At 68.8% G+C, this 44,995-nt stretch carries 34 protein-coding genes and 9 pseudogenes; 24 read left to right on the top strand and 19 right to left on the bottom strand.

Translation table 11 applies throughout. The features are described from left to right. From ACIBSV_RS48830 to ACIBSV_RS48815, 4 genes and pseudogenes are all read left to right on the top strand, one after another. Nucleotides 1–183, top strand: a 183-nt coding sequence (locus ACIBSV_RS48830; protein ID WP_395874151.1) for a class I SAM-dependent methyltransferase, incomplete at its 5' end; no start/stop codon positions are given. A gap of 1,036 nt (nt 184–1,219) precedes the next feature. Next, a pseudogene (locus ACIBSV_RS48825) lies at nt 1,220–1,363 on the top strand (acetyl-CoA C-acetyltransferase); the annotation flags it as partial. A 102-nt stretch (nt 1,364–1,465) separates the two neighbouring features. Next, complete coding sequence (locus ACIBSV_RS48820) at nt 1,466–2,233, top strand: SDR family NAD(P)-dependent oxidoreductase (protein ID WP_395874159.1); 768 nt, start codon at nt 1,466–1,468, stop codon at nt 2,231–2,233. 473 nt (nt 2,234–2,706) lie between these two features. Next, entirely contained in the window at nt 2,707–3,273 is a 567-nt protein-coding gene (locus tag ACIBSV_RS48815) for a hypothetical protein (RefSeq protein WP_395874149.1), read from the top strand. Nucleotides 3,274–3,385: 112 nt separating this feature from the next. Here ACIBSV_RS48815 and ACIBSV_RS48810 read toward each other — a convergent pair whose 3' ends face one another. Both ACIBSV_RS48810 and ACIBSV_RS48805 read right to left on the bottom strand, forming a co-directional pair. Further along, complete coding sequence (locus tag ACIBSV_RS48810; protein ID WP_395874147.1) at nt 3,386–3,610, bottom strand: hypothetical protein; 225 nt, start codon at nt 3,608–3,610, stop codon at nt 3,386–3,388. Between the two features lie 646 nt (nt 3,611–4,256). Continuing rightward, complete coding sequence (locus ACIBSV_RS48805) at nt 4,257–5,165, bottom strand: NAD(P)-dependent oxidoreductase (protein WP_395874145.1); 909 nt, start codon at nt 5,163–5,165, stop codon at nt 4,257–4,259. Between the two features lie 59 nt (nt 5,166–5,224). On the opposite strand from ACIBSV_RS48805, the gene ACIBSV_RS48800 reads away from it, so the two are divergent. After that, a complete protein-coding gene (locus tag ACIBSV_RS48800; RefSeq protein WP_395874143.1) occupies nt 5,225–5,671 on the top strand; it encodes a MerR family transcriptional regulator in 447 nt (148 codons plus the stop codon). Nucleotides 5,672–6,831: 1,160 nt separating this feature from the next. Here the strand turns inward: ACIBSV_RS48800 and ACIBSV_RS48795 are convergent. Beyond that, nucleotides 6,832–7,848, bottom strand: a complete 1,017-nt coding sequence (locus ACIBSV_RS48795; protein WP_395874141.1) for an ankyrin repeat domain-containing protein — start codon at nt 7,846–7,848, stop codon at nt 6,832–6,834. A 119-nt stretch (nt 7,849–7,967) separates the two neighbouring features. Here ACIBSV_RS48795 and ACIBSV_RS48790 point away from each other — a divergent pair. Then, nucleotides 7,968–8,344 (top strand): annotated as a pseudogene (locus ACIBSV_RS48790) (transposase); the annotation flags it as partial. On the opposite strand, the pseudogene ACIBSV_RS48785 reads toward ACIBSV_RS48790, so the two are convergent. The 3 genes and pseudogenes from ACIBSV_RS48785 to ACIBSV_RS48775 form a co-directional block, all read right to left on the bottom strand. After that, a pseudogene (locus tag ACIBSV_RS48785) lies at nt 8,334–8,724 on the bottom strand (transposase); the annotation flags it as partial. The pseudogenes ACIBSV_RS48790 and ACIBSV_RS48785 overlap by 11 nt on opposite strands. 10 nt (nt 8,725–8,734) lie before the next feature. After that, entirely contained in the window at nt 8,735–9,220 is a 486-nt protein-coding gene (locus ACIBSV_RS48780; RefSeq protein ID WP_395874139.1) for a DUF4873 domain-containing protein, read from the bottom strand. Between the two features lie 353 nt (nt 9,221–9,573). Continuing rightward, entirely contained in the window at nt 9,574–9,951 is a 378-nt protein-coding gene (locus ACIBSV_RS48775) for an ArsR/SmtB family transcription factor (protein ID WP_395874137.1), read from the bottom strand. 96 nt (nt 9,952–10,047) lie between these two features. Here ACIBSV_RS48775 and ACIBSV_RS48770 point away from each other — a divergent pair, with 96 nt between their 5' ends. From ACIBSV_RS48770 to ACIBSV_RS48760, 3 genes are all read left to right on the top strand, one after another. Beyond that, nucleotides 10,048–11,439 (top strand): MFS transporter, encoded by a 1,392-nt coding sequence (locus ACIBSV_RS48770; RefSeq protein ID WP_395874136.1) that lies wholly within the window; start codon nt 10,048–10,050, stop codon nt 11,437–11,439. Next, entirely contained in the window at nt 11,436–12,017 is a 582-nt protein-coding gene (locus ACIBSV_RS48765; protein ID WP_395874134.1) for a pyridoxamine 5'-phosphate oxidase family protein, read from the top strand. Before ACIBSV_RS48770 ends, ACIBSV_RS48765 begins: the two co-directional genes overlap by 4 nt. 616 nt (nt 12,018–12,633) lie before the next feature. Continuing rightward, a complete protein-coding gene (locus tag ACIBSV_RS48760; protein WP_395874132.1) occupies nt 12,634–12,783 on the top strand; it encodes a hypothetical protein in 150 nt (49 codons plus the stop codon). A 65-nt stretch (nt 12,784–12,848) separates the two neighbouring features. Here ACIBSV_RS48760 and ACIBSV_RS48755 read toward each other — a convergent pair whose 3' ends face one another. The 3 genes from ACIBSV_RS48755 to ACIBSV_RS48745 form a co-directional block, all read right to left on the bottom strand. Beyond that, the gene (locus ACIBSV_RS48755; RefSeq protein ID WP_395874131.1) at nt 12,849–14,276 is read right to left on the bottom strand and encodes an MFS transporter; all 1,428 of its coding nucleotides are present in this window, start codon (nt 14,274–14,276) and stop codon (nt 12,849–12,851) included. A gap of 139 nt (nt 14,277–14,415) precedes the next feature. After that, nucleotides 14,416–15,804: an amidase gene (locus ACIBSV_RS48750; protein ID WP_395874129.1), complete on the bottom strand. Its 1,389-nt coding sequence runs from the start codon at nt 15,802–15,804 to the stop codon at nt 14,416–14,418. 124 nt (nt 15,805–15,928) lie between these two features. Next, on the bottom strand, nt 15,929–17,548 hold the full coding sequence (locus tag ACIBSV_RS48745) for an amidohydrolase (RefSeq protein ID WP_395874127.1): 1,620 nt from the start codon (nt 17,546–17,548) through the stop codon (nt 15,929–15,931). Nucleotides 17,549–18,271: 723 nt separating this feature from the next. On the opposite strand from ACIBSV_RS48745, the gene ACIBSV_RS48740 reads away from it, so the two are divergent. The 3 genes from ACIBSV_RS48740 (at nt 18,272) to ACIBSV_RS48730 (ending at nt 20,471) form a co-directional block, all read left to right on the top strand. Then, nucleotides 18,272–19,420, top strand: a complete 1,149-nt coding sequence (locus tag ACIBSV_RS48740) for an urea transporter (RefSeq protein ID WP_395874125.1) — start codon at nt 18,272–18,274, stop codon at nt 19,418–19,420. 88 nt (nt 19,421–19,508) lie between these two features. Continuing rightward, a complete protein-coding gene (locus ACIBSV_RS48735; protein ID WP_395874123.1) occupies nt 19,509–19,883 on the top strand; it encodes a RidA family protein in 375 nt (124 codons plus the stop codon). A gap of 39 nt (nt 19,884–19,922) precedes the next feature. Then, nucleotides 19,923–20,471 carry a helix-turn-helix domain-containing protein gene (locus ACIBSV_RS48730; RefSeq protein ID WP_395874121.1) on the top strand — a complete coding sequence of 183 codons (549 nt, stop codon included), beginning with the start codon at nt 19,923–19,925 and terminating at the stop codon, nt 20,469–20,471. Between the two features lie 886 nt (nt 20,472–21,357). Here ACIBSV_RS48730 and ACIBSV_RS48725 read toward each other — a convergent pair. Further along, nucleotides 21,358–21,885 (bottom strand): helicase associated domain-containing protein, encoded by a 528-nt coding sequence (locus tag ACIBSV_RS48725; RefSeq protein ID WP_395874157.1) that lies wholly within the window; start codon nt 21,883–21,885, stop codon nt 21,358–21,360. Nucleotides 21,886–22,438: 553 nt separating this feature from the next. Between ACIBSV_RS48725 and ACIBSV_RS48720 the strand changes: the two genes are divergently transcribed. Both ACIBSV_RS48720 and ACIBSV_RS48715 read left to right on the top strand, forming a co-directional pair. Continuing rightward, nucleotides 22,439–23,308, top strand: coding sequence for a hypothetical protein (locus ACIBSV_RS48720; protein WP_395874119.1), 870 nt, complete (start codon nt 22,439–22,441; stop codon nt 23,306–23,308). A gap of 2,123 nt (nt 23,309–25,431) precedes the next feature. Next, entirely contained in the window at nt 25,432–25,629 is a 198-nt protein-coding gene (locus tag ACIBSV_RS48715) for a hypothetical protein (RefSeq protein WP_395874117.1), read from the top strand. 112 nt (nt 25,630–25,741) lie between these two features. Here the strand turns inward: ACIBSV_RS48715 and ACIBSV_RS48710 are convergent, their stop codons facing one another. Next, the gene (locus ACIBSV_RS48710; protein ID WP_395874115.1) at nt 25,742–25,984 is read right to left on the bottom strand and encodes a DUF6303 family protein; all 243 of its coding nucleotides are present in this window, start codon (nt 25,982–25,984) and stop codon (nt 25,742–25,744) included. A gap of 949 nt (nt 25,985–26,933) precedes the next feature. On the opposite strand from ACIBSV_RS48710, the gene ACIBSV_RS48705 reads away from it, so the two are divergent. Further along, on the top strand, nt 26,934–27,344 hold the full coding sequence (locus ACIBSV_RS48705) for a hypothetical protein (RefSeq protein ID WP_395874113.1): 411 nt from the start codon (nt 26,934–26,936) through the stop codon (nt 27,342–27,344). 43 nt (nt 27,345–27,387) lie between these two features. Here ACIBSV_RS48705 and ACIBSV_RS48700 read toward each other — a convergent pair whose 3' ends face one another. The 6 genes and pseudogenes from ACIBSV_RS48700 to ACIBSV_RS48675 all read right to left on the bottom strand — a co-directional run bounded on the left by ACIBSV_RS48700 (nt 27,388) and on the right by ACIBSV_RS48675 (nt 31,758). Beyond that, nucleotides 27,388–27,588, bottom strand: a complete 201-nt coding sequence (locus tag ACIBSV_RS48700) for an integrase core domain-containing protein (protein WP_395874111.1) — start codon at nt 27,586–27,588, stop codon at nt 27,388–27,390. 92 nt (nt 27,589–27,680) lie between these two features. Beyond that, nucleotides 27,681–29,093, bottom strand: a pseudogene (locus ACIBSV_RS48695) (IS30 family transposase). A gap of 137 nt (nt 29,094–29,230) precedes the next feature. Next, nucleotides 29,231–29,422, bottom strand: a complete 192-nt coding sequence (locus ACIBSV_RS48690) for a DDE-type integrase/transposase/recombinase (RefSeq protein ID WP_395874109.1) — start codon at nt 29,420–29,422, stop codon at nt 29,231–29,233. A 59-nt stretch (nt 29,423–29,481) separates the two neighbouring features. Further along, nucleotides 29,482–29,727: pseudogene (locus ACIBSV_RS48685) on the bottom strand (IS3 family transposase); the annotation flags it as partial. A 53-nt stretch (nt 29,728–29,780) separates the two neighbouring features. Then, complete coding sequence (locus ACIBSV_RS48680; RefSeq protein ID WP_395874155.1) at nt 29,781–30,098, bottom strand: transposase; 318 nt, start codon at nt 30,096–30,098, stop codon at nt 29,781–29,783. A 76-nt stretch (nt 30,099–30,174) separates the two neighbouring features. Further along, a complete protein-coding gene (locus ACIBSV_RS48675; RefSeq protein ID WP_395874107.1) occupies nt 30,175–31,758 on the bottom strand; it encodes an IS4 family transposase in 1,584 nt (527 codons plus the stop codon). A 68-nt stretch (nt 31,759–31,826) separates the two neighbouring features. Here ACIBSV_RS48675 and ACIBSV_RS48670 point away from each other — a divergent pair. Next, nucleotides 31,827–33,055 (top strand): annotated as a pseudogene (locus tag ACIBSV_RS48670) (CHASE3 domain-containing protein); the annotation flags it as partial. 101 nt (nt 33,056–33,156) lie between these two features. Here the strand turns inward: ACIBSV_RS48670 and ACIBSV_RS48665 are convergent. Then, nucleotides 33,157–35,964: a WD40 repeat domain-containing protein gene (locus ACIBSV_RS48665; protein WP_395874105.1), complete on the bottom strand. Its 2,808-nt coding sequence runs from the start codon at nt 35,962–35,964 to the stop codon at nt 33,157–33,159. 558 nt (nt 35,965–36,522) lie between these two features. On the opposite strand from ACIBSV_RS48665, the pseudogene ACIBSV_RS48660 reads away from it, so the two are divergent. From ACIBSV_RS48660 to ACIBSV_RS48645, 4 genes and pseudogenes are all read left to right on the top strand, one after another. Beyond that, nucleotides 36,523–37,578 (top strand): annotated as a pseudogene (locus ACIBSV_RS48660) (reverse transcriptase domain-containing protein); the annotation flags it as partial. Beyond that, on the top strand, nt 37,555–38,454 hold the full coding sequence (locus tag ACIBSV_RS48655; RefSeq protein ID WP_395874153.1) for a group II intron maturase-specific domain-containing protein: 900 nt from the start codon (nt 37,555–37,557) through the stop codon (nt 38,452–38,454). The pseudogene ACIBSV_RS48660 and the gene ACIBSV_RS48655, both read left to right, overlap by 24 nt. A gap of 138 nt (nt 38,455–38,592) precedes the next feature. Continuing rightward, a pseudogene (locus ACIBSV_RS48650) lies at nt 38,593–40,387 on the top strand (reverse transcriptase domain-containing protein). After that, nucleotides 40,384–41,487 carry an IS3 family transposase gene (locus tag ACIBSV_RS48645; protein WP_395874103.1) on the top strand — a complete coding sequence of 368 codons (1,104 nt, stop codon included), beginning with the start codon at nt 40,384–40,386 and terminating at the stop codon, nt 41,485–41,487. The pseudogene ACIBSV_RS48650 and the gene ACIBSV_RS48645 overlap by 4 nt, the downstream one beginning before the upstream one ends. Nucleotides 41,488–41,649: 162 nt before the next feature. On the opposite strand, the pseudogene ACIBSV_RS48640 reads toward ACIBSV_RS48645, so the two are convergent. After that, nucleotides 41,650–41,799: pseudogene (locus tag ACIBSV_RS48640) on the bottom strand (MerR family DNA-binding transcriptional regulator); the annotation flags it as partial. 107 nt (nt 41,800–41,906) lie between these two features. Here ACIBSV_RS48640 and ACIBSV_RS48635 point away from each other — a divergent pair. The 4 genes from ACIBSV_RS48635 to ACIBSV_RS48620 all read left to right on the top strand — a co-directional run bounded on the left by ACIBSV_RS48635 (nt 41,907) and on the right by ACIBSV_RS48620 (nt 44,241). Then, entirely contained in the window at nt 41,907–42,806 is a 900-nt protein-coding gene (locus tag ACIBSV_RS48635; RefSeq protein ID WP_395874101.1) for an NAD(P)-dependent oxidoreductase, read from the top strand. Beyond that, nucleotides 42,803–43,234, top strand: coding sequence for a PPOX class F420-dependent oxidoreductase (locus tag ACIBSV_RS48630; RefSeq protein ID WP_395874099.1), 432 nt, complete (start codon nt 42,803–42,805; stop codon nt 43,232–43,234). The genes ACIBSV_RS48635 and ACIBSV_RS48630 overlap by 4 nt, the downstream gene beginning before the upstream one ends. Nucleotides 43,235–43,371: 137 nt before the next feature. Beyond that, the gene (locus ACIBSV_RS48625) at nt 43,372–43,836 is read left to right on the top strand and encodes a lasso peptide biosynthesis B2 protein (RefSeq protein WP_395874097.1); all 465 of its coding nucleotides are present in this window, start codon (nt 43,372–43,374) and stop codon (nt 43,834–43,836) included. 123 nt (nt 43,837–43,959) lie between these two features. Next, nucleotides 43,960–44,241 carry a hypothetical protein gene (locus ACIBSV_RS48620; RefSeq protein ID WP_395874095.1) on the top strand — a complete coding sequence of 94 codons (282 nt, stop codon included), beginning with the start codon at nt 43,960–43,962 and terminating at the stop codon, nt 44,239–44,241. Nucleotides 44,242–44,995: the final 754 nt, after the last annotated feature.

Raw genomic sequence — 44,995 nt, 5'->3', positions numbered from 1 at the left:
CCGCACTACGCCGAGACGTTGCGGCTGTGGCGCGAGCGCTTCAACCGGCGCGCGGACGAGGTCGATTCGTTGGGCTTCGACCATGTGTTCCGGCGCATGTGGAACCTGTATCTGTCCTGGTCCGAGGCCGGTTTCCGGTCCGGCTACCTGGACGTGCGGCAATACCTGCTGATGGAGGCATGAGCGACTCGGGCGGTAATGGTCGGCAGGCAAGGGCTGTTACTCGACCGACGCGAGAGTCGCTTCGTTTGTCGACCGAGATCGTAGGGTGCCTCGCTCAGCGGCGGGCACTTCTCCGCACGCCTGATCGACCGCGACGACAACGAGCGCGTGGGCAGCCGGTTGGGCAGCACCTTCTACGGCGAACACCGCATGCTCGACGGGGATGCCTTCCTCGTCACCGTCGTTCCCTGACGGAGCTGAACCGTGTGCGAAGGCCCAGGTTCTTCCGGGACTGTCGAGCCCGGCCCTGCTGGACGGGTCCCTTGCTTGCGAACGACGAGATGTTCGGTGAGCGTAGAGGTCGATGGGTCTTCCTGTGCCGAAGGTGTTGATCAGGGTCTGGAGTTCGGCGGGCGGGGGCTTGGTCGACCTTGCCCGCCAGTAGCGTTGCAGCGTGGCCAGGGTGCCAACCAGCCACGGACGGCCCGGATCGCTTGGGGCCGGGAGGCCGTTCGGGGCTGGTGGGACGTGGGAGTTCCCCCTCTCTGGGTGGTGCGGTTCCAACTCCTCGGCATCGACGCACGGGGGCGGGGGCGGGGCGGATTGGTGGCGAGATACCAGGTAGGTGGCCTCGGCCGGCAGTGTCGCCGGGTCGGCGGTGGCCACCACCAGGCGTGTCGTCCCGTCCGGACCCCACCACCCGAGCCTCGCGTCGGCGGCCACCAGGTCTCGGTGTGCCCGTCACGAAAGCGGCGGATCACCGCGTTCCAGTCGCCGGGATCGCCCGGCCCGCCCCAGGTCGGGACGCGGGCGGCGTCGACCGGGGTATGGGCCTGGTCGCCCTGGGTCCGGATCCCGTGGCGCGGCTTCAACGCCGTCACGAACGGCATTCCGGCGTCGACGAGTTCGCTGCGGAAGCCGTCCCGGTCGCCGTGGGCACAGTCTGCGGCGACCGCCTGAAAGGACACCCCGGCCTTGTCGGCCTCGCGGGCCAGGACGGCCCCGATCCGCAGTTTCGTGCGGAAGTCGGGGTCGTTCCCGCCTTGTGGGAAGTGGTGGGCCGGGGTGCAGCGGGTCGGGCGCACGCATCGCCACGACCCTGATCCACCACATGGTCGACCGCGGCATCCGCTACGGGCTCCAGACGATGTGCGAAGGCGGCGGTCAGGCCAACGCCACCATCTTCGAACTCCTGGCATGACACCGGCCGGGCACACCGGCATCGGCCCTGCCCGCACTCGGTTCCGCGGGACCACACGACCTGCGGAACCGCACACCTCAACAACACCGAGCAAGGAGCTGTATCGATGAGTCGTTACGACGGACGGTCGCTGTTGTCACCGGGGCGGCACGGGGGATCGGGCTGGGCATTGCCACCCGGCTGGCGGCGGAGGGCGCCTCGATCGCGATCATCGACCTCGACGAGGCGGCGGCGAGCCAGGCCGTCAAATCCCTGCCGCTGGCCCCAGCGGCGAAGGCGTATGCGATCGGCGCCGACATCAGCGACGAAGCCGCCGTCGAGGCGGCGGTCGACGGTGTCGTCGACGAGCTGGGTGGCGTCCACGTACTCGTCAACAACGCCGGCATCACCCGCGACGGCCTGGTCTTCAAGCTGACCGAGAACGACTGGGACCTCGTCATGAACGTGCACCTGAAAGGCGCCTTCCTGATGACCAGGGCCGCGCAGAGGCACTTCGTCGCACAGAGGTACGGCAAGATTCTCAACCTCTCCAGCACCTCCGCACTCGGCAAGCGAGGGCAGGCCAACTACGCGACCGCGAAGATGGGGATACAGGGCCTCACCCGCTCCCTGGGCATCGAACTCGGGCCGTTCGGAATCAACGTGAACGCCATCGCACCAGGATTCATCGTCACCGAGATGACCGACGCGACCGCGGCACGCCTGAAGATGGACGTCCAGGAGTTCCGCAAAATCGGAGCCGAGAAGAACCCGATCAAGCGCGTCGGCTTCCCCGACGACGTCGCAGCGGCCGCCGCGTTCCTGTGCAGCGACGAAGCGTCGTACATCACCGGCCAAACCCTGTACGTCGACGGCGGCGCCAAGCTGTAGTCACGCCGGCCCGACTACCACCCTCTTCTCGCCGAGACCGCCACGGCGACGCCCCCGACAGCCGTTGAAACCAACTTCTCGGCGGGCGGCTACCAGCTCGGCCCGTAGAACGGGGGTGTCCCCGATGCCTGCGGCAAGCCGGAGGGTCAACCCTGACCCCAGTGTGACGCTGGTGGGACGGTCAGCAAACGGGCCTTGTCGCCGGCCGCGACGGCAACACACCCCGGGGCTGGGGCCGTTGCCCTTGCGCCTGGGTCAAAGGCCTGTTCGACACGATCACCGCCAGATTCTTGGACGCACAGGGCAGGGCAGGGCAGGTGGAACTCACCCGAGTCCAAGCGGCGGTTCCGGGAGTGTCGCCGACCGGCGCCACTCGCATTACATGAGCAGACAGGGCCATCCAACGATCCAGCCGACCCCGGCGACCGCGTGGAACCGGGAACGGCGACCCCCCGCAATCAGGAGTGCCGACCGTGACCACAGCCCTCCACCCCGGAAGACAGACTGCCGCACAAGCCCTCGCCGACCACCTGGGCGCAGTCAGCCGCCCGGCCGTCATCATCGAACTCCCCTCAACACCCCAGGGCGGCCACGGCGCCCGAATCGAGGCATGGGCGGACATCGAAGGCGGCGGAGTCGCCGTATCCGTCATGCCCTACGTCAGCGTCGCCCGCAAGCCCGAATCCCACCCGATCGCAGAACTGTTCATGCCCTCCTGGGCGACCCGCGCGGAGATCCTGGGCCCGTTCGTCGAGGGCATCCTCACGCACGGCCCCCGCTTCGGGACCCGGCACGGAGGGACACACAAGGCACTCGGTGACCTCGATCTCCGAAAGGTCGCCGCACGCCTGGGCATCGGAACCACCGCCGCCGGCCTCCACATCGATGCCCCATGGGACGAACCCCTCATCCTCGTCCAGCCCGACCCGATGCCCGACGGCCACCCGGATCCCGTCTCCATCGCCCTCTACGGCTCATGGAACAACGCGTCGCTCACCGCTGCCCTGCGCCCACTCATCCACGCGATGCAGGCCCGGTGACCACACCACAAAGGGACCGCGCGCACACGCCCCGCCGTCCTCCGCACCTACTGTTGACCGACGGCGGCCGAATCCGAGGGGCGCTGGCCGGCCGGTTGGGAACGAGTCCGTGTCACCCTCGGAACCGCGCGCGGTCTTCGTGGATCCGCAGCAGCATGCCGGTGAGCGGTTCGCTGCCGTCATCGGGAACGAGCACCATCTGCTGTGCCGCGATGTCCTGATCGGTCCGCGCCCGTTCATCGGTCCCGCCGTGCTGCCACGTGACCTTCGGCTCGAACAGAGGACTGATCTCGCCCCAGCCCGGCCCCGGTTCGAACCGACAGTCCGTCCAGAACATGTCGATCTCTTCGAGAACCAACGTTCCGACGTGCGTGTCACCCCTTCTGAGCTGCCACGATCCGGGCGCCAACTCGCCCCCCTCGCCATTGCACTGCCGGAAACGCCTGTACGGACGGCAGGACGGGATGCGTCCTTGCAGGGGTGGGCACGTTCCACGGGCGCGGCGCGAAAACATCCGGTATGCGTCCGCCAAGGCGTGCGATCTCGCCACGCAACCAGTCTCCGAGAAAGACGGTGGCGGCCTGGCTCGAGGCAAGGACATGCGCGACTCCTTCGTTGCCGACGTGGATCGTCGGACCCTCGGGCGTGTCTTCAAGCCCCCGTCGGGCTCCGCCTTCCGCGCGGCTTCCTCACGGCACCCGACGCACGCGCCGGCCGCGACGACCCCGTCGCCCGGTGGCCGGTCGACCGGCGACGTGGGCACAGTGGTGCGCCTGCACCTCGCAGAGAGGGAGCCTGACCGGCTCTGTTCGCGTGTCGTGGTTCCGGCTCGAGTTCTGTGTGCCCTATGCGCTCGGCAACTCCGTGTCATGGACGCGGGTTCCGGTGGCCGGCGCGGGCCGCGGACCTCTCGGAGTTTACGGGCGGTGCCTTTGCCCCAGAGCCGGTTGAAGCGACCTGTGTGTGTATCGCCCGTAATGAGGTCACGAGGCAGGTGTCGCCTTCTTGAAGACTTCGAACACGGCCAGGTAGTTCTTGCCGCCATGGCCCTCGGCGATCGCCTGCTCGGCGATCGCCTTCATCAGCCGCGGCTGGTCGGAGTGGATGCCCTGCTCCAAGCAGGTGCGGGTGATGTGGTCGAGCGCGTTGAGGTTCATCTCCATGGTGCCCACGTCGCCGGGGTAGTTGCCCTTGTCCAGGTCGGGAGCCTGCTCGGTGAGGGTTGAGTCCAGTATCGAGGGCATGAACCAGTTGAGTGCGAGATCGGCGAATGTGACCGCCGAGACGTTTGCCGACCCGACCAGCGCGGTGGCATGCAGAAAGCCGTTCATGGTCGCGTACATCATGTCGAGCAGTGCCGCGTTGTACAGCACCGCCAGGCTGGGGTCGGAGCCGAGGTACCGGGGAGCGCCCATGCCCGCCAGCGTCGCCCGATGCTTGTCGAAGACGTCCTGTGAACCGCTGTAGAGGAAGACGGAGTCGGGGTGCCCGACGAGGGGCGGCGGCACCATGATCGCGCCGTCCAGGTAGTCGATGCCTCGCTCGGTTGCCCAACTGACCGCTGCGCGCGCCTCTTTCGGAGTACCGGAGTTGAGGTTCACCAGTACGCGGCCCTTCAAGGCGTCACCAGCGGAGTCGAGGACCGCGTACATGGTCTCGTAGTCCTTCAGGCAGATGATCGTGACAGGGCTCGCGGACACCGCCTCGGCGACGGTCCCCGCGCGGTGGACGCCCCTGGTGACGAGGCTGTCGGCTTTCTCCGGGGTGCGGTTCCAGACGGTCGTGAGGTGGCCGTGCCCCAAAAGCGTCTCGGCGAGGGCGAGGCCCATGGGGCCAAGGCCGATGACGGTAACGGGTGCGTGCTGCGGGCTTGCTGATTCCTGGTTCGTCATGCGGCATAGACTGCTGTCTCACATCGATGTGAGAGTCAACTGAACGTGGTGGTCGTCACATGCGCATGGGAGAGTTCTCCCGGCGAACCGGGGTCAGCCAACGCCTGCTGCGCTATTACGAGGAGCAGGGGCTGCTCAAGCCATCGCGGCGGCCAAGCGGATATCGCGAGTTCACGGAAGCGGACATAGCCACAGTGCGGGGCATCCGCCTGCTGCTCGGCGCCGGTCTCAACACCGCCACGATCGCCGAACTGATGCCCTGCATGGTCGACGATGGGCAGACCCTGACCCCGGCCTGTTCTGGCATGCTGCCCGACCTCAACCGCGAACGTGAACGCATCAACGAGGCCGTGGCCGGCCTGCTGGCCGCACGGGAGACGCTGGACACCGTCATCGCCGCCACGGTGCAGGCCGGAGACGACGATCCGGAAGCCTGCTACGCGGCCGGTGCCGCAAAGCCGCCCGGCGACGCCACTGCGGAACCGCTCGGCATCAGGTCTGACTAGCGCCGGATCAGGCGACGTTCACCCTGTTCACGACGGCGCGGAGGCACCGGCCGTCGGCGCGGCGGTTTCGCCGTTTCCGGCCGCGGGGCCGGCGGTCGGCAGTTCACCGCGCGGTACGACCCGGAGACCGAGACCGCCCGCGCTCTCGCCGCGCTGAGCACCGACCCGGGGAGGCCCCTGGAGATGATCAGCGACGACTGGGACAGGCGGCTGTTCGCACGATCCGACATCGATGTTCCTCAGCCCCCGGTTACCGGAAGCGCTGGGGTAGGTGCCGTCCACGATCCGGCGGCATCTGCGAGCCCTGACCGCTCTGGGTCTGGTCGAACTCGGGGCCGGAACATCGATATCAGATCGTGCGCCAAGCCCGCGTCGGCCCTGGTGACGGGCCGACGCGCCATGCCTGGCCGGTGAGATCGGAGACTGAGGCGCAGCCAATCCCCCACTATCTGCGGCAACTCCGGGTGCGAGCTGCGGAGACTGTTCCCGGGGCGGACGCGAAGCGACCCCGTTGTCTGCGGCAAGCCGCGCGACGAGGTCATGGTGGAGGCCGTGGCGTTGCCGGTCGCGGCCGGGCCGACGGTGCGGGCGGCGGCGGGCGCGTTCCTCGACACGCAGCCGAACCCGAACACCACCCGCGCGTAGGCCACCGCCGTCGGCAAGGTCGCCGAGCACCTGGGCGAGACCCAGCCGCTCGCGTCGGTCGCCGATGACGAAGTCGGCAAGGTGCTTGAGTTCGAATGGAGCGGCGCCGCGGTCGACACATGGAGCGCGCGCGGCGGCGCTGTCCTGGTTCGCCTGGTGCCGGGAGCGCGTGCACGCGGCACCGTCGATGCCCGCGTGGGCGAAAAGGCTGCCGCCGCCAGACTCGGCGACCCCGATGCGGTCGAAGACCGCGATCGACCGGCCACTCGCCCGCCGCGAGGTCGGTCTGCGGGAGAAATCGCTCCACCGGATGCTCTACGAGACCGCGGCCCGCGCCGACGAGATCCTCGGGCTCAACGTCGAAGAGCTGAACCTTGCCCAACGTCGCACACCGATACGGGAAACTCGGTACACGAGGTGGTCACCGGCACCGGGGGTCGGCTGATTGGGCATTTCCGGCGGCTTCATCGAGGCCGATGCCTGATTAAACTTGGCACCCTGCTTAGGGGGTTGCCTCACCCGACCCGCGTGACGACCTTCATCCCGGCCAGCTCCCGGGTGAGCCCGCGCCCGTCGCCGAGGGCGTCGTCCCCGCCCTCCATGTCGAGGCGGTGGACCGTCGGGTCGTCCGTGTCCTGCTCATCCAGGTCGGCGACGTACCAGTGGTAGTCGCCCTTTTGGCCGATGCCGTACCAGGCGCGCCGCTCGCGGAAGTACCCCGCCTCGATCTCCGTGCCATGGAAGTCGACGAGGGCGTCGGAGTAGTCGTCGACGCGGACGTCGCCGGCCGTGAAGACGACGGCGAAGAGCCGCTGCGCCCACTCCGGCACCTGCCGCTTGCCGGCCGGTGTGGCGACGACCCAGTCGATCGGCGCGAACCGATCCGGCATCTGCCCGCCGAGTCGTCCGAGCCGTTCGATGACGTGCTCGCCAGGGCCGCCGGCCGGCGGTGGTGGCACCGCGCCGGCGTCCCACAGCAGCTCCCGCAGCACCCGCTCGCTCTCGGAGTCCCCGTCGACGAGGGACAGCGGCGTCGCCTCGGACGACAGGGAGATGTCGGGGTTCGCGCCGGCTGCCAGCAGCAGCCGGACGCACTCGGTCTGAGCCGTCCTCAGGTCCTCGTCGAAGGTCAGGCACTGGAAGCAGACCCCGAGCGGGGTGTCGTCGCCGGAGTCCACGGCGCCGAGGTCGGCACCGGCGTCGATGAGGAGCCGTACGACGGCGGGGTCCGGGATGCTGCCCATCGTGAGGCTGTCCACGGCGACGTGCAGCGGCGTGGAGCCGGCGAAGACGTCGCCCCAGTCGGCGAACCACCGCCCGGCGGCGACCTCCTCGGTCGTCGCCGCCCTCGGGTCCGCGCCCGCTCCCAGCAATGCCGCGACGACCTCGGCGGACCTGGCCGCCGCCGCCAGATGCAGGGGCGTGACCCCGGAACCGTCGAGCGGCCCGAGCGCGGCCCCGTCCCGCAGCGCCCGGTTCACCGCTGCCGAGTCGCCGGCCGCACAGGCCGCCGCGAAATCCCCCGTGGACATCCAACTTCCCCTTCGTCGACGGATCCGCTCATCACCAGCGGCGACGCGATGGTACCGCCGCGGCGCAAACGCCTGGGTCGGGCGCCCCACCGCTTGAGAAGGCGTCTCATTTGGATGCGGTGACGCTTGTGGAGCGGTTGGTGCCGGACGAGTTGTGGGGGTTGTTCGAGCGGGTGGTGCCGTCGAGGCCGACTCGTCCGCAGGGCGGTGGGCGTCGAAGGTACGGGGATCGTGAGGTGTTGGCCGGGATCGTGTTCGTGGCGACATCCGGTTGTACGTGGCGACAGTTGCCGCCGGTGTTCGGCGCATCCTGGCAGACGATCCACCGCCGGTTCACGGAGTGGAGTCGCGCCCGCGTGTGGGCGAAACTGCATCGGGTCCTGCTGGATGAACTCGGTGCGAGAGGCCCGGTGGACTGGTCGTGGTGTGCGGTCGATTCGGTCAACACGCGGGCCTTGAAAAAGGGGAGTTGACGGGTCCGAATCCTTCTTTGCGGCGTCCGTTCCCTGGCTGGTCACGGGCACGTCGGTGGAGGTCTTCGCGCTCTGGGTGTCGATGACGGAGCCCGTGGGTTCGGGCTTGCGGCCCTCCTTCACACGGGCCGGCACGGTCAGGTCGTAGTTGAGTCGGGCGAAGATTCCCTCGTCGCGCCACGCCGCGTGGTAGGCGTGGGTCGGAAAGTCGTGGGGGAGGTATTTCCAGGGAATTCCGGTGCGGTTCACATAGAGAATCGCGTTGAACACGTCGCGGAGCTGGACTCTGGCCGGCCGGTGGGTCTGCGGTCGAGCGGGCTTTTCTCCATGCCGTCAACGTCGGCTCGATCAGCGCCCATCGGGCGTCGGACAGGTCGCTCGGGTACGGCTTCCGCTGGCTCACGGAAGAGCTCCTACACGAACAACGGTGCCGAGGACCGTACTTGGCTGATAGGGAGTTTCCGTGCCATCGACAAGCCAGACGGAATCCGGGTGCGATGAGCGGAGCAAACAGGCATCCAAAGCCGGAGCTTCACGGATGCGAGGATGCATGTATGGCGCAAGTCCTGCCGAACGCCACTGACAGCCGAGCAACTTAACGCCTCAACCTGTAGCTGAATCCCCACTCGGAACGGTGGTGTCCCGGTGCCGGTGACGTGGGCCTGGCGGTCCAGGACATCGTCGGTGGTGAAGCGGGCCGCGTGCCGGCCGTAGCGCAGCACGCGGATCCAGGCCGTGGCGATGCGGTGCATGTCGGATGCGTCGACGGACCACACCTGTCCGCGCCACGTCCCGTTCGGGTTGGCTTGCAGGCGTGCCTCTACGGGGACGGTGACGCCGTCGGCCACCACGAGGGCCGGTCCGTCGTAGCGGTCGGGACGAGGTTCGCCCCCGCTCACCTGTTGGCTCCACCGATCGGCGTGAGGTGGCCCGCGTCGACGGCGAGGCGGCTTTCGATCTCGCGGTCGGGATCGTGGAGCGCTCGTACGTCTGTCGGGTGTCCATGGTCCGAATCTGCGTCGGCGATCCGGGCCGCCGCGCCCGCCCCGGTCCCGGCCGACGCGAAGACGACCGACTCGTCGACCGATTCGGTTTCGCCGGCGCCGGACTGCGTGTGACGCAGGCGATGGTCGGCCTCGGGCGCGTCGGTCAGGATCGCCGAGGCCGATTCTCGCGAAGGTCCCTCGTGAGGCACACCGCCGAGGCAGCCCTCGCCCCCCTGGGGTGACGGTCGGATCGGCCGCTCGGGTGGTCAGCTCGCCGGCCGTCGCGACGAATCCGCCGACAGCGGTTTCTGGTCGGCCCCGGGGCTGGGGGGTGTTGCTCCCAGGACGGCAGCCAAAAGCCCCGGGAAGCGGTGCTCGAGCTCGGCTCGACGCAGGTGGCTGGGACGGGAGGTGCCGTCGATGCGGGTCGAGACCACACCGCTCTCGCGCAGGATGCGCACATGGTGTGACGCCGTCGAAACCTTGACCGGTACGTCGAGCGAGCTACATGTGGCCTCGCCCACGATGTCGAGTTCGCGCACGATGCGGAGTCGGATGGGGTCGGAAAGTGCCTGAAGGACGGTGGCGATGTCGACCCGAGCGAGGTCGGGTTGCGGCAGCAGCGTGTGTGTGGGCGTATGCACGTCTTCGACTCCATGGAGATCCGGCCTATTACGATGTTCATCGGAATAGAGTTACGATGCTCGTCGTAGCTTACGTTGGCTGTCGAAGGAGTGCATGTGTCCAGCCCACATACCCCGCACCTGCCGCCGCACGCGACCGCGGCCACAGGGCCCGACGTCCCCGTCACCCGAACGTCCCGACCGAACCCGTCCGCCGACCGGATCGAACCCGACATCGCGCAGGCCCCGGGCAGCGATCACGCCTGGCGTCGGCACGCCGCAGTCCTTGCGATCGGCACGTTCGTGATGGGAACCGACGCATTCGTCATCTCCGGCGTCCTGCCCGATATCGCCGACTCACTCCACGTAGGGATCGGCGCGGCCGGACAACTGGTCACCGTGTTCTCCATCGCCTACGCGCTGCTCACCCCCGTGCTCACCGCGCTGACGACACGCTGGTCGCGACGGACCGTACTCGTGACCGCCCTCATCATCTTCGCGATCGGCAACGTGGCCACGGCCGTCGTACCCGGCTACTGGGCTGTTCTCGTCACACGCGTGGTCGCGGCGGCGGGCGCGGGACTGTTCACCGCGAACGCCAGCGCCACCGCCTCGACTCTCGCCGGACCCGCACATCGCGGCAAGGCCATCTCACTCGTCATGCTCGGCATCACCCTGTCGCTCGTCCTGGGTGCGCCGCTGGGAACCGTGCTGGGCAACGCAATGGGTTGGCGTGCCACGATGTGGTGCGTGGCGGCTCTGGGGCTCCTGGTCGCACCCGTCCTGTTGTTCTGCCTCCCGAACATCGATCGTGTCACCACCCGCACCGGACTGCGGGGCGGCTTCAAGCCGCTGCGTTCGCAAGGTTTACGGCGGCAATTGACCATCACCGTGCTCGCCTTCACCGGCATCTACATCCCGTACACCTACCTGAGCGCCATCTTCGAACCCGCCACCGGCGGCGGAGAGGGCGGCGAACTGGCTCTGCTGGTACTGGCGTTCGGAATCGCGGGGACAATCGGAAACCTGATGGCCGGACATCTCGCGGACCGTCGCGGCGCCCGCCGAGCCGTGCTCGGCGGGCTGTCCGCCATCGTCGCGGTCTTCCTCGTCCTGCCCGCGCTGCGCGGATCGATGGCCCTCGCGGTTCCCGCGGCGGCCCTGACCGGACTGGTCTCCCTCGCGATCACCACGCCGCAACAGCAACAGCTCATCGCCGGATGGTCCGGCCCGACCATGCTCGTCACCTCCCTCTACCAATCGTCGCTGTACGCGGCTGTCGCGCTCGCCGGAGCCGTGGGCGCGGGCGGACTCGCGGTGATCGGCTCCCTCGGCCTGGCCCCGTTCGCCGCCGCCTTCGTACTGCTCGCCGCAGCGTTGTCCTGGCACTGGGGACGCGAACGAAACGCTCCCAAGACGGACGACGATCACACCGCGCACCACGTCGCACCCTCCCACCACGCCGCGTACGCGACCGACCTCCCCCGCACAGGAAGGCAGAAGTCATGACCCGCTACGCCCAAGTCGCCTACACCGAATCCGTCCGACAGGCCCAACGCAGACACGCCAGTCCCGTCGCCGACCGCCACCCGACCGGCCATCCGGACCATCGACCCGATCCGCTCACCGTGTTCGAAGCCGCCTTCATCGGCGAAAGCGACGGCTTCTACCTGGGAAGCGTCGGCGACACAGGATGGCCGTACATCCAGTACCGGGGAGGACCGGCGGGTTTCGTGCACGTCCTCGACACCCACACCCTCGCCTACGCCGACGTTCGGGGAAACCGGCAGTACATCACCACGGGGAACATCGGCGCCGACGATCGCGTGGCGCTGTTCTTCATGGACTATGCCAGCCGCGCACGACTGAAACTGTTCGGCCACGCCACTGCTCACGACCCGACACAAAACCCCGACCTGGCCGCTCGACTCGGCGTGATCCGCACCCCGGGGAGCGTGGAGCGCCTGATCGTCATCGACGTCGAGGGCTTCAACTGGAACTGCTCCCAACACATCACCCCCCGCTGGACCGAGGCTCAACTCGCCGACACGATGCCCCGACCGGACGAAGCCACGGAACCGGCCTGAGCCCGAAGCGTGCGCCCGGGGCGGGCACAGACACACCGATGCTCATCGGCCGGCCCGGGCCCACGCTTGCCACGCCGAAAGTCGCCACCGGCTGCGACCCGCAATCGCCAAGGGTCGCGCTGGTGCGGGAACTGAGCTTCCCCCGTTGTGCAAGAGGTATTGATTAGCTGGTCAGGGCGGCTTGCGGGGGTTCGATGACTGCCTGATGGCCGTCGCTTGGTTGGGCGTAGTGCCTCTCGTCGTATACCGACGACCTGACCGATGAACAGGGGCACGGCCGCCAACGGCCACGCCCGCCACCGCCCGCGACCGTCCCGCATCCACACCCATCCCAGCAACGCGATCGGCCCACTCCACCAGCGTGCCAAACCGGTTGCCGCGGGCACCACGGACTTCGGTCGGCGACCTCCTCCGGGCGGGGCCCGAACCGACCCCCGCGGACGCGCTCGCGCGACTCGTCCAGGACCTCGAGCCACTCCGAGATCCTGAGGACACCGGGCGCATCATGATCCACGCCTGGAGCGAATCGTTGCGCGACCCGGGACTGCGCGATGTCCTCGCGCGACTACAAACCGACATGTTGAGTGAACTCACGCAACTGGCACGGTAGTTCGCCGTGAACGGCCATCCTCCTTCCGGCGCCGATCCGAGCGCCGCAGGGCGCACTCACCTGTCGATGATCCAGGGCTACGTCGTACGGCACCACGTTTCGGGCGACCTGACACCGGAACGCTATCCGGAGGGTCTGCGTGGGATCTTCCGGTGACCCGCGCCCGCCCCGGGTTGACAAGCACGGCGCCCCGTTTCAGCGGGCCACCCCGGTACCCGTTTTCACTCGCGACGGCCCGACGCCGACGTCGAGCGGGCGACGGGCCGCTCGGGCGCGCGGCCGGGGCCGGAAGGTGCTGCCTCGGCGCGACCGGGGTGTCGAAGGCGCGTCGCCAGAACGAGGCAGGCGCAGACCGCGGACATGGCCGCGGAGACCCACAGTGCGGCGTCGGCCCCCTCGGCCGCGTCCGCGCTCCCGGTTGACACCGTGACGACGATGGCCACACCGAGGGCGGAACCGATGTACCGCGCCGTGTTGTTGGCGCCGGAGCCCATGCTGGTGCGATCCGGCGGCACCGTCGCGACGGCCTGGCCGGCGAGCGTCGCGTTCATCACGCCGCTGCTGATGCCTGCGATGAACAGACCGGGCAACAGACGGGGCCAGGAATCGGCCCCACAGGCCCCCAGCATGGCCAGGGTACCCACCGCGGCCATCACCAACGCGATGGTGATGCGACTGCCCGGTGACACGCGTCCGGCCAAACGTCGAGCGGCGAGCGCGACGACGAAGGAGGTGCCGGCCCACGCCGTGTAGATCTCCGCCGTGTGCAGGGGGCTGAGACCCATCGTGGTCTGGAGCAGGGTCGGCAGGTAGCTCATCAGGGCGATCGTTCCCAATCCGTTCGCGAACGCCCCGGTGGTGGCCGCGACGAAGGCGCGATCGGCGAACAGCGCCATGTCCAGCATCGGCTCGCGTCGGCGGTTCTCCACCACCACGAACAGGATCAGCATCACCGCGGTGGCCGCGCCGAGCCATCCTGTCTCGGGGCGTGTCCAGCCCTCGCGACCGAACGTCAGCGTCGTGATCAGGAGCGCCACCCCGGCGGTCAACGTGATCATGCCCCAGAGGTCGACCCTGCGTGGCCGTTGCGCTCGTGACTCCGACATGCGGACGACGGCCGCGACCGCCAGGACCGCCGAGCTCGCGGCCAGGCCGACGTAGAACAGTCGCCAGTCGCCGAGTGCCTCGGCCAGGGCGGACGCCAGCGGCCCGAGGGCGATACCCGCACCGAGCATCGCCCCCCAGATACCGGTCGCCCGGGTGCGGGCCCGGGCATCCGGGTGGGCGTTGGCGAGTGCGCCGAGTCCGGCTGCGATGACGGCGGCGGTCGCGGTGCCTTGGGCGAACCTGCCCAGGACGAAGAGTCCCGTCGAAGGAGCTGCGGCGCACACCAGTGACGCCGCGGCCAACGCGACGAGCCCCGCGCTGAAGACCCTACGGCGGCCGAAGTTGTCCGCCAGGCTGCCCGAAGTGAGCAAAGTGGCGGCCAGCCCCACAGCTATGCCGTTGAGGATCCAGGTCTTGCCGGCGGCACTGCTGTCGAAAGACGCCGCCATGTCCGGCAGCACGGCCATCGGAGCGGTGTAGTTCATCAAGGCGAGAAGCGTCGCGGCGCAGGTCACGAACGCGGTGGCGTCGCGGCCTCGCACGTCCGGCCTCACCTCGCGTGATGGCATCGGCACAGTGGCCTCCGGATTCGTTCGTGCGTGGCGAGCGCGGTGGATCCCTCGACTCGCCCGACCCCGAGGGCCGGCCGATGGCGGGCGCGGCCTCGGGACGATCGGGCGTTCAACGCGACGCCATCCCGGCGCGGATGCGTTGCGCTGCGGCGAGGAGCCGTCGCTCCTGGTGGTAGGGGGCCACGAGTTGGACCGAGGAGGGCTGCTCCCCCGGGTTCGCGGCCAGTGGCACGGTGACCGCCGGGTGCCCGGTGTGGTTGAACAGGGAGGTGAGCCGCACCATCGCGGGGGTGACGAGTTGTTCTATCCCGGCGATGGTGACCGTCGCACGGTCTGCCTCGGGTACGTCGATGAGCAGTGTCGGGAGCGCGAGCACGTCCACGTCCTCGAGGAGCCGGTCGATCGCACGGCACAACTCTCCGCGGGCCTCCCGTGCCGCGGTGTAAGCCTCGGTCGAGACGTCGGCGCCGATCTCGCACACCGCGGTCATGCCGTCGCCGTACCGGGTCTCCTTGGGGCCGAAGCGTTGCCGGTGGTACCGGGACATCTCGGCGCTGAGGACGGTCATGTGTACGGCGGACACGGCGTCGAGGTTGGGCAGCGACACCTCGCGGACATCGGCTCCCTCGGCGCGTAGGACTTGTGTCAGGTGCTCGTAGTCGCGGCGAACCGCGTCGCTCCGGATGGGCAGTTGCGGGACCACGCCGACGCGCAGGGAGGAGAGGGCCGGCACGTCGGCCGGCACGGCGGGTCCGTCCCCGGGTTGGAGGGCCGCCAGGAACGACGCGGAGTCGCCGAGGGTGCGGGTGAGGATGCCGACGTGGTCGAGCGAATGCGCGAGGGGCACGATGCCGTCGAGTGGCAGCAGGGAATGTGTGGGTTTCAGGCCGACGACTCCGCAGCAGTGGGCGGGGATGCGCACGCTGCCGCCGGTGTCGGTGGCGATGTCCGCGAACGACATTCCGGTTGCTACCGCCACCGCCGCCCCGCCGCTGGAACCCCCAGGGGACAGCGCCGTGTTCAGCGGGTTGCGGGCGGGGCCCGAGGTGGACAGCGCGAACTCGTCGAGGGACGTCTTTCCCAGGATGACCGCTCCCGTCCCGCGCAGAACGCGGACGATCTCGGCGTCGTATGCGGCGACATGGCCCCGCAGCACGGCCGATCCGGCTTCAAGGGGAAGACCCGCCACGGCACAGATGTCCTTGACCGAGACCGGAATTCCGTCCCAGGGCCCGAGAGCCTCGCCGCGTCGGTGCCGCTTCTCGGACTGCGTCGCCGCCTCGAGGGCCTCGGCTGCCGCGACGTGGACGAACGCACGAAGGCGGGGGTTGAGGCGGTTGACGCGATTGAGAGCGGCCTTGGTGAGTTCGACCGGTGAAAGCGCTCTGGTCTTCAACAGTTCGCCTACGTGTTCGACGCTCGCCAGGAGGACCTCGTCGTGGGGAAGGCTGGGGCGGTTGCCCGGGGCTGCGTCCCGGGTGCCGTGGGTTTCGGTCATCAGGACCAGGTCCTTCGGTTGGCTGCGGTTCGTCGAGCGCCCCGGTGGGCGCCCGCGGGCGATATGTGCGGCGCCGTGGCGTGTGGTGTCGGCGCCGCGTCCGGGGGAGCGGGCCGGCGGACGTTCACGAGGACCACACGCGTTCGGCGCCGACCCACGTGGACAGGACGTTCGCTTCGCTGACGCCTTCGGGTCCCGCCGTGATGATGTCGGTGTCCAAGACGGTGAAGTCCGCCAGGTAGCCGGGCGCGAGCCGGCCCTTGTGGTCGCCCTCGCCGCAGGCATGGGCCGATCCCACACTGTAGAGCTCGAGCGCCTCCAGGACGTTGATCCGCTGGTCGGCGCCGATGACCTGGCCCTCGGCGGTCGCCCGGGTGGTCATGGAGGCGATGGCGGTCAGGGGGGCGATAGGGGTCGTCGGGTAGTCGGAGGAGCCCCCGACGACGATGCCGGCGTCGAGGAAGGACCGGTGCGGCAGGATCGTGGCCGCTCGGTCCGCACCATAGAAGCCGACGAGCTGCGGGCCGTGCTGGCGAATGGAACCACTGAACGGCACGGGGGTCACGCCTGCGGCACGAATGCGTTCCAGCAGCTGATCGTCGACCATGCTGCAGTGTTCGATCCTGTGGTTGAGACCGGCCCCGGGGGAAGCCGCCTGCGCTGCTTCGATGGCGTCGAGCACCTCGGAGATCGCGCGGTCTCCGTTCGCGTGAACCGCGATGCGCATGCCCTTCGCGTGCACCGCCCCGACCAGATCGGCGAAGGCCCGCTCGTCGACCAGTTGGATGCCGTTCCTGCCGTCCGTGGCGCTGGCGTACGGTGTGCTGCACAGGCATGTTCCGCCGCTCAATGCCCCGTCGTACATGGCCTTGATCCCGAGGAAGCGAAGCCGGTCGTCGCCGAATCCGGCGCCCAGGCCCAGTTCCTCGGCCGTGTCGAAGTAGGTGCTCCACAGCAGCATTCCGACGCGGGCCGTCAAGCGACCTGCGTCGCGCGTCGCCTGGTAGGTGCGCCATACCCGGGGCGTGACGATCGCGTCGCAGTACGACGTGATCCCCACAGAGTGGAGGAGGTTGTTCTCCTCGACCAATGCGTCCATCAACGAGTCCTGGTCCGGCTCGGGGACCCACGGGGGACGCCCGGTGCCGGACCAGTACGGCTCCAGGAACGCCTGTTCGTACAACCACCCATCCAGCCTGCCTGCGGTGTCGAATCCCAACTCCCCGCCCACCGGGGCCTCGGACGCGTCCGTGAGGCCCGTCGATTCCAATGCCTTGGAGTTGACGACCGCGATGTGCCAGTTGAACAGGACGACGACGATCGGATGGCGTGTGGAGATTGCGTCCAGGAAATTCCTGTCGATGCGACTCCCGGCGCTTCGGGCCGGGTTGAACCCGGCGGCGAAGATCCATTCGCCCTCGGGCGTGGCGGCCGCACGGGCGCTCAGTACCCGGCGCAGATCCTCGACGTCCTTCACGGCCGCGGGTGACACGTCCAGTCGCAGCCGTGTTTCCGCGGTGACCGAAGGATGACAGTGGGCGTCGTTGAAACCGGGTACGACCAGCCGATCGCCCAAGTCGACGATTTCGGCGAGCGGGAAGCGATAGCGCAGGTCGGCGAGGGTCCCGGTGTCGATGACGCGTTCCCCGAGCGTGGCGAAGGCCTCCGCGTCCCGATCGAAGGTGACGATGCGCCGGGCCCGAAAGATCCGCAGCGCAGGAGTGGGGGAAGGGGTTCGTGGCATTGGTGCTTTCTCCGGGATCTGAGGAGGAGCGACACCTGTCGGTGGCGCGGCGAGCCCCTGAGGAGCCGCGTTGGGGCGTTCGGTCGACGGACCGCGACTTCTGTCGTGCGCGGTGCTTTGGGGGCTATGCCCGACCAGAATTCTTGCCTAATCTTCTAATGAAGAAAGTTCTACTCCCTGGGGAACGCGGGGTCAAGGCATGTCGGGTCCGTCGAATGAGACACCGGAAGTGGGCCGAACACCTCCCGTCTGCGCTCGATCCTCGGCCCGCGTGACAGCCCGACGGTCCCGGCGTCCCTGGCTGTGGCACCTCACGCCGGGAAAGAACAAGGGAACGGAATCGGGTCTTGCCGGGCGGGTCCGGGGCCTGTACGTTCCTGCGTCATCCGTCGGACTCCGTGAACACACGCAGGCAGTCCGATGCCATACGGCGGTCGCCCAGTCCACCTCACGTCCGGTCACTCCTTCCCGGAACCGACGATCGAGGCCACGAACCGCACTCCGCGCCGAGGAGTCGCGAACCGGCCCCGCGCGACCACATTCCCCCCGCCGCTCGATCAACCGGCAGGTCCCCCGCCGCACGCCGTCGCGACCGGTTCACGCTTCGAAGGGGCAAGCCTGCCGCCCCTACTCCGGCGAGGCCGCCCCGGCGACCGACGCAGCTCAACCCGACGCCCGCGTCGGTCGGGTGTATTCACGACCGGCCCGTCAAGGAGAGACACCATGGGCAACGCCCGCCGTACCATCAGGCCACCGCTGACCAGACAGACCCTCACCGGCGTCGTGCCGAATCTGTCGGCTCGATGTGCCGAGCATCCCGCACTCGATTTCCTGACCAACTGTCTGCGCGGCGTCGGCATGGCCGGCTTCCTCGGCAATCCGCTGACCGGCACCATCATGCTCGTCACCGTGTGGTGGGTGTCGCCCTGGTTCGGCGCGCTCGTCTCGGTGGGAGTGGTGGCGTCGACCGCAACAGCCGCCCTGCTGGGCTTCGACCGCGCCGACGCGCGCCTGGGCCTTTACGGGTTCAACGGCGCGTTGACCGGAGCGGGGGCGGGGGTCCTGCTCGCGCCTTCGTGGAGTCCGACCGTGCTGGCCCTGGCAGCGGCCGCCGCCGCGGTGACGGCGCTGACCATGGGGGCGCTCATGTGCTTCATGACGCGCACCTGGGGGGTGCCCCCGCTGGCCCTGCCGATGAACGGCGTGCTGATGATGCTGGTCATCGCGCTCCAGCAGGCCGACGTCACTCACCTGCGCCCCTACGTGACCCCTCCGGATCCCACCCGTCCCCTCTCGGTCGATCCCACCCTGCGAGACACTCCTGTGGCGATCGCGGGCACCGATTCCTTGACGGATCATGTACGCGCGGTGCTGCACGGCATCAGCCAGTTGTTCTTCCTGGAGAGCGTCCCCGCGGCGTTGGTGTTTCTCGTCGCCATAACCCTGTTCTCGCGACTGCTCGCAGCCCTGGCGCTGTTGGGCTCCGCCGCCGCGGTCGCCACCGCGACTCTGATGGGCTTCGACGGCTTCCTCGTCTACGTCGGGGTCGTGGGCCTCAACGGCGCCCTGGTCTGCATGGCGATCGGAGGAGTGTTCCTGACCCCCTCGGTCAAATCCGCAGTGCTCGGCATTGCCGCCGCCGCCGGCAGTTGCGTCGTCTTCAGCGCCCTCAACGCCGTGATGCGTGTGTGGGGTCTGCCGTCCTCACTCTCCCTGGCCTACTGCCTGATCGTGCCGGTCGTCACCGTGCTCAAATCGAAAGTCGGCGGCGTCGTGGCGGCGGCACCCGCTCCGACGGAGTCGGGCGAGGGACCGATCGAGACCGCCACCCCGCAGGGCACGGAACTCGACCGGGCGGCACGCACCGTCTGAGCTTCCGTCGCGACGTCGCGGCCATGCTCTCTTGCCAGGTCCACGATAGAAGAATATTCTACAAAAAGAGATCCGGAGGAAACAAACAATGACCAACTCGGAACACCTCCCCCAGCCCCTGGGCCCGTACAGTCACGTCCAGACGGCGGGAAACCTGGTCTTCTGCGCCGGGCAACTGGCGCTCGACGCCGACACGTCGAAGCCGCTCTCGCACCTGCCGGCCGGTGAGCAGACGGCGATCGTCCTGCGCAACCTGGAGCGGGTACTGATCGATTCGGGCTCCTCGCTGGGGCAGGTGCTCAAGACCACCATCTACCTCGCCGACCTCTCGGACTACGCCGAGGTGAACACTGTGTACGCTGCGGTGTTCGGTGACCATCGCCCGGCCAGGGCGACGCTCGAGGTCAGCCGCCTCCTGGGCGACCTGGCGGTGGAGATCGACGCGGTGGCAACATCGGAGTGATCGTGACGAAGGGGCGACAAGCCCAATGGTGAGGATCAAGTGGTAGACGCCAGTTTCGGCGCGTCCGTGCGTCATCGCCGCAGGCAGGCGGGGCTGACCCTGGAGGCCCTCGCCGAGAAGAGCGGGGTGTCGAGGGCGTCGCTGTCCAAGATCGAACGCGGTGAGCGAAGGCCGGGCCTGGGCACCGCGGTCGCCATCGCGGACGCGTTGGCGACGCCCCTGTCCGAGCTGCTGGGGCAACACGTCATCCCACCGGTCCAGATCCTTCGCGGGACGAGCAGCGTCGCGATGGTCGACGAGAACACGGGCGCGGTCCGTGAGTCGCTCTTTCCCGCAATGGACGGCGTCGAGATGGTCCGCTACACCGTCCAGGCGGGCAATACCGCGGGGCCCTTCCCTCCCCACGAACCGGGAACCCGCGAAGTCTTCACCATCTTGAGCGGCGGTGTCACCGTACGAGCGGGCACCCACGAAGTGGCCTTGACACAGGGGGACATGGCCGTTCTACCGGGCGATGTCGCCCACGCCATCTGCAACGCGGGCGACGTCCCCGCCGTACTACTCCTGGTGATCATCCGCCGCAGCTGACACCCCACCGCGGGTGGACCGACCACTGCCACGATCGGTCCACCCGCGGTCGCCCACGCGACTGCCCCGCACCGTCTCCGCCCCGTCGCGACAACTTCACGCCAGGCGGGCGCCGTTCGGTCGCGCGGCAGCCTCGAGTTCGACCGTGCACCCGTCGGGATCCTGAAAGAGAGAAATCGCCTCGATGGGGCGGTTCCGGTACACGACGCGAGGAGAATCCGATGGCCGCGCCCCACCACTGAGTCCCGAGCAGCGCCGGCCGGCGATTCACCGTGAAACCGAACACGAGAGGCGTCTCCCGGTCCAGCCGTGACCCTTCCAGGGCGCGGTCCGACGCCACCCCACGGTGACCGCGACGGCGTGCGCCCGCGGCTCCGGATGACGAGGCCGGGTCCGGGGTACGGGCGGGGATGCCCGCCCTTACGCTCCCCGTCGACGTCGCCCTCGCCACCCGTGTCGACCGGGTCCCCACCGGGTCGGGCTGGGCCCACGAGGCCAAGTTGGACGGATGGCGGCGGACGTTGCTCTCCGTCAACCGAGATATGGCCAGCCCTGGCCGGGCTACTGAGGTTTTCGGCTGAGGGTGACTACGGAGCCGCGAGGGTGGCTTTTTTGCTGAGTGCGGGAGCCGTTTCGGCGCTGCCCAAGTGACGTCAAAACGAACTGACGCCGCTACCTCAGCTGGAGCGCAATCCGCCGTCGCACCGGGAGGCCGGATGGGAAGTCGTCAAGGGTCGAAGGGCCGTGTTCGGCACGGCCGGAGGCCTTGCCCAGGAGTTCGGACGCCCACCCGGGTTCCGGATGCCGTTGCCGCCCGTCCCGATGGGATCGCGCGCCGGTGATCATCCACAAGCCGCACGAGGCGTTCCTACCACCGTCGTTCCAGTCAGGCGGCGCAACCTGCGGTGCGACCATGGCACCGAGAAAGCGATTCATCGCTGTCACGGGGTGACCGAACTGCTGTCGTGGCGTGCCCAAGAGCGCTAGCACATGCGTGGCCTGGCTGTCGTGGGGATGCACATTCCTGTGTCGGCCGGGTCGAGAGCGGGTGTGCTTGCGCCCATGAACGCGAAGTCGCCTCCGCCGCCGGTGTCTTCGATCCCGGGCACGTCCCGCACGCCGCCGCTTCCCCCCGCCGGCGCGCGACGGTGAGTCCGTCGTCGAAGGCGGCGTCGGGGTGTGACCACACCATCCCGAGCATGACGAGCGCGCGGGTGCGCCGCTTGTCGAGGCGTCCGGCGGCGTACCGCTTTCGTTGGACGGCGGCCCATTGCCCGACCGGGTATCCGTGGTCGTGCCCGTCGCGCGCATCCAGCGGAATCCTGCGGTGGTTGTGTACGCGCGGGAAGCGGCGTGCGGCGAGGTAGCCGCGGTTCCAGTCGCGTTCGTCCGGGTCGATGACCCGCAGCCGCACGAAGTCCGCCGCCGCCGGATCACGCGGGCTCGAGAACCGCGGGAACGGCCGCGTCTCGACCGCCACGCCCTCACCCGACCCATCGATGCCCGGCAACCCACCCGGACCCTCCAGGGCCCCGCCCACGCCCTCCTCGGTGCCCACATCGCCCGCCGCCGCGCCGCCCTCGGCCGTGTTGTCCGCGTAGCCGTCGGATGCGTCGTCGACGGCTGCCCGGGCTGCGCCGCGTGCCGCTACCCGGGGGACGGCGAGTGCTTCGACGAGTTCCGGGGCGTGCGCGCGCAACGCTTCAAGGGATGGTCACCAGGTACCGGTGTCCGTTGCCTCGTCCGTGTCGATGCCGATGTGCCGGAACACGATGTGGACGAGCAACGGCTCTCCGCGTCGGGCGGCGGCCGCCGTGCGCCCCGGCAGGGGTAGGGGAGGGGTGATGCCCCGGGAGGTTGCGGCCTCGAACCTCGGCCTCCTTCGGTCCGGCTTCACGGTTGAGGTGCGGGACCGGTGCCGGCGGTCGTTGTCGGCCCCGGGAATGCGCGTGCGTACCCTTGACGGCATGAGCGATCGAATCGACTCCCGGGTGGCCGGGAACATCGAGTTCTTCCTGCGAAGGGCCTTGAGGACCGAGGGAAGTTGGAGTCCGGCGAGCCTCGCGGATGCCACTCTCGAAGCCGTCCACCTTGGGGGAGAATCAAACGAAGGCGTCGAGGTTCGCGGACGATTGTTCCGAGGGGGCCATGCCGACGTTCCGTTGCAGCCGGGCGGATGGCCGGATTCCGGGGCGGCGACTCTGGGGCAAGCGCTCGACAACATCTGGGGGCAGGCGGCGGAGTATTTCCCCGAGTGGGTGGCCGCCATCCGCCGGGAGATATTCGGCCTCGTGGTGGTTCGGGTACGAGGTGGGGATCACGTGGCCTACTTCTCGCGTTCTCGTCGTATACCCCGTGGGACGCAAGCCCAAAGGCTGAGCGACATCGATGAGCCGGGGCCCGGCGCCGGCGCGATCAACGTAATGTGGTCCGGCCCCCCGGCCGACCGGCGTTCCGACGACGAGACCATTCCCGTGTCGATCCGCGCTCTGGCGGCAGCGCACCGCTCACTGCACGCCGGTGACACGAGCCTTCGATTCGACTCGCCGGGCACCGAGAATCTGGGCGACCTGTTGCGTGAACGCTACGAAGGGGCCGAACCGGACGAGGAGGAAGAGGACTTCACTCTGGAGGATCTGAACGAGGGTGTCTTCGACGCGTGTTTCTACTTCGGTCATGACAATTCGGCGGCGGAATCATACTTCATCGATCTCCACGAGCAGAATTCGACCGTAGACCCGCTGGTCGTCACTCTGAGCCCGGACGGTGCGAATCACGGAGACCGTTTCGGGGAGTGGTTCGATCACCAGGCCCGGGCCGCCCTGTTGGGTTTGTGAGCCCGAGGACGTCGAAGCCCTCGTGGAGGTGGCGGTAGCCGGTGGCCTGGGAAGTCCCGGCATCAGGGGCGAGGCAGTGCACGCAACCGCATTCGCGGAACCGGGGGTGCCTCGTCTCGTCGGGGTGGTCGGTTCGGTGCTCAGGTGGGTGTGGGGAGAGCGTGGAGCCGGGTGATGCCGTCGAGGATGTGCAGGGTCCGGGGCCATCGTTGCGATCGACGGACGACGACGCGTCGGCCGGTGCGGATCAGACGGGCGGCGGTCGAGAAGAGCGGAGACGAGGGCGACCTCAAACGATCAACGCACCCCGCGTTGCGGGGACGGTCCCGACCGTGCCGTGACCGGGCTCACGAACGGCGGGTTGGCCCCGCGTCGCGGGATGCTCTGCAATTGCCGGATTACCCGAACGCGGATGACGACAATTTTCCGCCGGAATGAGCCGGGAATTGTGAGTGGTCGTTGGTTGTGGTGTGGAGTCGCGGAGCGTTGCGGTGGTGGGGTGGGTTGGTGGCTCGTCTGGGGTTTCGTGTGTTGGTTGAGAGTCCGGCGGGTAGTTTGGTGGTTGCGGGTTGTGGTGGCGGGGGTTCCTCGGGGCGGGTTCGGGTGTGGTGGCCGCCCTCGCGCCGCACGCCGAGCGGGTCGGGGTCACCCCCGCCACGCTCGGTCAGGTGCACCGGGGTCTCGTGGTTTCGTGGGAACGGTCCGGGTTTTCTCGGTGATGTGTTGATGTGTCGTGAGGTGGCTGCGGGTTTTCGGTGTTTCGGGGTGTCGGGTGCGGGGGTGGCCCGAGGTGGGTATCTGCGGGCTTGATCGGCCTGGTTGGTCTGGTGTTCTGCGGCGTTCGGTGGCGATGTCCGGGGCCGGTGACGGAGTTTCGTCGGGATCGGTATCGGCTTCTTTCCGGGGGCGGACGGTTGCCGGTCAGGGCGGGTTGTGGTGGTGGAGCCGCGCCCAGGGGAGGTCGTCGGGTGCGATCGTCAGGCGGGGGAGTTCGGGGTGGTCGGCGATGTGGGCCAGGGCCCGTGTGTGCCGATACGCGTAAGCCCGCTCGTGGGGTGTGGCCTGCGGGGCGGCTCAAGGGAGTGTGACCAACGCGCGGGCGAGGGCGACGGTTTCGGGATAGGTCACGACGGTGCGGGCCGGGAGAACGGCCGAGACGCCGCCGGTCGCGGCCAGGGCGGGGTTGCTCGCGGTGAGCCTGCCCAGCCGCCTCTGCCGGCGTCGTGCCTTGTGGTGTCCGTGGTCGTTGCCGGCGGGTGGTGATCGCCGCCGTTCAGGCGTACGCGGCCGTGTCGTCGTCGCCTCGTGTGAGGCGCCGGTGGGACCGGTGCGCGAGGCCGATCTCGGGTAGCCCAGTCGTGTCGAGGGGGCCCGGCAGGCGGTCCTCGCTTGCCCGATACCGGTGGCGGGGGCACCACATGCGGTCCGCGGGCGGGTACGTCCATGCCACATCGCCGGCCCCGCGGGTGCGGCGTCGTACACACGGCGGGCACGCCCGGACGGGTCGCTCGTCGGTGGCCAGGACGCGTGCCCGCGCGTGGGCCGTCCGCCTCGGCGCCGTGTTCTCCTCGTCGATGCCGGTCGGCCCCACCGCGTCGTCGGTGCCGGCCGCCTCGGCTCTGCGGGGTGAGGGCGGGGCGGGTACGGGCGCGGTGATCAGAGGAGGGAGGGCGTGTGCCAGGTGGTTGTGGGGGGGGGTTCGGGTGCGCGCGGCCAGGCGGTGTAGCGCCACGTGGTCGAGGTGGATCTCGACGCGCGGCGGTCCCGGTCCCGTTCGCCCTCCCGGGCCGCGTGTTCGATGCCGATGCCGCCGGCAACCGGGGCACCTCCATGCGATAGGCGCCCGGGAGGCGGTTCAGGTACGAGGCGGTCGACTCGGACGCCACGGGCGCGATCCCCAGGGCGTCCGAGGGCGGGAGTTGCGGGTATCGCCACGTCGGGCCCGGGCCGAGGTGGTTCCCGCCGCTTCCGTCGCCTTCGTGTCTCCTCCCGCCGCGCGCCTTTACCCTCCCGCGTGCCTTTTCGTTCGCGTTCACGGGACGCGTTGCGCCGTCGCGCGGGCGGGCGTTGCGCGCGCCCGAGCGGGGTTGCGGGGCCGGTGGTGCTCCTGGGCGAGGTGGTCGATGCGCCGCGCGATCTCCGGCGCGATCCCGGCCGGACTCCTCCTGGGCCCGGGCCGCCTCGGCGAGGCGTGCGCGGCCTGGACCACAGTGCTCGACGACGCCGATACCTGCGCAGCGCACGCCTGGACACCGCGATCGCCCTCGTGCGTGCCCGCCTGCGGCCCCATGCCCGCGTACCCGCCGCCGCCGTACTCCTGAAGCGGCCCGGCCCGAGCGGAACCACCGCACACGTGCCGGCCGCGATGGAATGATCCTCATCTGCCGGCCGGGCCCACCGAATGGATGCCCCGATGTGCCTGAGCGTGCCGGGTCAGTCGATCGGTGTTACCTCGGCCCACGCAATCAGGATCACGGGCGAGTCGTCGTCGGTGTCGTCCGTGCGCTCTTCGTCCCACGACCATTCCTCCGTGGTCTCGTAGCCCAACTCGGCCAGCGCGGCCGCGCGAGCGGCCACGGTCGGCACCTCGGGACCCGGCAGCGTGGTCCCGGGCCAGTTGCCCATCGATCCGAAGAGCGGGATGTACAGGCCCCAGCTGTTCCCTCGCAAGACCATATTTGCGGTGTACCTCGTGCTCACAACGTGCCCCTGTCCGAAGGTCGATGTCTCGCTCTCACGCCACCACATCACGCACTCACCGGGCCACGCAGGTGACCCGTCGCAGCGAAGTTGGTCGACCGGCTCGCGCCGACCTGCGCGGACTTCTGCTGGAGCCGGAGCACGCGGAGCCGGTGTGGCGGGACACGGACGGCTGGTACCCGGCCGGGACCCGCCTTCGGGTCGTGGCCCTGGGCTACACCACACCCGGACCCGGCGAGCTCCGACCCGCGCTCAACTGCGCCCGGCCTCCGACCCGAACATCATCGACGCCATCACAAACCCGTGAACGCACGCGTGGGAGGGCGACGTCGACGTACTCGCGGCCGACTCCTACGAACGGCACGTCGGCCGGCGTCGTGTTCCCCGCGCGGCCGTACGCCGAACACGGGAGACGCGGCGTCCCCGGGGCGTGTGTGGGGTGTCGGTCTGCGGGTTGGGCGGTTCCCTGCGGTTTTCGGGGGGTGAGCGTGGGTTCGATGGGGGTCGGGTTGGCGGGGTGTTGGTTCCATGTGTCCGTGGTGGGGTCTTCTCCGAGCAGTTCGGCTGCGGTGATGCACAGGTCCGTGCCGTAGATCTGGGCCGCCGCATGCGGAGCCCCACAGGTCGGTCGCGGCCTGGGCGACGGCGCGGAAGGTGTACTCCTCGTCGACGCGCGACACACGGATCCGGGCGGCCGTCTCCGGTGTCATCGTCGTCGAGTCTTCGGGTTCGTGGGTCATGCCGCCGACCCTGGGTACGCCCCGCGACAGGCGGCCTTGGATTACGTGCCGACCAGCCCGAACATCGCGGGTGGGGCCGGGGTTTCCGCGGGTCTCGGCTGCGCGGTAGGCGGCCTGAAGGGGCGCGTGTCGGTACGGGCGGCCGCACCGCGTTCCCTGTCCGACTGCCTTGATAGAACCTCTTCATGGCATTCAGATTCACCGCCCGCGTTGTCGGAACCGAGATTGATCCCGACGGCTGCTTCACCGAGGCCGGCCTCGCGGAGGCCGAGGACGGCAGCGGCTTCATCCTGTTGTTCATGTCGGGCGAGGAAGATCCCGACGACCAGGAGGTCGCCCTGGGAATGGACACTCATTGCCTGGTCACGGCCGGGCAGGGGACGGCCTATGGCTGCGTGCACGAAGCCGTCCTGGAGGGCAATGTCCTTCGCGTCGTACTGGACCCCGAGGCGCTGGAGAGCCTTCGGCTGGAGGACGGCGAAATCGAGGCCGTCATCGAGGCCCCGGCGCAAGACGTGGCCCGGTTCCGGGAGGTCCTCGCTCGGGTGCTCGCCTATGGACGGGCGGACGCCTTGCCCACCCGGGTGGCGGTCTGATTGAGGAGCCCCGCGTTTTCCGGACGGGTTGATTGCTGTTGTTCTATGCCGCGAGGTTCAATTCCTGCTCTGGGTGCAGGACTTCGTGGGGTGTGCGATAGCCGAGTCCGGAGTGCAGGCGTCGGCGGTTGTAGAGGCCTTCGATGTATCGGACGACTTCACCCCGTGCCTTCGCGTGGGTGGTGAAGACGTAGCGGTGGAGCCATTCGTTTTCGAAGCCCCGAAGATGACTCCGCCAGGGCATTGTCCCAGCAAACACCGGTGCGGTCGACGGACTGCCTCATCCCGTGACCGGCGACCGACTTCGCGAACTCTTCGGACGTGTAATTGGCGAGTTCAACCGGTCGTTGCAACACCTGGTTGTTGTAGTGAGCGTAGCTGCTCCTCGAAGACCTCGGCTGGTGTCCGCCTACCGAGGATCTTGCGGGGCCGGTTGTTGATCGCCAGGGCGACGGCTTCGAGGTCTGCGGACGACCAACGGGACAGGTCGGTGCCCTTCGGGAAGTACTGACGCAGCAGCCCGTTCGTATTCTCGTTCGTCGGTCGTTGCCAGGGTGGGTGCGGATCGGCGAAGAACATTTTCGTCCCGGTTTCGACGGCGAACCGGGCGTGGCCCGAGAGTTCCTTTCCGCGGTCCCAGATGAGGGTTTTGCGCAGCTGCTCGGGCAGTTTCATCATCGATGCGGTAAGCGCCGTGTTCATCGCGACTGCGCCATAGCCTCCGAGCGAGGGTCCGTTCTTCACGGGCGAATTCTCGCCCCAGCCCTCGAGCCGGGGCAGGTGCACCAGAAGCGTGGAGCTGCTGCTGCGCTCGACGAGCGTGCCGATCGCAGATCACCCCGTCCCGATGATCAAATCTCCTTCCCAATGTCCGGGGACCGCGCGGTCTGCGGCCTCGGCGGGGCGTTCGCTGAGGACGACGTCCGTGGTGACGTGCCCCTGCGGCTTGTTCTGCGACCGTGCACGGGGAGTCCGCAGTGCCCGGCCGGTGCGCAGGCATGCGACGAGTTCCCGCTCGAGCGCGCCACGGCCTTCGATGAACAGCGCCTGGTAGATCGCTTCGTGGCTGATGCGCATGGACTCGTCATCGGGGAACTCGGCACGAGGCCGGTGCGAGATCTGTTCCGGACTCCAGGCCGTCGCCCACCGCCTGTCCTGCCGATGCGGCTTGTTCAACCCCTTCCAGGCACGCGTCTCAGGCCCGGTGACGATCGTGGCGTCGGGTCGACGGACACTGCCGGCGAGCCGATCCTGCACGTACTCGCGCAACCTGTCGTTGCCCGCGAGCCTCACGGTCTTCGGACGCTTCGCGGCCTGCTGCGCTTTCCACTGCGCCACCAGAGCCCGGTAGACCGACTTGCCGCTCCGGGTCGCCGCGTTGCGGCGCAGTTCGCGTGAGATCGTGCCCGCGTCGCGTCCGATCCTGCGGGCGATCTCGCGCACGCCGAGCTCCTGGGCGCGCAGCAGCGCGATCTCCCCACGCTCAGCGAACGACAGGTACCGGCCCGAGGGCTCTTCCAGGCTCAGCGGCGTCATACCGCCGGCGTGTCGAAACCACCGGATCCCGACCGGTGCCGACACGCCGACCCCATCGGCGGCCTGGACCGTAGTGACCCCCGACGCGATCAGGCGCCAGAACTTCCGTTGCACAGCGCGCGACGGCTCTGGGCGGCCGGGCGAGCGCATCGGCGCCCGCATCGCCCGATCCGCGGCCCACTGCCGTCGCGCCCCGGCCGGCACCTGCCGCATCAGCTTCCTCGGCCGTCCCATCCAACACCTCCGTGATCAAGGTGTTGCGACGACCGGTTGAATCCGCCTTGCGAGCCGGTGTCGCTGTGATGGATCAACTCCCCGTGCAGGACGGGGTGTTGCGTGCGGTCGCGCTGTCACAGGCCCATTTCGAACGCGGAGAGTACGAGGTCGGTCCGCTTGTCGGTGGCGGCCGACCAGCCGACGACGCGGCGGGAGAAGGTGTCAACGACGAACGCGACGTGGACGGTGCCGGCCCATGCGGCGACGTGGGTGAAGTCGGCCACCCACAGGCGGTTCGGCGCCGTCGCGACGAAGTCGCGTCGCAACGGTCCGGCGCCCGTGTGGCGGTCGGGTCCGGTTCGGTGGTGCGGACCTTCCGGCCGCGGACGGCGCCGGAGAGCCCGGCGTCCTTCATCGGCCGGGCGACGGTGCATCGGGCGACGTCGGTGTGGCCGCGGCGCTTCAACTCGGCCCAGACCTTGCGGACTCCGTGGACGCCGTGGTTGGTTTCGTGGACGTTCGCGATCAGGGCGGTCAGTTCCGCGTCGCGAAGGGATCGTGCCGAGGGGGTGCGCTTCTTGTGCGCGTGGTAGGTGCTCGGGTGGATGCCGCAGTCGTGTGCGGTGAGCACGGTGCAGATCGGCTCGACTCGGCCGAAGCGGTCCCGGTGCTCGTCGATGAAGGCTACGAGCGCGTGTGTGGCCGGTCGAGCTCGGCCGTGAAGAAAGACGCCGCGGCCTTGAGGATTTCGTTCGCGCGCTTGAGTTCGGCGTTCTCCTTTTTCAACGCCTTGAGTTGCGCGGATTCCTCTGTCGTGGTCCCGGGCCGGTGACCGGAGTCGACCTCCGCCCGGCGTACCCAATGGCGCAGCGACTCGGGTCCCACGTCGAGCTTGGCGGCGATCGATCGGATCGCCGCGTGCTCGGACTTGTACCGGTCACGGGACTCCAGTAGCAGGCGCACGGCCCGCTCCTTGAGGTCCCTTGGATGGTGCTTCGGCATGATTCGTCCGATTCTCTCAAGAGCCAGAGTCTCGATCAAACTCCAAGGCCGCGTAGTTAAGGCTTGTCGGCGCAGGTCAAGGGACTGGTGAAGGGCAGGTGTCCGGGATCGTGTATCGGCCGCGGGTGGGTTTGCCGAGCAGTCCTCGACGAGCCCACGTGGCCAGCTGGACGCTGAAGCTGTTGATGTTGGTGATGCCGAGGACCTGTGCGAGTTCGCTCGGGGTGAAGGAGCGGTCCGGGGTGGCTCCGAGGAACGCGAAGACGCGGTCGACGCGGGAGCCGGGTTTCATAATTTTCGCTTGGGCAGCTGGTGAGGGCTCGAGGCGGGGTGCGGTTCCCGGGCTCTCCACGTCGATGTCGATGCCGGTGATCCGAGTGCTGGTCAGAGGGCGTTCCTCGAGCGGGCGGCCGGCGTAGCGCGAGATCGGTGACTTGACCTTGCGAGCCGAGAGCCGGGCCCGGCGGGCGGGGAGCGGGTGTGCGAGGACGGCGGTGGCGATGGACCAGGGCGGGGCCGGATCGTGCTGGTCGGCGATTCCAGCGGCGCGGACCACGGTGGCTTGGGCGGTGGCGGCGGCAGCGGTGAAGCTGACCCGGTCGGGATCCAGATCTGGTCGGGACCGGGCGGCATCGACCATCGCGTGGCGCAGTATCTGGTAGAGCGTGAGCAGGGACCACAGTTCCTGTTCCAGTCCTGCCGGGTCCATTGAGCGCAGTACCCGTCCACGTAGCAGGGTGTGGCGCAGGGCGAAATAGCTCGATTCGATCTCCCAGCGTTCGTGGTAGAGGGCGATCAACTCGGTTGCCGGGTGGGCGCGGTGGTCGAGCAGGCTGGTGGCCAGCGCGTAGTGGCCTGTGACGCTGGTGCCGTCGGCCAGACGCGTGGTGACCTGTGCTTGAACAACGCGCACGTCGAGTCGGCCCAGGCGGGTGAGGATCGAACCGTCGGGCAACACCGCGAGGCGGGGCAACCTGCGGCCCGCACGCATACGGACCAGGAACTGCGCCCCAGTCGTACGGACGGCCGCGAGAAACTCACCGCCGTCGAAGGCGCGGTCCGCCAGCAGGAGCATGTCCGGCGCGAGCCGGTCGACCAGGCGCGCGGCGTAGGTGATCTCTCCGGTGCCACGTGGCCCGAACACGGCGCCGAGCAGGGCGCGGGTGCCGGTTTCGGCCAGTGTCATCAGTTGCAGACACGGGTAGCCGTGGAACCCGCCACGGCCGGTTGCCGCGCGCCCGAGCCAGGCGCGGTTGCGCCCCGAGTCCGGGCAGTGCAGCGATGCGCATCCGTCGAAGGCGACGGTGCGCCAACGCCGGTACCGCAAGCCCGGGGTGCGCGGATCTGCAGCAGGCACCGCGAGGGTGTCGAACAGCAACTCGACCGGTTTGGGGCCGATTCGGCGGCGCACATCCCGCAGAGCCTTCTCCGAAACCCGTGCCGCACCGGGAAGCGCACTGGTCAGCATGGACCACACGCGCATATACCCCAGGTGAGGGAACAGTCCGAGCGCCAGCAGGAAGTAGATCCCGACCCGCGACGGCAGTAACCGCAACCGCTTCTGGACACGACCGGTCTCTGCCAGAACCGCATCGACCAGGTCAAACGGAACGTATCTCGTCAGCTCGCCCAGGTGGCCGGCGGTGAACGCATCGGCCACAGGACCCGCTCCCTCCGGAGCGGGCGCGGTGGAATACTGGAACGGCAAGGGGACCTCTGAACCTTGAGATGTCTTGGCGGACTCCCGAGGTATACCAGGGGCCCCTCGCCTTATCTCGGGATCTTCAAAGCCCTCTTGACCTGCGCCGACAAGCCTTAACTACGCGGCCTTGGATCAAACTCGGAGCGGTTCACCTGGGGCGGGCCGGGTCGATAAGCGAAGACCTCGTGGACGTGCGGTCCCCGGCCCTGTCCACCGCCCTGCGCCTGGAATCGGCCCTGCTCAACCAGGAAACCGGAATCCGCGGATACGGGCTCACCGGCATCCCGGAGTTCGTGACCCCCTTTCGGCAGGGACTACTCGAGCAGGAAGCGGACACCGCGCAGCTGACGGAGCTGTTGCGCGGCGACCCCGCTGGCCTGCGTGATCTCGTGGCGGTGCGGGACGCGGTGGGGAGGTGGCAGGAAAGGATCGCCCGCCGCCGCGCCGCCGGGCGCGCCGTCGTCCCTGGCCACCGAACGGGCAGCAGAGGGCAAGGTACTTTTCGACCAGGTGCGCGCCGCCTCGAGCAGCCGGCGGGAACGGCGGCGTGCGGACCGCGCCCGGGCCAGGGACGACCTGATGGCCACGACGGCCCTGCGGAACTGGGTCTTCGGCGCGACCGCGGTGCTCATCGCGGTCCTGGCGGCCCTGGTCTTCGAGGGTCTGCGCCGCGGTATCCGCACGCCGCTGGAACGCCTCGAGACCGATGCCGCACCATCGCCGGCGGTGACTTCGACCACCCCATCACCGCGACGGCCCCGCCGACATGCGGCGCCTCAGCGGCGAGATCGACTTCATGCGCCGGCGCCTGGTGCGCGAACTCGCCTACACCGAGGAGGCACGCCTGCACCTGGACTCGCGGGCGGCCGACCTCCAGCGATCCAACGCCGAGCTGGAACACGTTCGCCTACGTGGCCTCCCACGACCTGCAGGAGCCGCTGCACAAGATCTCCAGCTTCACCCAGTTGCTCAAACGGCGCTACGGAGGGCAACTCGACGAGCGGGCGGACCAGTACATCGACTTCGCGGTCGACGGTGCGAACCGCATGCAGGGCCTGATCACCTACCTGCTCGAGTTCTCCCGCGTGGGAAGGTTCCACAACGCCCTGCGGAGCGTCCCCTGGACGATGTGCTGGAGGAGACCCTGTCCGCGCCGAGCGTCGGTGTCGAGGAGGCCGGGGCGACGATCACCCACGACCCGCTGCCGACCCTGGTCGCCGACCCCACGCAGATGGGCATGCTCTGGCAGAACCTGTCCCGGACGGTCACCGCCACGGCCCGGTCGATGGTATGGCCCGGTGCAGGCGCCGATCGCGGTGAGCGCGACATGGCCGGCGTCGTATGGCGGCGCGCCGGTCAACGCATGGAGAGTAGGGCGATGCCGGGTCCGAAGGCGATGGCGAGGCGGCCGTCGGGGAGCAGAGCGAGGGCGCCGATTTCCTCCGGGACGGTGAGGGTGGTGCCCACCTGTCGGCATGTTGTGGCGTTCCACAGTCGGATGGTTCGCCGGTCGCCGGTTGTGACCACCAGCGGGTGTCCGTCGATCTCGGTGGCGGATATCGCGCGTACCCTGTCGCCCGTGTCGACGGACCCCACGTGCTCTCCGGTTTCGGGATCCCGGACGTGGAGTGTGTTGTGGAGGGCGGTGATCACGAGCGGGCGCACGGGCGAGGCGATGACGGTCAGATGCTCGACCTTGTGCTCGTACCGGAGGGAACGTGTCGTCTCGCCGGACTCCGGATCCTGGATCCGCACGGTGGCACCGTCGTCTACCGCGACCACCCGTCGCCCGCCGACCGTCATGGGCAGGGCGGCCCTGATGTACTCGGCGTGTCCGGTCAACGGGGGCAGGCCGGCCGGGGTGCCGTCGTCCAGGTTCCATCCGAGCACGCGGCCGTCGTTTCCGGCGGTGAGGGCCACCGGGCGGCCGTTGTGTTCGGTGGTGGACACGTTCAGCACCCGGTGGCCGGACCCACGGCGGTTCACGCGTACGGTGCGCGTGAGTTCGCCGGTGGACGGATCCCAGACCCGCAGCCTGGCTCCGTCGGACGTCACGACTGCGGGCCGATCGTCGAGAATCGTCGTGGCGACGCTGTCGACACGGATCAAGTGCCCGATGAGCGGCGGGCACAGCTCGGTGCCGTCGGCAAGGTCCCACACGCGCGCACTGCCGTCACCACCGCCGGTGACCAGATACGCCCCCGAATCCGTCTCACCTGCCGCGACGTCGAGGATCTCCCGGTCGTGCCCCCGGCGAGGCCCCGCGACGGGGGTGGAATCGGCGCCCAGGTCCACCACGAACGTGTGCCGGTGCGTGCCGACCAGCGCGACCACACGCCCGGATACGACCGCTGTGGTCACCCTGTCGACGAATCCGCGCGAGTCCGCCGAGACCGAGACGGGCCTGCCGACGGCATGCCGGTCACTCGCGTCCCACACACTGACGACACCCCCGGAGTGGGCGGTCACGATGACGCTCCGGCCGTCGATCTCGGCGAGGGCGGACTTGACGCAGCCGTCGCCGAGGGCGTCGCCGAGTTGCTCCCCGGTCTGCGGGTCCCACAGGCGTACCTCGTCGTCGCCGCTGGTCACCACGGTCGGTCGGCCGTCTATGGACGCGATGGCGGCGCTGGAGATCCAGGCGTCCACGCGGTCGGGGTCGTCGGTGGTCAGGGCCGGGCCGAGGGTTCCGCCGCTTTCGAGGTCCCACACCAGGCCGGTGCCGTCCTGGGCTCCGGTGACCGCGATGGGTCGGCCGGCCGCCTCGCCGACGGCGATCGCGGTGATCGCGCCGGGCTCGTCGATCTCCGGCCGCTCCGCCGTGGGGGTGCCGAGCGGGGCACCCGTACGCAGGTCCCACATGCGCAGTACGCGGTCGCCGCCCCCGCTGACGATCACCTGCTCACCGGCCACACGGGCCACCGCCACCGCCTTCGTGCTGCCCAGGTGCCCGGTGAGCGGATCGCCGATCGCGGTGCCATCGGTCAGGTTCCAACGCTGGACGAGCCCGCCACACCTGCCGCCGCATCCGTTGCGGTCACACCAACCGGTGCATTCGGCGCCGGTGACGACGATCCAGCGGCCGTCCGACTCGGTGACAGCGAGGGCTTGGAATTCCTGCGTCGACTTCAATTCGGCCTCGACCACGGCCGCGCCCGTGGCCAGGTCGTGCACGTGCAACGTCGCCCCGCTCAGCGTGACCAGGACCGGCCTGTCCTGGACCACGGCGGTCACCTGGCTGCCGCCGACGTCGAACCGTGCGCGCACACGCGAGTCGAGCCGGGCGCCGCACGCCCATTCGACGGTCCAGGTCTCCGCGGGCGCGTCGGGGATCGGGACGGCCGCGATGGCGCGGGCGAGGTCGTTCGCGCCCCAGCGCGCGGCGTCCATGGTCAGGAGTTGGCGGCGGGTCACGAGGCCGGCGGCGCGGTGGCGGTCGGCGGACGTGCGGTAGACGTCGGCGGCCAGTCGGGTCTCGACCGAGGTGACGTGATCCAGAAGAGGCAGCAGATCGTTCGGGTCGGCGTGGACAAGCGTGTGCGCGTCCACTACGGGCTCATCCCCCGGGACCCCGGGATCGGCATCCGCATGGGGGAAGTCCAAATGCGCGCTCAGCGGCCGTAGTTCGCCAAGCAGCGTGGAGAGCCGGCGGCCCGCCCCAACCCGGTCTCCACCCTCGTGGTCCACCCGGTGAACACGGAAATCACCGTCCGCCTCGGCCTCGGCGAGATCGACGAGGAGATACCACTGCCCGTCGTCGTGGCCGATCGCATACCAGGCCCGGGGAATCTCCTCGGCGACCAGTCCGGCTTCGACTTCGCACTCTGCGGGCAGGTGAACCTCCCACCCGAACTCGTCGTCGGTGGCGAGGCGTTGCCACGACGGCCACACCACTGCGAGCACCACCTGCACCGCGGGCGGCACGGGGTGCTCGCCCGCAGGCGTGCGTACAACCCGGTCACGTGGCCGAAATTCCTCGGGGATCCGGCCATTCAAGCGGGCGATCCGGGCGAGGACATCCTGGCCGAGGGCATCAGTGGGTACGCCAGGCACGATCGACAAGGCAGCCGCCTTCTGGAGGGGACATGGTTCGAGCCATGATGCCGGCCGCCGGCGACACCCGGACCCTGTGCACTTCCGGCGCCCGATCGGGTTCTGGCTCATCTTCGGTTTGCGCCGTGAGGCGCTGTTGGTTCGAGTGGAGGTGGAAGACCTGCACCAATCCCCTGTCGCAGCAGTGGGGTTGAAGCTGAGGGCAGCCTGATCCGGGTGATGCCGGGGGGCGGGAGCGGCCCTGACAAAGCCGGGACGTATCCAGCACTGCCAGATGGGGTGGGGCCGGCGAGCGTGACGGAGAGGAGTACGCGAGGAACCGGCGTTTTACGTCTCTCAAAGCGACACCGGCTCGAACCTGGCGGATCGGGGCCGGAAGCGGTGCGCATCCGGGGTATTTCTTCGAGACTCCGGAGAACTCCCTCGGGCGGTATACAAAAGCTGCCCGGGAGGTCACGAGGAAAGCCTGCGGCGTACTCGTGGCGATGCCGCTGGAACACAGTCGGGCTCCTACTTCGTCGAGCGAACCACAGTGAACACGGGAACCGTTCCGGATCTCGCCTCGCCGTCTGCTTCCGGCAGCCGGCCGGAGCCGGGCGCATCGACCGCCGATCGGTTCGGGACGGGGCGGAGCCGCCGTAGTACTCCGAGGCCGGGAAAGCCGGTCACATGGGAAAGGGCGGCAGCGGTATCGAGAAAGGGAAGGACGCTGCAACGCCGGAGGACGCCTTGCTGAACAGCGGGGCTCCGGGTCCTCGGGTCCGGGTACTGGAGATGCGGACCAAGCTTCACCGTCGGGCGGTGGCCGATCCCGGCCGCCGGTTCGGCGACCTGTTCAACCTCGTGCACGACCCGGCGACGCTGTTGACGGCGTTCGACCGGGTCGCGGGCAACCGGGGAGCCCGAACGCCCGGCGTCGACGGCCTGACGGCCGCCGATGTCGAGACGTTCATCGGCGTCCCCGGATTCCTGAACGCCCTGCGGACCGCGCTCAAGGACGGCTCGTTCCGTCCGTTGCCGGTGCGGGAACGCAGTATCCCCAAGCCGGGAGGCTCGGGGAAAGTCCGCAGACTCGGAATTCCGACGATTGCGGACCGAGTCGTTCAGGCGGCGCTGAAGCTGGTGCTGGAACCGATCTTCGAGGCCGATTTCATGCCGGTCTCCTACGGTTTCCGGCCCCGACGGCGGGCTCAGGACGCGATCGCCGAGATCCACTGTTTCGGCACCCGGGGATATCGCTGGGTGCCGGACGCGGACATCGAGGCATGCTTCGACTCGATCGACCACACCGCCCTGATGGACCGAGTGCGACACCGGGTGAAGGACAAGCGCGTCCTGATATTGGTCAAAGCCTTCCTCAAGGCCGGGATTCTCACGGAACTCGGCGAGAACAAGGCGACGTTGACCGGCACTCCGCAAGGCTGAATCCTCTCCCCGCTGCTGGCGAACATCGCTTTGTCCGTGCTCGACGAGCACCTTCACGAGCTGTGGGAGCCGGGCGGGACGATGTCCACCGAAGGCAAACGCGCCTACCGGCGCCGCAAGGGTCGGCCGACGTGGCGAGTCGTCCGCTACGCGGACGACTTCGTCGTCCTGGTGCACGGCACCGAGGCCGACACCGCGGCGCTGCGCGAGGAGGTCGCCGACGTGCTCGAACCCCTGGGACCGCGTCTGTCACAGGCGAAGACCCGGGTCGTGCACATGGACGACGGGTTCGACTTCCTGGGAATTCGCATCCGGTGGAAACGCAAAGGAGGCACCGACAAGTGGCACGTCTACACCTTCGTCGCGGACCGGCCCATCCGGTCGTTGAAGGCGAAGGTCCGTGCCCTGACGAACAGGACGTCGCAGCGGGACCTTGCCGCCGTGCTGATCAGACTCACTCAGATCATGCGCGGTTGGGCCGACTACTTCAAGCACGCGGTCGCCAAGCATGTCTTCGGCAGGCTCGACGCCTTCGTGTGGTGGCGGCTGATCCGCATGTTGCGGGAACGCCACCGATGGAGTTGGGGCGACGTCCGCCGCCGGTTCACCACCCCGACGGGGCGGTGGCGACCGATCACGGCGGACGGGATCGAGTTCTTCCGGATCTCATCGGTGACGGTCAGCCGATACCGATACCGGGCAAGCACGATCCCCAGCCCATGGCAGCCCGCGAACCCCGTCCGACGGCAGAGACCGTGGAGAGCCCGTTGCGTTGAGAGGGTGCGCCGTTTCACTCGGCGCTGGATCGCCCCCACCGGGGGCCGAGGTTCGGAAGGAGATGACCTTGGGGCTACCCGCCTGACCTGGACGCGAAAGCGCGAGGGGACAACAGCATGGCGGGAAAGCGTGGAGCGTCGAGAAGGCGTCAAAGGCGCTGCCGCGCAAAGCCCGCGTGATACGGCGAAAGCCATACTGCCTGAAGCCCAGCGGTGGAATACGCACACCCTGCGACACGACGTCTTGGGTCGCAGCCGTCGGCATCGGACGAGTCCGACTTTCCTCGTCTCAACCCTTCCGGCCGGCGGGCGGCGGACAGCGAGTTCGCTCAAGGGGACGGACGGGCCGCCTAAGTCACGCTCGATACGTCCAGCGCAAGGGGAATACGGGATGGCCTAAGGGGCGCGAGCCCTATGGCTACGGAGGGGTCGTAGTAATCGTCGGAGTAACGCCCGACCGAGGAGGACGGGAAAGCCGTCCGCACGGGCGAAGGGCCCCAGGTGTCAACTGATCGTCCATGTCGGTGAGGTATGCGAAATGCAGAGCGCCGAATCCTTACTGGGGATCATCCGTGAACGCGGCAGAAAGGGATTGCCACTGGAACGTCTCTACCGGTGCTTGTTCAACCGGGATCTGTACCTGCTCGCCTATGGGCGGATCTACCGCAACGACGGTGCGATGACGCCCGGCATCACGGCCGAGACCGTGGACGGCATGCGCCTGGCCAAGATCGAGGCGATCATCGACGCGCTCCGAAGCGAGCGCTACCGGTGGTCGCCAACGCGTCGCGTCCACATCGAGAAGAAGGGAAGTGCGAAGAAGCGGCGCGGGTTGGGTCTGCCGACGTGGTCGGACAAACTGTTGCAAGAAGTGATGCGCCTGCTGCTTGAGGCGTACTACGAGCCGCAGTTCTCCGATCATTCCCACGGGTTTCGGCCCGGTCGGGGCTGTCACACCGCCTTGCAGAAGATCTATCCGGGCTGGCGGGGCACGACGTGGTTTGTCGAGGGTGATATCAAAGCCTGCTTCGACAGCTTGGATCACAGTGTCCTGCGGTCGATCCTGGCCGAGAGGATTCATGACAACCGCTTTTTGCGGTTGATCGATGGACTGCTCCGGTCTGGATATCTGGAACAGTGGCGTTATCACGCAACGTTGAGCGGTTCGCCGCAAGGCGGCGTGATCTCGCCGATCCTGTCCAACATCTACCTGGACCGGCTGGACAAGTACATCGAGACGAACCTGCTGCCCGCCTACAACCGGGGAGCCCGTCGGAAGTCCAATCGGCCGTATATGCGGCTGTGGCAACGCGCCTTCAGGCTGGAGGAGCAAGGAGAGTTGGAGGCGGGTCGGACGCTTCGCAAGCAGATGAAGACCATGCCCTCTCGTGATCCGAGTGATCCGGGCTACAGGCGGCTGAACTACTGTCGCTATGCGGACGATTGGCTGTTGGGTTTCACCGGGCCGAAGCGGGAGGCCGAGGAGATCAAGGCCGAGATCGGCCGGTTCCTGCACGACGAGCTCAGGTTGGAACTGTCCGAGGAAAAGACCGTGATCACTCATGGGCGGACACAGGCCGCCCGATTCCTCGGCTACGAGATCGTGGTCCTGGACAACGACACCAAGCACGACCATCGCGGTCAGCGCAGCATCAACGCGCAGATCGGTTTGAAAGTGCCTGCTGACGTCATTCGCGCCAAGTGCCGTCCTACATGCACCCCGACCGATCCGACGGACCGAACGTACGGTCAACAGCGACTTCTCCATCGTCGCCCAGTACCAGGCGGAGTTCCGCGGGATCGCCGGTTACTACCAGCTCGCGTTCAACCTCCACCGCCTCGGACGGTTAAAGTACGTGATGGAGCGCTCGCTGACCAAGAGGCTGGCGCGGAAGTATCGCGTCCGCGTCTCGAAGGTCTACCGACGCTACCGGACCGTGCTGAAGACCGACCAGGGCCCGCGTCGCGGGCTCCGGGTCACCGTCGAACGCGGAGAAGGAAAGGCGCCGTTGGTGGCGCAGTGGGGCGGAATCTCACTGAAGCGAAAGATCAGGATCGGGAATCTCGACGACCATCCGAAACAGGTGTGGAACAGCTCGCGCAACGAGATCGTAAAGCGCCTGCTCGCCGATACCTGCGAGATGTGCGGGTCTCATGACGGTGTCGAAGTGCACCACATTCGGCATCTGAAAGACCTGAACGTTCGGGGACGGGCCGCCAAGCCCGTCTGGGCTCAGATGATGGTCGCGCGTCATCGGAAGACCCTGGTCGTCTGCCGTGTCTGCCACGAAGGAATCCACTACAGCGGACGTCCCTCGCGGCAGAACTCATGAGAAGAAAAGGCACTGGAGAGCCGGATGCGATTAACGTCGCACGTCCGGTTCGGGAAGGGGCCGTCGGAAAAGGACCCGCACCACGGGCACCTCGCCGGCGGCCTACTTCACTGCCCGCCGGGTCGGGAAGCGGTCCGGGGAAACGGTCCGGTCGAAAGACCGGAACCGCGCCCCGGGCCGACTTTCACCGACCGTCCCCGGACGAGGCCGAGCAGGTGATCGACCACCTGCGCGACAAAGGCCTCGGGGCCGATCCCGTATGCCGGGTGCCGGACCTGTCACCGTGGACGTACTTCGCGCGCAAGAAGCGCCCGAAGTCGGCGCGGCGGCTGCGCGACGAGCAACTCGTGCGGCTGATCGAAGCCGAGCACGTGGAATCCGGTGGCACCTACGGCGCCCGCAGGATCACCCGTGCCCTGGCCCGCAAGGGCCACCCGGTCGCCCGCTGCACGGTCGAGCGTCTGATGCGCGAGCTGGGGATCGAGGGCGTCATCCGCGGCCGCCGTCGCCGCACCACCGTCACGGAGCCGGCCGCGCCGCGGCCGCCGGACCCGGTCGACCGCGTCTTCGCCGCGGACGGCCCGGACCGGCTCTGGGTCGCCGACCTGACGTATGTGCGGACGTGGTCCGGCTGGGCGTATGTCGCGTTCGTCCTGGACGTGTACTCGCGGATGATCGTCGGTTGGCGGATCGCCGAGCACCTGCGCACCGAACTCCCGCTCGACGCCTTGGAAATGGCGTTGTGGCGACGGCGGATCAAGAAGGACTCGGGCCTGATCCATCACAGCGACCGCGGGTCGCAGTACGTGTCTATTCGCTACACGGAGCGACTGGCCGACGTCGGTGCCGCCGCGTCCGTGGGCTCGGTGGCGGATTCGTACGACAACGCGATGGCCGAGGCGCTGAACGGCACCTTCAAAGCTGAACTCATCGAAATGCAGGGACCCTGGCGGGACTTCGCCCAGGTCGAGCACGCCGTGGTGCACTGGGTCGGCTGGTACAACGACGAGCGCCTGCACTCGGCGTTGGACTACGTGCCACCGGTCGAGTACGAGCAGCAATACTGGGCGAGCCAGGAGCAAGTCACGCAGTCCGCGTGAACAACCGCAAACGGACTCCACAAAACTCGGGTCAGCTCAGTTCGCCGAGTCCCTGCGGGCCCCACCTCACCGGCGCGTGGCACGCGTGCCACGTGACGGTGGACCGCCACGAGGTCGGCGGGGCGGGTCTCGACGTTCACGAATTCTGCATTTCGAGCAGACCCTGATCCGGGCCACGGTCCCGACCGCCGCGTCGGTGTACTCGCGGTAGCCGCTGGCGCCACGGCACGGTTCGAGCAGGCCTTGGGCCTCGTAGTAACGCAGCAGAGGCGCACCGACTCCGGTGCGGCGGCTCAGTTCTCCGATCAACACGCGTGTTCCTGCTTGACCTTCATAACGGTGTGAAGGTTGAGGATTCTCCCATGACCGAGTCCTTCGGTCGGTCGACAACAGCAGCGCGTATCGAACGGGAGCACCTCATGCCCACATCTGACACCGGCCCCACCCCGGTAACCGTCCTCGGCCTGGCGTTGATGGGCCAGGCGCCGGCCGCGGCGTTCCACGCCGAGGGACACTCCACCACCGTGTGGAATCGATCGGCGGCCAAGGCCGAACCGCTCGTTGCCCGTGGTGCGATCCTCGCGGACTCGCCCCGCGACGCCGTCGCGGCGAGCCCGCTGGTGATCGTGTGCGTCACCGCCTACGCCGCCGTGCGCGAACTCCTGGATCCGCTGGAGGACGTGCTCGCGGGCCGGGTCCTGGTGAACCTGACCTCGGGCACCTCGGCGCAGGCCCGTGAGACCGCCGCGTGGGCGAGCGCGCGGGGGGTCACCTACCTCGACGGCGTGATCCTGGCCAACCCCCAAGCCATCGGCACCATCGACGCGGTCCTCCTCTACAGCGGGCCGCACGCGGCCTTCGACACACACGAGTCCGCCCTGAGGAGCCTGGGGGCGGCCACCGCCCACCTGGGCGACGATCACGGCTTGTCCGCGCTGTACGACATGGCGACGCTCACCATCATGTGGAGCGTCCTGAATGGATTCCTGCACGGCGCCGCACTGCTGGGCACGGCACAGGTGGGTGCCGCGACGTCGATGCCGTTCCTGCGGCAGGGCATCGAGACCGTGAGCGGATGGCTGGCCGAGATGGCGGACCAGATCGACAGTGGCAACTACCCTGGCGGCGGTGCCACCATCGACACCCACCTGGCGGCGATGGACCACCTCATCCACGAGAGCGAGTCTCTCGGCGTCAACGCCGAACTGCCCAGGTTCGTCAAGACGCCGGCCGATCGCGCGGTCGCCGGAGGCCACGGCGGCGCAGGGTACGCGGCCGTGATCGAGCAGTTCCGCAAGCCGTCGGCGGCCCGGCCGTGACCGCCGCACCGTTCGATCCGCACTCGCTGCTCGCGGTGAGCCGCCTCGGCGTCCTGGCGACGATCAGAACGGACGGTCGTCCCCAACTGTCGCCCGTCCAGCCGTTCTTCGATCGGGCGGCCGGAGTCGTCCACGTGTCGACGTCCCAGGGAACCGCCAAGGTCGCGAATCTGCGGCGGGACCCACGCGCCACCCTGGAGGTGACCGGCCCGGACGGCCTGTCGTGGGCCACCGTCGAGGGCACGGCCACCCTCACCGGGCCGGGAACCGACCCCGATGGTCCCGAGGTTGCGGCGTTGGTGGACTACTACCGCATCGCCGCCGGCGAGCACCCGGACTGGGACGAGTACCGGTCGGTCATGGTGGCCGAACGAAGGGTGCTCCTGACGATGACGGTCGACCACGCGTACGGCGCCAGGATCGGCTGACCGTGCGGCGCGGCCTCCTACGCAGGGGGTGTGGTCCGGTGCGCCGAGCCTGCCACGCCCCCATCCGAGGCCGGCGCCGGGAGCCGTCCCGCCGCACGGGTGATTCGGCCGGGCCGTGCGCCGTGTGAGAGCCGGGCATGGGTTGGACCGAAGCGGCAACCGATGGTCCCCGACACCGGCACAGTCATTCGGCCCGTCGTTTCGAGTCGGAACCCCGTGTCGCGCGACACCACGCCCGAATCGAGCACGCTGAGGGAATCGGTTCGGGTGTTCGCCCGCAGCGCCTGCTCAAGGCCCTGCCGCTGCGGCACTGCCTCACCGTCACCCGCGTCCTGCGACGCGCGACCGCCCGCCGCCCGGCGAGTCGCGACGAGACGCTGCGCCACCGCGTCGCCGCACGCCTGCACTCCGGCCGCGTCGCCTGCGTGGAGACCGCGCTGGCCACCCCGCTCGCCGCAGTCGCACACGGGCACCACACCCACCTCGTCCTGGGCGCGCGCTTCGACCCCCTCGAACTCCACGCCTGGACCACCACCCGCGGAGCGATCATCGGCGAACAAGCCGAACTCGATCGCGAACTGCACCGAGTCCACACCCTCTGAACCGGCGAACCGCACCGATCCGAGCACGAGTTGCGCGACGGCCGTAGCCTGCGACTCCGGCCGCGCCAGGATTCGCCACCCCCGAACGAGGTTACTCGTTCGGGGGAATTTCATTCTCAGGCAGTGACCGAAAGCCAAACCCGCCCCGGGGACATCCTCGTCCCCGACCCCGAACCCCCCGACCGCTCCCACGACAACGCCTTCGCCGACACCTCCCTGCGCCGCATCGCCGCTCGCGTCCCCGCCGATCTGGCCCTGACCGCACGCCTGGCCTGGCACACCGACCCCCGCACCCTGCTTGTGATGACCGCAGCCCAACTCGGGGCCACCACCGCGACCGCGTTCGGACTCCTGGCCACCGCCGACGTCTCACCCCCTGCTCGCCCTCAACGACCGCCCCTGTGAAACCACCGTCCGCGCCGCCGCACCAGCCCTGACGCTCCTGGTCGCCGCCGCGAGCGTGCGCGCGATCCTGCAGGCCGTCATCTCCGCCGCCTCGGCCCCGCCTGGGCGAAACTCGTGCCCGGATCCCGGATTCGACGGCGCTGAAGGCACGCGGGGCGGACATGGGTCTTCGACGCGGGCGGTGGCCCGGTCGCTCGTGGGACTGCGGCGAACGGCCCCGGAGGCCGACGCCGTCGCACCCGCAGACCTGCCCCTCAACTGCGGCCCCGATCCCCACCCGTCCGAGGGAATCGCGCCCTGCACCTGCGGCATGTGGTGCTCCGTCGCGCGGGACCGCCCGTCCGCCTTCTGTGGAGCAGTCGTCGGTGGGCAGTGTCATGAGGGGTGTCGGACGCGCAGGCGGAAGCTGCGCGACAGCAGGAGCGGCGACAGGACACAGCCGCGCGTTCCTCGAGACGTGGCGGACGCACCGAGCGTGATATTTTCCGCCAACCGGGCGCTGCCGCCATGGGGTCGGGTGGGAGGCGAGCTTGGTCACGGGTGGTCCGTTCGCACGCATCGGTTCCTGGATGCGCCAACAAGGCGCGGGTGTTCGCCAGGCGAACGAGGAGATCGTCAACCCGTGGCTGCGGGATGCCGGCAGCGCACCCCAGGTCGACGTGAGCTGACCCGGGTTTCGTAGAGTGTTGCGGTTGTTCAGGCGGTCTTCGTTTGTTGTTGCTGCGGGTACTGTCGGTACGCCTGCTCGTACTCG

It is taken from the genome of Embleya sp. NPDC050154 (assembly GCF_044460165.1).
GTDB lineage: Bacteria > Actinomycetota > Actinomycetes > Streptomycetales > Streptomycetaceae > Embleya.
This window is presented reverse-complemented; position numbering and strand designations above follow the sequence as displayed.

Bases quoted from the DNA above. Each gene is read 5' to 3' on its own strand.
- ACIBSV_RS48810 (WP_395874147.1), bottom strand. From the start codon at position 3,610: ATGTTCTGGACGGACTGTCGGTTCGAACCGGGGCCGGGCTGGGGCGAG.
- ACIBSV_RS48805 (WP_395874145.1), bottom strand. From the start codon at position 5,165: ATGACGAACCAGGAATCAGCAAGCCCGCAGCACGCACCCGTTACCGTC.
- ACIBSV_RS48800 (WP_395874143.1), top strand. From the start codon at position 5,225: ATGCGCATGGGAGAGTTCTCCCGGCGAACCGGGGTCAGCCAACGCCTG.
- ACIBSV_RS48795 (WP_395874141.1), bottom strand. From the start codon at position 7,848: ATGTCCACGGGGGATTTCGCGGCGGCCTGTGCGGCCGGCGACTCGGCA.
- ACIBSV_RS48765 (WP_395874134.1), top strand. From the start codon at position 11,436: ATGACCCGCTACGCCCAAGTCGCCTACACCGAATCCGTCCGACAGGCC.
- ACIBSV_RS48750 (WP_395874129.1), bottom strand. From the start codon at position 15,804: ATGACCGAAACCCACGGCACCCGGGACGCAGCCCCGGGCAACCGCCCC.
- ACIBSV_RS48745 (WP_395874127.1), bottom strand. From the start codon at position 17,548: ATGCCACGAACCCCTTCCCCCACTCCTGCGCTGCGGATCTTTCGGGCC.
- ACIBSV_RS48740 (WP_395874125.1), top strand. From the start codon at position 18,272: ATGGGCAACGCCCGCCGTACCATCAGGCCACCGCTGACCAGACAGACC.
- ACIBSV_RS48735 (WP_395874123.1), top strand. From the start codon at position 19,509: ATGACCAACTCGGAACACCTCCCCCAGCCCCTGGGCCCGTACAGTCAC.
- ACIBSV_RS48720 (WP_395874119.1), top strand. From the start codon at position 22,439: ATGAGCGATCGAATCGACTCCCGGGTGGCCGGGAACATCGAGTTCTTC.
- ACIBSV_RS48715 (WP_395874117.1), top strand. From the start codon at position 25,432: ATGCGCCGCGCGATCTCCGGCGCGATCCCGGCCGGACTCCTCCTGGGC.
- ACIBSV_RS48710 (WP_395874115.1), bottom strand. From the start codon at position 25,984: ATGGTCTTGCGAGGGAACAGCTGGGGCCTGTACATCCCGCTCTTCGGA.
- ACIBSV_RS48705 (WP_395874113.1), top strand. From the start codon at position 26,934: ATGGCATTCAGATTCACCGCCCGCGTTGTCGGAACCGAGATTGATCCC.
- ACIBSV_RS48700 (WP_395874111.1), bottom strand. From the start codon at position 27,588: ATGCCCTGGCGGAGTCATCTTCGGGGCTTCGAAAACGAATGGCTCCAC.
- ACIBSV_RS48680 (WP_395874155.1), bottom strand. From the start codon at position 30,098: ATGCCGAAGCACCATCCAAGGGACCTCAAGGAGCGGGCCGTGCGCCTG.
- ACIBSV_RS48665 (WP_395874105.1), bottom strand. From the start codon at position 35,964: ATGAGCCAGAACCCGATCGGGCGCCGGAAGTGCACAGGGTCCGGGTGT.
- ACIBSV_RS48655 (WP_395874153.1), top strand. From the start codon at position 37,555: ATGGACGACGGGTTCGACTTCCTGGGAATTCGCATCCGGTGGAAACGC.
- ACIBSV_RS48645 (WP_395874103.1), top strand. From the start codon at position 40,384: ATGAGAAGAAAAGGCACTGGAGAGCCGGATGCGATTAACGTCGCACGT.
- ACIBSV_RS48635 (WP_395874101.1), top strand. From the start codon at position 41,907: ATGCCCACATCTGACACCGGCCCCACCCCGGTAACCGTCCTCGGCCTG.
- ACIBSV_RS48625 (WP_395874097.1), top strand. From the start codon at position 43,372: ATGGGTTGGACCGAAGCGGCAACCGATGGTCCCCGACACCGGCACAGT.